Consider the following 57,671-nt stretch of genomic DNA (forward strand, 5'->3'; position numbering starts at 1 on the left):
CTTCACTCTGTAAAACAGCACCAGACACCAACAAAACCAGAAAAACCAGTCCCTCAGCGTCGGGACGCACCTTCTAAGCCCCAATCCAAAAATCGTCAACACAATTCCTTAAACAAAACAAAAAAAAATCAAGGGCTACACAAAACACCTGGACGTTAATAGAGCGTGACTGCAATCATATATCGTCAACCTTCGTGGTTGTCTCTCGGTATCAGTGTCGGTAGTATCAGCGCTTACGCGCGTCAGGCTGTGTTTGTGTTTGAATAAGGATCATCAGAGTGCGGCACGGAAAACCGGTTATCTTTGCGACAGTTGGAATGCTTTTTGGCGCTGCCGCTGTACTGGTTGTCTCTCATCTTGTCACGCCCGCACCACAACATCTTGTCACGCCCGCACCACAACATCTGCCTTCCCAACGTAAAAAATCATCAATCACTGCCGACGCTCAGGTACCAATTGTCGCTGGGCCTCGTAGCTTTTCCATGGCATCACCACCGCCTTCTTCCGGCGACGACACTGTAACCTCAAAAGCACAAAGCGCAGCACATCCCTCTCCTGCTACACCTCGCATGCATACGGTCAAAATAGAACAGGGCGATACCCTGATGGGCGCCCTGATATCAGCTGGTGTAGAGCGACAGGATGCGCATTCAGCTATCGAAGCTTTGCGCAGCATCTATGATCCACGCTCTCTGCGTGTTGGTGATGAAATAACGCTTACATTTGATGAACCTGAAAACCAATCGTTCCAAGGCTTTTCCCTTGAGCCCAGCCCTGCCTTCAAAGTGCAATCTTCCCGTAGTGACGATGGCAGCTTCTCATCGTCATCGATCAAGACCCCACTCAATGACGAGATGGTCCGGATCGAAGGCGACATTGGAACAAGCCTGTTTGCCGCGGCAGGCGAGGCCGGCGTGCCCGTTGATATCATACAGAACCTGATCAACATTTTTTCTTATGATGTTGACTTTCAGCGGGACATACAGAAAGGAGATCGGTTTGCTCTGCTCATCCGACGCAAGGTAACCCCACGGGGTGAGGCGGTAGGCGATGCCGTTCTGCTTTATGCGGCCATGACACTCTCAGGGCGTACGACAGCCCTGTGGCGCCATGAAAGCAAGGACGGACGGATCGATTATTTCAACAGCAAGGGCGAGAGTGTTCGGAAGGCACTGCTGAGAACTCCGATCAACGGAGCCAAACTGACATCGGGTTTTGGTACCCGCGTGCACCCTGTTCTTGGGTATTCCCGTATGCACAAGGGCGTTGACTTCGCGGCGCCCCGCGGTACCCCCATTTATGCCGCCGGTGATGGTGTCATTGAAATTGCGGGCTTCAAGGGAAGCTATGGCAATTACGTTCGTTTGCGCCATAACAACGAGTACGCTACCGCATATGCCCACATGTCTGCGATCGGCAAAGGTATAGCAACGGGCAAGCGCGTCCGGCAGGGGGATGTTATTGGCTACGTAGGATCAACAGGCCGCTCGACAGGTCCTCACCTGCACTACGAGATCATGAAGAGAGGCAAACAGGTTAACCCGCTTGGCGTCAAGTTCCCGACGGGCAATGTCCTGGCAGGCGCTGAGCTGAGGCGTTTTCAGGGACAGCGGGCTACAATGGAGAAGGTATACGCAGAGCTTCCTGTCGGTATGAACAGGAAGCTTGCACGCGCACACTGATGCTTCCATGCCCGATAAAAAAAGCCCCCTGCAAGAGGGGGCTTTTTTTATAGATCGGGAAAGAATAGAGACCGACCATCAAGCCTCAGCCTGTTCTGTCGATACAGAATCAACAGCAACACGGGCCACGGCACGACGACGACGCGGCTTTCTGACGTCTGTTGTTGATATATCTGAAACAGCCGTATCAACGTCACTGACACCGGAAACCGATGTTTCCTGATGAATAGCAGGAGCAGGCGCTGGCGCAACAACTGCAGGACCAGCCTGATCAACCTCACCTGGAATAACAACAAAAGGCTGGGCTTCACTGCCAGGAACCGGAGCAGAGAAAACCTCCCTCTCACGGACAGGATGCTCATCATTACGCCGGTTTCTTGTGTCACCACGTCGATCGGAACGGGGGCGGAAATCAGCATCTCGCGGACGTCGCGGACGCGACTGTCCCTCATTGCCAAATTCAGAAGATGCCTCTTCCAAGGCAACACCGGGATCAGTAACAGATCCCGTACTACCTGCAAGACCAACGGCTTCAACCGTTGCTTCCTGCAAATCTTCACCGTCCTCGTAAAACTCGTCCGGGCCTTCCAGGGCTTGCCCCTGATCGAGCCTCATAACCGAGCGCTGCGGATTGTTCTGATTGATGGCGAGAATAATGCGGAGATAGTGCTCTGCGTGCTGAAGATAGTTTTCGCACAGCAGGCGATCACCCAAAGCAGCCGCATCACGGGCCAATGCCTGATACTTCTCAACAACCTGATGCGCATTTCCACGCACACGAACACCGGGTCCGTTGCTGTCATACACTTGGTTGCGCGATGGCCCCCTTCCCTTGTACATCTGGGACTGGGGCTGGTTATTGCGGCCGCGCATGCGGCCCTTGCCGTTCGAGCCTGGCTTCATGACTCCATCAACATCAAGAATTCGACCTCCCGTTCGGGGAGCGTCCCGTTTATTCACGAATCCCGCAATGGCACAACAGGAACCAATAACCGGAAAACAACCGGCACACGCCATGCAGGATAATGATTTTCGCGTGGTACTCGCCCGGGGCGTCCGTAAGGACACGTACGCAACGACAACCAGTCTGAAAAAATTCGGATCTCCGGATCTTTCTGTATTTTGATTGACTTCACGATACACGCCACGTTCGACGTGTTTACCCCCGACGCCTCAGCGCCTTGCATCACCTCTAACCCTAAGCGGGTCTGCTCTCTCTTCCAAGCTCTTTTTTACAGTTATCCTTTCTTTTTTTTCACAAACCGCCCTTCACGGGATCAGGAACCCCCTGAAACAGAAGCCAAGCAACGCTCCACTCCCCCCAAATCACTGTACCGTGTCGGTACAGAAAAACCATGGGACGTGAACAGAACCGCAACGGCATCAGCCTGCCCGATCCCGACCTCCACAGCCAAAAGACTACCGGGAGAGAGCAAACGGGCAGCATCAGGGATCAAAGCCCGATAACACCCCAGCCCATCATCATCTGCACCCACCAAGGCAAGAGCGGGGTCATACAGGCGCACCTCCGGCTCAAGAGCGGCTATATCCGATAGCGGAATATAAGGCGGGTTGGACACAATAACATCAAACGTCCCGGCAAGGCTCTGCGCCCAGGAACCCACGATAAAGGACGCCCTGTCACCAACGCCATTGGCATGCGCATTACAAAACGCCATCGCCGCCGCTGCGGGAGCAAGATCAACACCAACCCCATACGCATGGGGCAGTTCATGCAACAGGGCAACAAGGATAGCCCCGCTCCCGGTTCCCAGATCCAGAATGCGTAAAGGAGCATCCGGATCGGGGATGTTGCGCAGAACAGCTTCAACAAGTGTTTCCGTATCGGGTCGCGGGTCGAGCGTTGCCGCGTTCAGGGCCAGCTCCAGCGTCCAGAAACCACGATGCCCCAGAATTCGTGCCACAGGCTCCCGCGCTTCACGACGCAGGACGAACGTTTCAAGCACCTCTTGTTCCGCGATAGATACAAGGCGATCAAGATACAGCGACAAGGACCGCGCGGATAATCCGGTCACAGCCGCTATCAGTTGACGCGCGTCAAAGCGCGGATTGTCCACCCCCGCTACATCCAGACGGCTGGTTACCGTTTGCAGAACCTGACCTAACGGCTCTTCCATGCCTCAATCCAGCTCGGCCAGGCGCGCAGCCTGGTCATCGGCCATCAGGGCGTCAATAAACTCGTCCAGACCATCTCCCTGCATCAGGCGGTCGATGGTGTAGGTTGTCATGTTGATCCGGTGATCCGTCACCCTGCCCTGTGGGAAGTTATAAGTCCGGATGCGCTCCGACCGATCACCCGATCCCACCTGGGACCGACGGTCTGCGGCCCGTTCAGCCTCGGCACGGCGGCGCTGGCTGTCGTACAGGCGAGCCCTCAACATCATCATGGCCTTTGCACGGTTCTTGATCTGACTGCGCTCTTCCTGACAGGCAACCACCACACCGGTCGGGATATGGGTAATCCGTACCGCAGAATCAGTGGTGTTTACATGCTGGCCGCCGGCACCCTGGGACCGATAGGTATCGATACGAAGGTCCTTGTCCTCAACCTGAACATCCACCTCCAACGCCTCGGGTAGAACTGCAACCGTTGCCGCAGACGTGTGAATCCGCCCCGACGATTCTGTTTCCGGTACGCGCTGTACACGGTGCACACCGGATTCATACTTCAGACGACCAAAGACATTGCGTCCGCTGATACGGGCAACCGCCTCGCGGTACCCGCCCAGACCTGTTTCGTTGGCATCCAGTATTTCAAATGACCACCCATGCATGGCGGCATAACGGTCATACATACGGAACAGGGTCGCTGCAAACAGGGCGGCCTCTTCTCCGCCCGTCCCGGCACGGACTTCCAGAACGGCGTTACGGCTGTCGGCTTCATCACCGGGCAGAAGGGCAATGCGCACCGCCTGCTCAAGATCCGGCAAGAGACGCTTCAAGCGGTGGTATTCCTCCTCGGCCAGATCCTTCATCTCGGGGTCTGACAGCAAGCTCTCGGCATCCTGGAAAGCCGAACGAACATCACGAAAGGCACGAACCTTCTCAACGACAGGATCCAGCTCCGAAAGCTCCTTGGACAGGCGAGCAACATCGGCACCGGGCTGTTGCAACAGAGCAGAAATTTCATCATGGCGGGCCAGAACCCGCCCCAGCTTCTCATCAAGACTCACGTGTGTATCAGTCCTTGTTTTCCAGAACAAACAAACGCCGCAATACGCGCTCTGCCCACCGATAATCCTCTGCGCTGTCCGGCCTTCCGGCCATGGAGCGGAGGGTCTCGGACGGATCATGCAGCAAGCGGCCGATCAACAAACGGGTTGCCTTTGATGCATCATCCCCGGCTTCGTGAAGGGCGCGAAGACGCTCGGCCTCAAACTTCTGATGCAAGGCCGCAATAACGGGAACCGCATCACGCTCTGCATGGCAACGAAAGAACGAAGCCACCTCGGCCGAAACCAGGGACCAAGCGGCACGGGCTTCATTTTCCCGCAGGCTCCGCCCCTCCTCTGCCACATGCTCCAGATCCTGCATGTCATAGAGGAAGGCATTTGGCATACGCCCGACAGCGGCTTCTATGTCACCGGGAACACCCAGATCAAGTAGAAGAACAGGCTTCTGCCGGCGCATCCGCAGTGACATGGCCACCATATCTGCTGTCACCGACCACGTTCGCGCACCAACCGAGGCAATCACAATATCGGCATTCACCAAAACCGTTGCAATCGCTTCGAAAGGCAGGACATGGCCATTCAGGCGGGCCGCCAGACGCTCTGCAAGAGATGGTCGACGGGCACTTGCCATAATCGCGCTGACGCCGGCCTCCTGAAAGGCATCGGCCATCATGTCACCCAGATCAACACCGCCAATGACCAGCAAACTCCGCGATCGCAGGTCACCGAAAAGATCACGGGCCACCTGCAAGGCGGATGCTGTCAGGGATACGGGATGCCGGGCGATACCTGTTTCCTGACGCACACGCTTTGCCGTAGCATACGCGGCCTGCAAGCAGGATTCCAGAGCCGACCCTGTCATCCCCTGTTCGCGGGATAAACGATGGGCCGCCTTCAGCTGCCCAAGAACATGCGGTTCCCCGATCACCATGCTGTCCAGGGAAGAAGCAACAGCAAACAAATGCTGCACAGCCTCTTTCCCGTGCCGGACATACCCTTGCTCCCGTATCTCTTCCACACTCTGACCGGCATGCCCGGCCAGGAATGCCATCACAGCCATACACAGCGCAGACGGATCGGAACCGACAGCAATCACTTCCACACGGTCACAGGTGGACAACAGGACAGCCTGTCCGATCCCCGATGCTTTCAGCGCATGCAGGGCAGCAGGAATATCCTGGTCCTCGAAAACCAGGGCATCCCGCAGGGCAAGCGTGCCGGAACGGTGGTTCACCCCGACAATACACAGAAGATCTGCCGCCCGCCCGACCATCACACGCCCATCACCCGTGACAGGAGCGGAAACGCGCCAACGCCTCCTCCAGGCTGGCCAGAGGCACCAGTTCCTGCTCACCCGTATCAAGGTCCCGTACGGTTACGCCACCCTGCGCCTGCTCATCCTCTCCCAGCAAAAGGGCTGCACAGGCATGAACCGCATTGGCCCGTTTCATCCTTTTTTTCATGGCGCCCGAAAAAGCCATATCGACCGCAAACCCAGCATAACGCAAACGCGACACCAGCTGATCAGCGCCCACTTCCAGCGCCGGGCTGGCCGGTATCACAGCCAGTGGGCGCAAACGGGGTGGCACATCGGCCATCATCATCGCCAGACGCTCGACACCGGCAGCCCAGCCAATACCCGGAACATGCGGCCCACCCATGGTTTCAATCAGGCCATCATAACGACCGCCGGCCAGAACCGTTCCCTGGGCACCCAGATCATCGGTCACAAACTCAAACGCTGTGTGACAATAGTAATCCAGACCACGAACCAGTTTCTGATTGACGGTAAAGGCAATACCATGCCGGGAAAGACCATCCTGAACAGCGTCAAAGAAGTGCTGCGACGCCGCATTCAGGTAGTCCACCATGCCCGGCGCATCTACAATCAACGCACGGTCTTTTTCATCCTTGGAGTCCAGAATCCGCAGCGGGTTTTTCTCCAGACGGATCTTGCTTTCTTCAGACAGATCATCGCGGTAACGTGAAAGCCAAGACCGCAACGCATCCCTGTACGCCATCCGGCTTTCTGTATCGCCAAGCGTATTGATCTCAAGCCGGACCCGGTCTTTCAATCCGTAAAGGTCAAGAATGTGGGCTGCAAGGGAGAGAACTTCCACATCTGCACGGGGGCTGTCAACCCCCAGAAGTTCGACGCCAAGCTGGTGGAACTGGCGCTGACGCCCCTTTTGCGGGCGCTCGTAGCGAAACATCGGCCCGGCGTAGAAGGCACGAAAAGGAACCTGCTGCACCAACCCGTTGGACAGAAAAGCCCGGCAGACACCCGCTGTGCCTTCGGGGCGCAGGCAAAGGCGATCGCCCGATCGCTCAAACGCATACATTTCCTTGGACACGATATCCGATGTCTCACCGATGGTGCGGCTAAAAACTTCGGTAAATTCGAAAATCGGGGTCATAACCTCGTCAAAGCCGTACAGGGCACTGACAGAACGGGCCTGCTCGATAACAGCCCTGTGGCGGCGTACGTCATCGGCCATAAGGTCGCGCGTACCGCGAACAGGCTGAAGGGAAGCCATAATACTTTTCTCCCGGAACTCAAAAAAACGTGAAAACAGAAGGTACTGACGTTAACAAAAAGGCTACCCTGTAACCATGCTTTCCTGACCACCATCGGCTTTCTCGGCTTCTATGGCCGCAGCGCGCTTTTCCACCATCTCGACCAAGTGGTCAATCATACGATCCGGATCAATCTTGTGATCCTGTCGCCCTGCCACATACACCATGTGATTGCCCTTGCCGCCCGTCAGGCCGATATCGGTTTCACGCGCCTCCCCCGGTCCGTTGACAACACAGCCGATGATCGAAAGGCTGACAGGCGTGTTGATGTGGGCCAAACGCTGTTCCAGAATCTCGACCGTCCGGATCACATCAAACCCCTGCCGCGCGCACGAAGGACACGAGACAATGCGGACACCGCGGTGACGCAGGTCAAGCGCCTTGAGAATATCGAAACCAACACGAACCTCTTCCTCGACCGGGGCCGACAGGGATACGCGAATTGTGTCACCGATCCCGCTCCACAGCAGCATACCAAGACCGATCGAGCTTTTGACGGTACCTGTGCGCAATGCCCCGGCTTCGGTAATACCCAAGTGCAGCGGATAATCACAGGCATCAGCCAGCTCCTGATACGCTGCAACCGCCAGAAAGACATCCGATGCCTTCACACTGATCTTGGTTTCAAAGAAATCATTATCCTCCAGAATACGAAGATGCCGCAGGGCGCTTTCAACCATAGCCCCGGGGCAAGGCTCCCCGTAACGCTCCAGAAGGTCACGCTCCAACGATCCAGCATTAACGCCAATGCGGATCGAACACCCATGATCCTTTGCAGCCTTCACAACCTCGCGCACACGGTCATCCGACCCGATATTGCCGGGATTGATGCGCAAACACGCAGCCCCGGCCTCCGCCGCCTCAATAGCCCTGCGATAGTGGAAATGAATATCAGCAACCAAGGGCACCGGAGAACCGCGCACAATATGACGAAGGGCGGCCGTGGACTCCTCATCCGGACACGAGACCCGCACAATATCGGCGCCCGCCGCTGCGGCACGGTGAATCTGGTCCAGCGTGGCCTGCACATCGGTGGTCAGTGTATTGGTCATGGTCTGGACCGATATGGGGGCATCACCCCCCACCGCCACCGGCCCGACAAAAATCTTGCGGGATTTCCTGCGCATGATCTGGCGGTATTCCCGGACACTCATAATCCTGCAACCTCCGGACAAAGGGATCCGGGCCGGTTATAAACCAGCCTCCACCAGAACGGAACGGGGGTTTGCGCCCAGCTGACCCGGTAAATGCTAACCCGCAGGATTTTCAGCCGTTCTCAGGGCATCCGGGTCCAGGGGGATGTTACGGCGAACCTCCCCGGCCTTGCCCAACAAGGGCATCACAGCCCCATCAACCTCTACCCTCAGGCCGCCGGCATTACCGGTCATTAGCTCCAGGTTCTTGCGATTCGGCACTTCCAGCTCCTCCCCACGCCGCATCAGGCGACTGAGAACCAAACCTTGGGGAGAACGCACCTGCACCCACGAATCCTGAGTAGCACGCAGGACAATACGACGTGGAGTACCCGCGCCATTCCCGGGAACACGCAGTGGCACTGCACTGACTTCTGTCTGTGATGGTGCCGCTGCCGACCCACGACGCTCAACCGGCGCTGCCTGAGGATCTCGACGAACGGATGGCGGGGTCGGGCGCGAAAGCGGCATAGGGGGAACCGGCTGAGCCTTCTGCTCCACAGAGACAGAGGGGGCAGCAGGCACAACAGGATCGACGGTCGGAAGCGGCACCGCGGCATCCGCAGCACGCCCGGAAGAGTCCGGTGCCAATGACTCGCCGGCACGGGCAGACGCAGCATCTCCTCCCGCAGGATCAGCCGCACCAACAGAACCGACGGCGGAACCCGGCACAGGCTTCCCGGCCTCCTCACCCGGCACATTGTCAGGACTAATCTTGGCATCCAACGGCTCAGGCTCAGATGATCTTCTTTCTTCCGCATCAAGAATACCGGATGGCACAGGATCAGATGACAGAGGCAAAACCGAATGGTCAGCATCCTGCGCTGGCGCCATACGGACCGAACCTTCATCAGCATCAACATGCCCTGGCATCTCTGGCTCTCTGAGGACAGGCTCATCCCCTGTATCAACAACAGGCACAGTCCCCCCATTGATCAGGGACATGAAACGATCCGGCACTTCCTGCACAAGGACAGCCAAGGACGTATCTGTGGAATCAACCAGACGCCAGCCACCATAGACCAGACCGACCATAACCACCGCAGCAACAAGGAGATTGCGGGATGGCATGCCACCGTCCGTGGCCGGTCCTGGAAACTCCAGATGCGAACGACCGGGGACCATCGCACTTTCCTCGCGGAAACGGCGCACAACCTCCGCGCTGTCAAGCCCAAGAAAGCCAGCATACGCACGCACGAATCCCACAGCGTAGGTTGGTCCGGGCAACTCGTTGTAGCGACCTTCCTCGATCGCCACCAGAAAAGCACTGCGTATGCGCAGACGATCCGACACGTCGGAAACATTCTGCCGGGATTCTTCGCGCGCCTCACGCAACAGCCGCCCCACTTCACCAACACGGGACAGCACGGTATCAGGGGATTTGAGAACATCAATCATCACGGCGGTCCACAATCCTTGTACTCTTCTTCACGGCAAGCACTCCGGAAACCAGATCCGTGAATACTCCAGTTATCGGGCGACGGCACCGGCTCTGCTACACGCTATCAAAAAATCAGCATGGTCTGCAACCACTGCCCCACACAATGAAGAAAAACCCCGCACACAAAACACACAACACTCAGGAAAGAGAAATCCCATGATCGCGGGCATAACCACGTAAACGTTCGCGCAAGGAACGGTATCCCAAATTCAGAAGATCATCCAGATAGCCCGCAAGATCACCCAAATTTGCATCCCGGAGAGCAGCTTTGACAGGGCCAACACCCGAAGCCGACATGGACAATGTCCGAACACCAAGCGCAGCCAGCACAACAGCTTCCAACGGTCGCCCGGCCATTTCCCCACACACTGAACAGGCAACACCGGCATCGGCACAAGCCTGGACAACCTGCCTCACCACCTTCAGGAACGGTGGTGAGAGAACGTCATAGCGATCAGCCACACTGGGATTGCCACGGTCCGTTGCAAACAGGAACTGCGACAGGTCATTGGTTCCAATCGACAAGAAGTCAACATGATCCAGCAAAGCGGGTAGCTCCCAAAGCAGAGAGGGAACCTCCAGCATTGTTCCAACGCGAACAGCAGACGGCACAAAACCCGCAGCACCCTGGCGGGACAGCTCCATGTCCAGCAGCTGGCGGGCCTGACAGAATTCCTCAACCGTCGAAATCATCGGGAACATAATACACAACACACGGCCGTGTGCTGCCTGGACAAGGGCCTGAAGCTGCTCAAGAAAGATCGCCGGCCGATCCATGGAAATGCGTACCGAGCGCCACCCGAGAGCCGGATTCTCCTCACGCGTGCTGTGCCAATACGGCAACACCTTGTCAGACCCGACATCAAGAGTACGGAACACAACCGGACGCTCTGGTCCGGCATAATCCAGTATCCGGCTGTACAGCGCACGCTGTGCAGCGACATCCGGCAGAGCCGGGCGGGACATGAATGGCAACTCCGTGCGGTAAAGACCAATGCCGCTGGCCCCTGTTTCATCCAGGTGAGGCAAATCCAGAAGAAGCCCGGCATTAAGCATGAGATTGACCGTTACACCGTCACGACTGACAGCCGGTACGGTTCGCAGCTGCGCCCATGCCTGTAACTTGTGTTGTCGCAGACACAGCGATTCCTCGAACTGCTGGCAGATATCTTCCGATGGGCGGATAAACACCTGCCCATGTTCACCATCCACAATGACGGAGTCACCGGACTCCACCATCGAGAACACTGAATCAACCCGTCCCACAACCGGGATTCCCAGTGCACGGGCCACAATGACCGCATGCATAGTACGTGATCCTTCTTCCATCACAAGACCACACAGGCGGGAACGGTCATAATCCAGAAGCTCGGTCGGGCCCAGGTTGCGGCAAACCAGCACTGCATCCTCAGGCAATTCATCCTGAATATCTTCACCGGCCAGATGACGCAGCAAGCGGTTGGCCAGATCTTCCAGGTCATGCAACCGCTCACGCAGGTACGGATCAGAAACCTGGTGCATACGCATGCGCGTATCGTCATGAACCCGCATAACCGCAGCCTCGGCCGTCAGGCCAGATCGCACCGCATCCGAAATCCGGCCAATCCAGCCCTTGTCCTGGGCAAACATGCGATAGGCCCGCAGGATGTCCAGGGAATCCCCGCTAACACCGTCGAATCCCATCATGGTGTCAACCTCGGCCCGCAGGGTCTGCAGGGCTTCATGAAGACGATGAAGCTCACACTCCGGATCCTCGGCAACAACATCATTGACGCTGCGCCGGGGTTCATGCAGCACCACGGTCCCAATCCCGATACCCGGGGCCAGGGTCAGGCCATCAAGGCGCAGCGGCAGCAGACCGATGCCATCAGCAGGCATCAGTTCATCGCGGCTGACAAGGTCCGACGAGCCAATCAGCTCGGCCAGAACCATGGTGACCGTTTCCAGGGTCTCGATCTCCAGATCAGAGAACACCCGGGTATCCCTGTTCTGCACAACCAGAACACCGATAACCCGCGACCCACGTATAATCGGGACACCGACAAAGGAATGAAAAAGGTCTTCGCCTGTTTCCGGACGATAGACAAACGACGGATGCTGCCAGGCGTCGGCAAGGGACAGGGACCGCCCATGGGCGGCAACGTCCCCCACCAACCCTTCCGCCACCCGCAGACGTGTCTGGTGAACGGCAGACTGGTTCAGCCCCTCGGTAGCAAACAGCTCCAGGACCTCGCCGGCACGCATGACATAAATGGAACAGACTTCAGCCTGAAGGGAATCAGCAATGACCATGGCCACGCCGTCCAGGCGGCTCTGCGCATCACCATCGCCAGCCAGAACGTCGCGCAAACGGGACAGCAGACGCCGGGCAACGTCTGCATCCACCTCGATTTTGCTCATCCCTGCTCCCCCTTACCGGTTTACACCCGTCAGATATTGGGACCACTCACCCGGTTTTCAAGGGCTGAAACCGCCTGCCCCACCAATTCCTGCAGAATTTCCGCCACAGGCTGTTCCCGCGTGACCATGCCAACACTCTGGCCAGCCATCAAGGACCCATGATCCACATCCCCATCGATCACCGCCCGGCGCAAAGCCCCAGCCCAGAAATGCTCGATTTCCAGCTGGGCATCTTTCTGGTCCAGCTCCCCGGCGCGAAAACGCTCGATAACAGCGCGCTGGGTTTCCATAAACAGCTCCGTTCCCTTGTTGACAAGGGCACGCACAGGAATAACAGGAAAACGTGGATCAAGCTGGACTGTAGGGACCGCATCGCGGGCACTGGCTTTCAGGAACTCACGCTTGAAGGCCGGATGCGCGATACTTTCCGTGGCACAGACCAACCGCGTACCAATCTGGACCCCCGCCGCCCCCATCTCCAGGAACGACGCAATAGCCTCGCCGCGCCCGATGCCGCCGGCAACAAAGACCGGAACATCGCGCATGACAGGCAAAATCTCCTGCGCCAAAACACTGGTGGAAACCGGTCCGATATGGCCACCTGCCTCGGTTCCCTCAATCACAAGGGCATCCACACCGGAACGAACCAGCTTTTTGGCCAGAACCACGGCCGGTGCAAAACAGATCACCCGCGCCCCACCATCCTTGACACGGCGTATGGATGCAGACGAAGGCAGGCCACCGGCCAGAACAATGTGGCCCACGTTTTCCGCCAGGCACACAGAAATCAAGTCATCCAAGCGCGGATGCATCGTAATCAGGTTCACACCGAACGGCTTGCCGGTCAGGGCACGGGTCGCCCGTATCTCGGCCTCCAGCAGATCCGGGGTCATCGAACCAGAGGCAACGACGCCAAAACCCCCGGCATTGGACACCGCTGAAACCAAGCTGCGCTCCGACACCCAGGACATGGCACCGCCAAGAATGGCATACTCACATCCCAGAAAAGCCCTGCCCGCAGCCCAGAGATCATCAAGATGCCTTCTGCCCTCCCCGGTCACATCCCGCGTGGCCGACACTCCGTTTCCCTCCATCATCAGGCATCCAGCCGATAGGCTGTGTGCAAGGCACGCACGGCCAGCTCGGTATACTCTTCGGCGATCAGAACCGAAACCTTGATCTCCGACGTGGAAATAACCTGTATGTTGATCCCCTTTTCGGCCAGGGCCCCGAACATCGTCTGCGCAACACCTGCGTGGCTGCGCATGCCAACGCCGACAACCGACACCTTGGCGACATCCGGGTCCGTCACCAGTTCAGCATAACCCAGCTGCGTCTGGCGGGACTCAAGAACCTTCACCGCCCGCCCGAAATCATCCCGGCTGACAGTAAAGGTCATGTCTGTCGCCCCGATCCCGCGGGAAATATTCTGGACAATCATGTCCACGTTGATATTGGCTTCCGTCAGGGGACCAAAAATAGCGGCAGCAACCCCCGGACGATCCGGCACATTGACCAGGGTAATCTTGGCCTCGTCCCGGGAATAGGTGATGCCGCTGACAAGTTCCTTTTCCACGATTTCATCCTCGTCACAGATAATGGTCCCGGTTGCGTCCGAGAAACTGGAGCGGACTTGCACCCGCACTCCATGCTTCATGGCCATTTCCACAGAGCGGACCTGTAGAACCTTGGCCCCGAGAGAGGCGCTTTCCAGCATTTCCTCATAGGTAATCTTTTCAAGCTTGCGGGCACGGGCCACAATGCGAGGGTCGGTTGTATAAACGCCGTCAACATCGGTATAGATATCGCAGATATCAGCTTTTATTGCCGCAGCCAGGGCAACAGCCGATGTATCGGATCCCCCACGTCCAAGGGTCGTGACCCGGCCATCAGGCCCCATACCCTGGAAACCTGCAACCACAGCCACCTCCCCCCCGGCCATACGCTGGAGCAACACAGAAGTCTCTATGCCCACAATACGGGCGCGGGAATGTGCACCATCGGTATGAATTGGTAATTGCCAGCCTGCCCATGAACGGGCACGGACCCCCAGATCCTGAAGGGCCATGGCCAGAAGACCGATCGTAACTTGCTCGCCCGTTGCGACAACAACATCATATTCCCGCACATCGTGCAAGGGAGCCAGATCCCGGCAGAACCCCACCAGCTTGTTGGTTTCACCGGCCATGGCCGACACCACAACAGCCACCTCGTGACCGGCGTCAACCTCGGACTTCACACGGCGGGCGACATTGCGGATACGGTCAAGATCCCCGACGGAGGTACCGCCAAACTTCATAACAACTCGAGCCATCGGGAAAAGTCCGTCCCCTGGATTCATGTAAGACACGGTTCTGCAATTGCCGGAACCTGCGGGCCGGTATACATACTCCGGCAGGTTCCGTGGCGCAAGGTTCCGACACACCACACCTGTCTTGCGTTGCCTTTTCTGTATGTCAACCAGCGGAGTATGCCCGGATGAACAAGGCTCAAACCACAGCATCGCCCGAAGAGCTGGCGAAATTCGAGGCCATGGCCGATTCGTGGTGGGATCCAGAAGGAAAGTTCAAGCCCCTGCACCGGTTCAACCCGCAGCGGCTTTCCTTCATCCGCGACGCAGCCTGCGCCCATTTCCGCCTGAATCCAGCGGATACAACCCCGTTCCAGGGATTGTCGCTGGTTGATATCGGCTGCGGGGGTGGCCTTCTGTCTGAACCCATGGCACGGCTGGGCTTTGCCGTCACCGGCATCGACGGGGTGGAAAAGAATATCGGCACGGCACGCGCCCATGCGGCCCGCTCTGGCCTGGATATTGATTACAGGGCCACACTGGCGGAAAACCTGGTTGCGGAAAAGGCCCAATTTGATGTGGTGCTGTCCATGGAGGTCGTTGAACACGTCGCCGACCCGGACTTCTTCCTGCAAACCTGTGCAAACCTGGTCAAGCCGGGGGGCATGCTGGTCGGCGCCACCATCAACCGTACCATCCGCTCGATGTTACTGGCCAAGATCGGGGCCGAATACATCCTGCGCTGGCTTCCCAAGGGAACCCACGACTGGGATAAATTTGTGAAACCCAGTGAATTTGCCGCCGGGTTGCGTCGTGGAGGCATGGAAGTCACCGACCTGCGGGGGATGAGCTACAATCCCCTGTCCGGTGACTGGTCCATCACCGATGACCTGTCCGTCAACTATCTGCTGATTGCCAAACACCCGGCCTGACACAGGCCGGGATCAATCCCGCCAGAAGCGCCAGAACAATAACACAAGAACCGAGAAAAACTCCAGACGGCCAAGGAGCATACCCACGGACAGGGCCCACTTGGCAGCATCAGGAAGGGGCTGGAAGTTGCCAACCGGCCCGATAATGTCACCCAGACCCGGTCCAACGTTCCCAACTGCGGTTGCAGCACCTGAAATCGCTGTAACCCAGTCCAAGCCAACGGCAGCAAGGAACAGGGTAATACCACCAACCGTCGCAATGTAGATGAAGAAAAACAACAGGACCGAGGCAGCAACATCTTCTGTAATGCGGCGATCACCGTACCGCTGGACCTCAACGGCATTCGGGCTGATCAGGCGGTGGATATGCGACACGAAAAGCTTCCAGGCAATATGAAAACGGAAGATCTTTATCCCGCCCGCCGTTGACCCTGTGCACCCGCCAACGAATAAAAGGGCAAAGAAACTGGCCACCGCCAGATTGCCCCACTGGGTGTAGTCAGCGCTCGCAAAGCCGGTTGTTGTGACCACTGAAACAACGCTGAACATCACGTGGCTGAAGGTATCAAACAGATCATCCTTGCCAGTCAGCATCATCCACACGGTCAGAATAACAGATGTCAGGATCAGGAAGCCCAGAAATCCCCTGACCTGCAGATCAGAAAACAGAACCCGGACCCCGCCACGCCCCATGCGGATAAACAGGGTAAAGGGCACCCCGCCGCAGATCATGAAAACAATGGCAACCCAGTTGATAAAATGGCTGTTGAAATGAGCAATAGAGCTGTCCGAGGTAGAATAGCCGCCCGTAGAAAGAGTCGACATTGCATGGTTGACAGCTTCGAAAAGAGTCATGCCGCCCAGCAGGTAGAAAACCGTACACAAGGTCGTCAGGGCAATATAGATCAGGACCAGGGCCGCTCCCAGCTGGCTGACCTTTCCCAGCACCTTGTCGCCTGTATCCGAGCTTTCCATCTTGAACAGCTGCATACCCCCGACCCGCAGGAACGGCAGCAGCGAAATGGCCATGACAACAATTCCGATCCCGCCCAGCCAATGCAGCAGGGAACGCCACAGCAGGATACCGGGAGGAGCCAGGTCAAGACCGGTGATAACCGTTGCTCCGGTGGTTGTCAGGCCGGAAATAGCTTCAAAAAATGCATCCGTATAGCTCATACGGAAACGCGACAGATGAAACGGCATTGCTGAAAAGGCCGTAACGCCAAGCCACGACAGAACCGTCAGCAAGAAGGCCTGATGGCGGGACAGGGTGATATTCCGGTCAAAATTGGCAAATGTCAGCAACAAGCCGACCAGAACAGTCAACGCTCCGGAGACAAAAAAACTGACCCAATCCGGATCGCCACCGGCCAGGTCAACAGCAGCCGGCACCAGCATGGCCACGCCAAGAATGGTCAGAAACGCCCCGACCACAAACAAGACCGGCCGAAGACCAAGCGGACTATTCCCTTTTTGTTGCTGCATGAACGGCTGTATGTCCCCCGCACACCGTGGCCTACCCTGCTTGCTGCGCCCCACTGCAGGATCAAGCATTTTCCACCAACCAAGGCAGTGAAGCAAACTCTATCCCCTCTTCCCGCAAGGAATCACATTCCTGCGGTGAAGCCTCTCCATAAACCGGACGCGGCTCAACCTCGCCATAGTGGATCTTCCGGGCCTCTTCAGCAAAGCCCTGCCCCACATAATCACATTTTTCCTCAATGACACGTCGCACCATACCAATCGCCTCACGCAAACGGACATCATGCTCGCTGCGCAGACCAGGTACCCCGCCCGGTGCTGCATCAGAAGAGGTATCCCCTGCTGAGACAGGGGGCGGATCCCGTTCATCCCGCACGCCACACGCATCACGTTTTTTGGCAATCTTGGGGACAGAAAGCGCTTTTTTGACCTGGGTGCTGCCACAAACGGGGCACAGAACGGCCTGTTTTTCAACCATACAGTCATAGGCCGCACTGCTGGCAAACCAGCTTTCAAAAGTGTGCCCACCGGCACAGGCAAAGTCATAAAGGATCATCGTGCTGCTTTGTCATGATACAAGATGTCAGCATGTTGGGAACCGACACCGTCGTTTAAACGGCCCGGAAACCAAAGGCAATACAGAAGCCGTCAACAGGCTTCCCAAATCGCGCCCAGATATCTTGCCTTGCCGTCAGGTGCCCTATACTCTGGCGCCCCCAATGAGAAGAGGATGCCATGACGACCGCCACCCTGCCCCCGGATATTGCCGGACTAAGCTTCGAGGATGCCCTGCGCGAACTGGAGCAGATTGTCCAGCAACTTGAGCGTGGTCAGGTTCGACTCGACGAGGCTGTCGGGGCCTATGAACGCGGGACCCTTCTCAAGTTCCACTGTGAAAAACGACTGGCGGATGCGACAGCCAGGGTGGAAAAAATTGCTCTTGCTGCCGACGGAACGGCCAGCGGCACAACCCCTCTTGATCCAGCCTGAGGTTCCAGAACAATGCCCGGCATGAGCCTAGCCCTGCAGGCTGCCCTGAAAGAAAAAACGGCTGCGGTCGAAACAATGCTCGCCCGTCTGATACCGGAGATACCGGAAGCAGAGGGACGGGTCTTTGAAGCCATGCGCTATTCAACGCTGGCTGGCGGAAAACGGCTGCGCCCGTTCCTGGTCCTGGCAACAGCCGACATGTTCAATGTCAGCGAAACCGCAGCCTTGCGCACCGCATCCGCGGTGGAGATGGTCCACTGCTATTCTCTTGTCCACGATGACTTGCCCGCCATGGACGACGACAGCATGCGCCGGGGAAAACCAGCCTGCCACCGCCAGTTTGATGAAGCAACAGCCATTCTGGCGGGTGATGCCCTGCTGACCCGTGCGTTCGAGGTTCTTGCTGCCCCGTCAACCCATGCCGATCCTGCCGTACGCTGCACCTTGGTCAGTGAACTGGCCAAGGCCGCGGGGCCCCATGGCATGGTCGGCGGGCAGATGGTTGACCTTCTGGCTGAACGGAAAGGGCGGGATCACCCCGGGCTTGATGTTTCAGCCATCACCCGTATGCACCAGATGAAGACCGGCCGCATTATCGGCTTTTCGTGCATGGCCGGGGCCATCCTTGGCAAGGCACCGCCACAGATCCGCCACGCGCTGCAGGCTTATGCCCACGACCTGGGGCTGGCCTTCCAGATCGTCGATGATCTTCTCGACGTAGAGGGCGATCCGGCCCGCATGGGTAAAACCCAGGGAAAGGATGCCGCCGCCGGGAAGGCAACCTTTGTCACCCTGCTCGGCCTGGAGAGAGCGAAGGAACAGGCCCGTGCCCTTGGCGAACAAGCCATTTCCCATCTTAAAGTTTTTGACGAAGAAGCATCTTTGCTGCGCGATGTTGTAGGATATGTCCTTGAACGCCAGAGCTGACTGTCACGACACAACACGCACCTGATCGCACCGGAGGTTTCCTTTGCCGGCAAAACCCGACACCCCGCTTCTTGATACGATTACATACCCTGCAGACCTGCGAAATCTGTCGATCGATCAGCTTGGTCTTTTATGCGAGGAGCTGAGGGCCGAGCTTGTCGATGCCGTCTCGACAACCGGCGGGCACCTGGGGGCCGGGCTGGGGGTGGTCGAGCTGACTGTCGCCCTGCACCATGTTTTCAACACACCGAAAGACAGGCTGATCTGGGATGTCGGCCACCAGTGCTACCCGCACAAGATCCTGACCGGACGCCGTGACCGCATACGGACCCTGCGTCAGGGTGGAGGTCTTTCGGGTTTCACCTGCCGTGCAGAAAGTGAGTACGATCCTTTTGGGGCCGGGCACAGCTCCACCTCCATTTCCGCTGGCCTGGGAATGGCCGTGGCCAGTGACCTGTCAGGCGCCGGGAACCATGTTGTTTCGGTCATCGGTGATGGTGCCATGAGTGCCGGCATGGCCTATGAAGCCATGAACAATGCCGGTGCCATGAACGCCCGGCTGGTTGTCATTCTCAACGACAACGACATGTCGATTGCTCCGCCTGTCGGTGCCATGAGTGCTTATCTGTCAAAGCTGATCTCGTCCAAACCCTATGTGTCCCTGCGCAGCCTGGCCAAGGGACTGATCAAGCGCTTCCCGGAATCGTTGAACCGTGCCGCGCGCCGTGCAGAGGAATATGCCCGTGGCATGATGACCGGGGGAACCCTGTTCGAGGAACTGGGCTTTTACTACGTCGGCCCCATTGACGGCCACAACCTGGAGCATCTTGTACCCGTGCTGCGTAACGTCCGCGACCATGGTCACGGGCCGGTTCTGGTTCATGTCGTGACCCAGAAAGGCAAAGGGTATGCCCCGGCCGAGGCTGCATCGGACAAATACCACGGCGTGGCACGCTTCAACGTCATGACCGGGGCACAGGAAAGAAGCAAGCCCAACGCCCCCAGCTACACCGGGGTTTTTGCACGGGCCCTGACCGATGCGGCAGGACAGGATCCACGCATTGTCGCCATCACGGCCGCCATGCCTTCAGGAACAGGGCTGGATGTTTTTGCCTCGTCATTCCCGGATCGCTGCTTTGATGTCGGCATTGCCGAACAGCATGCTGTTACCTTTGCTGCCGGCTTGGCATCGGAGGGGTACCGGCCCTTTGCCGCCCTGTATTCGACGTTCCTGCAACGAGGCTATGATCAGGTTGTGCACGATGTTGCCCTGCAGAATCTTCCCGTTCGCTTTGCCATCGACCGGGCCGGTCTGGTAGGCGCTGACGGGGCAACCCACCACGGTTCCTTTGACCTTGCCTATCTGGGCTGCCTGCCGAACATGACCATCATGGCCCCTTCGGATGAAGCGGAACTGGTTCATGCTGTGGCTACAGCCGCTGCCCATGACAGTGGCCCCTTTGCTTTCCGCTACCCCCGGGGCGAAGGTGTTGGCGTCTCCCTGCCCGAGAAACCGCAGGTCCTGCCGATCGGCAAGGGCCGAATCGTACGGGAAGGCAAGGGAACAGCCCTGCTGGCCCTGGGTACCATCCTGCACCAGTGCCTTGAAGCCGCTGATATACTGGGCAGCCACGGACTGTCGCCGACCGTGGCGGATGCCCGCTTTGCCAAGCCCCTTGACCTTGCGCTGCTGGAAGACCTCGCAACACGCCACGCCATCCTTCTTGTTGTAGAGGATGGGGCAACCGGCGGATTCTCGTCCTGGGTCATGAAGGCATTGTCGGACTGCGGGCTTCTGGACGGTACCCTGAAGGTACGAACCCTGACCCTGCCCGATACCTTTATCGAGCAGGACACACCCGCCAGGCAGTTGAAAGAAGCGGGTCTTGATGCCGGATGCATTGCCGCCAAGGTCATGGAACTGCTGGCCAGCGACACCAGTGTTTCCATAAAGCCTGTATCAGGCTGAGATCGTTTGCGAACAGCAGATCAAGAGGATATTGTGGCCGGACTATCGGCTTTCTGCCGGTTCCTGATTGCTGGATCCCCGTGCCATGACGATTTTATCGGTCACAATCACCCTTTTTCTGCTTATGGACTCTCCGGGGAATGTCCCGATCTTTTTGTCTGTGCTGGGGCGGCTGGAAAAAACCCGCCGCCGCCGTGCAATCCTGCGTGAAATTACATTTGCCCTGATCGCCCTGCTGCTGTTCCTGTTTTTCGGTCGGACCCTCCTGTCCTCTCTGGGTATCTCGGCGCCCGCCCTGTCGGTAGCCGGGGGGGTTGTCCTGTTCCTGGTTGCCCTGCGCATGATCTTTCCGGGCCAGTATGGCAGCCTTACGGAAGGGACGGATCCGGACCCTTGGCTGGTTCCCCTGGCCGTGCCCTTGGCTGCTGGTCCGTCCAGCATGGCCTATGTCATGCTGATTGCCACGCAGGAGCCTGACCGGATCGGTGACTGGGCCCTTGCCATCGTCATGGCATGCGTGCTTGGCGGGCTGACAATTTATACCGGCGACCTTCTGCGCCGCTGGATCAAGGATCGAGCTCTCAACCTGATCGAGCGCCTGATGGGCATTATTCTTGTTGTGATTGCCATCCAGATGCTGATGAACGGCATTGGCCAATATGTACAGACCCTGAGTACCGCAACACCCTGATGACAAAGAAGACACAAGACCATTCCAAAAAAGCGACCAAGGAACGTATTGACCAGATGCTGGTGGACCGCGGCCTGGCCGAAAGCCGGACACGCGCACAGGCATTGGTGATGTCTGGCCTGGTTCTGGTTGATGGACACCGCGTTGACAAACCGGGAACCCGCGTTGCCCTGGACCAGACAATCGTCCTGAAAGGACAGGATCACCCCTGGGTCTCACGCGGGGGCTTGAAGCTGGACAAGGGGCTGGAGGTTTTCAACATTCCCGTTACCGGAAGCACGGCACTGGATGTCGGGGCATCTACCGGCGGCTTCAGCGATGTTTTGCTGACCCGGGGGGCGTCACGGGTTTATGCGGTGGATGTGGGCTATGGACAGCTGGCCCATCGCCTGCGGACTGATCCACGCGTCGTGGTTCTGGAACGAACGAATGCCCGCTATCTGACGACAGACCATATCCCGGAACCCGTTGACCTAGTCGTCTGCGATGCCAGCTTCATCGGCCTGCGGACGGTCCTGGAAACACCCCTGACCTTCCTGAAGCCGGGGGGATATCTGGTTGCGCTGATCAAACCACAGTTTGAAGTCGGCAAAGAGCGCCTGGGCAAAGGAGGAGTTGTCCGCGATCCCGCACTTCACCAGGAGGTTTGCGATACCATGCGCGCATGGCTGACAGATCAGCCTAGATGGACCGTTCTGGGTATAACGGAAAGCCCCATCAGGGGGCCGGAAGGCAATGTTGAGTTCCTTCTGGCGGCACAGCGGCTCCCGACCTGAAAAACCCGGCGTGGGGTGTGGATTGCGCATACCACACCCCTCGTCGCCGCTCCTACAATCCTTCAGAAGAAGGAGCCATCAGAACAGCCGGGCTTCGCCCGATGGCGCGCTGACGTTCGATCCCTGATACAAACGGCTTCACAAACGGTTCCAGGGCGGTCAGATAGCTCAACTGCCGCATGCCATGCGCCGAACCACCAAAGACAGCCAGAATTTGCTCCCATTCTGTTTTCGGGGCCGGAAATGGGACCAGATCGATCTCTGCGTCTTCAGCAATACCGGCGGCCTCCCGCGCCAAGCGCACGGCTGTACCAAAACCGCCAAGGACATCAACCAGACCAACAGCTTTTGCATCATGGCCGGACCAGACCCGGCCACGGGCCACATGGTCCACCTGATCGGGAGCGAGACCGCGCCCCTGTGCCAGTTTCCCTGTGAAATCTGTATAGATGGCATCAAGAGAGCGATCGAACCAGGCACGTTCTTCCGGCGTGAACTTGCGATTCGGACTAAGCATCAGGGCCCCGGATCCTGTCTCGACCCGCGCCCAGGAAACACCCAGCTTGTCCCACAATCCAGATACCACGGTCTTGCCCGAGAACACGCCGATAGAGCCTGTTATTGTACCCGGATTTGCAACAATCGCATGCGCGGGCATGGACAGAAAATAGCCACCCGACGCGGCATATTCGCCCATGCTCACAATCAGGGGCATACCCTTTTCCTTGGCCCGGGCCACCTCGCGCCAGATGGTATCACTGGCAACAGCATCGCCACCGGGGCTGTTGATCCGCAGGACAATGGCCTTGATATCCGGATCATCCACTGCACTGCGAATAGCCCCCGCAACCGTATCGGAACCAATACTGTGCGTTCCGGACATGGTTCCATCTTCGCTGGCCCCGGCATGGATGACACCCACCCCGTGAATCAGGGCAATACGCGAAGCATGCGGCGACGGGTGCACCGCCGTACCGGCAAGGTAATCATCCAATGATACCTCCTTGTCGGTTCCTGCTGCGCTGTGTACAGCATCCATAAACTCATCCAGGTACCCGATGGTATCAACCAGACCGGCATCCTTTGCTTCACTGGCAAACAAGGGAGGACGAGCCGCCAAGACTTCTACAGAAGCCCGTTCAAGGCCACGCCCGGAAACAACCGCATCAAGCAACTGGGACTGCCAGGAATCAAGCAAGGCACGCAGTGAAACCCGATGCGGCTCACTCATGTCATCGCGCACCAAGCTGTCCATCGCCGTCTTGTACTCCCAACGGCTTGCAAACTCATGCTCGATACCGATTTTTTCCAGGGCAGACTTCAGGAAAGGCACCTCGACACCAAAGCCTGTCAAACCCAGGGTCCCTGAAGGCTGCAGCCAGATTTCCGAGAAGCCCGATGCCAGAAGGTATTCTGCACCGCCGCCATTGGATTGCCCGAGAGTCTCGGCAAAGACAAAAGCCGGTTTGCCCGAATCACGAAAGCGCGCGATCGCGTCGCGCAGTTCCTGCGCTTCCGCCATACCACGCCCGGCATCACCAATACGGGCCGTCACCGCCTTGACCCTGGGGTCCGCAGCCGCACGATCCAGGACAGTGACAATATCGACCAGCGAGACCTGCGGCTCGAACAAATGATCAAGATGAACCTCTGGCAATTCCGGTGTTGGATAATCCAGGGACAGGGACAAAATCATCTCCGAAGGCAGATCAGTCGATCGGGAGAAAGAAGGCCCCAGGCGGGATACACCAATCACAAGAACAACAGACAAACTGACAAAAACAACGCCGCACAGAGCCAATGCCCACAACAACGCCCTACCAAAAATACGCATGACAGCTCCCTGAAAGGGTCAACCGGAATTGACAGACAACGCAAAAAGAAGCATCCCGGCAATTGACCCGCCCTGTAGTATGCCGCAAAAGTGGCAGTTGACGGACAGAAGTGCAAGCTTGGTCCACCAAGGTGTCAGAGAAGAGGGTTTCGTTCATGCCTCATCCACGCATCGGCATCAGTCTTGGCCATAACAGCTTTGATGTTCTGGCTCTGACAACCAACGACTTTGTGCTGACGCGCGAACAGCACCCGCTGACATCGCCATCCTACCACGACAGACTGCAAGCGATGGCCAGCCGGGTCAAAATGCTGGACCGTGAATATGGAAAGGGAAGCCTTGGCGTCGCCATCCCTGGCAGTATTACCCCTGACAGCGGACATATCCGGACATCCCCTGTCCAGGACTTGATTGGCCACACGATGCTCCTTGACCTTGCCGCAGCGATTGGACGTCCGGTGCGCATTGCCAGCGATGCAGACTGCATGGCGCTGTCAGAAACGATGGATGGTGCCAGTGCGGGCCTGTACTGCTGCTTCCATGCCATCCTGGACCACGGTGTAACCGGTTGCCTGACCATCGGAAACCGTATTCTGAGTGGCCCTAATGCGTTGGGGGGTGAATGGAGCCACAATCCTATTCCATGGCCACGGGAATGGAAACACGCCGACGAACGACCGGGCCCGGATTGTTACTGCGGACTGACAGGCTGCACAGAAACGTTTCTGTCAACGCATGGCCTGATAGATGACCACGCAAGAGCAACGGGCATGACACTACCGTGGCCTGATATTGCTGCATCAGCCACAGCCGGGGATCCGGACTGCCTGGAAAGCATGCAACGCTACGCAGACAGGCTGGCCCGGGCCCTGTCCATCATCGTCAATCTGGTTGACCCTGATGCCATTGTGCTGGGCGGCGCCCTGTCGGACATAGACTGGCTGTATGAAAAAATCCCCCTGCTGTGGTCCGGTTGGGCGCTGAGCAACAACACAGCAACCCGTTTGTGCAAAGCGGCACACGGGGCCGACAGTATTGTACGGGGAGCATCACTGCTGTGGGATTGCCAGGATCAGGTTCGCCCCCAACCGGCCCTGCTCCTCCATCCGGCAGACTAAACGCCCTATAGGGCACAGTCCGGCGCCGGGGGAGGATGGACCTCGACGAGCGTACCGCGCAGGCTGAACGTGCCAAAATTCTGCAGCAGGCTTTCGGCCACACCATTGCTCCGGTAACGCAGGGATACCTCGAAATCAGGAACACCCCCGCCGTTGGCCGGGTTGAAAAACGCCAAGACAACCGGCCACCCTCCACCCTTCAGCAAGGCATTACCGGGAAGAACGGAAGGAGCCTGATCCGGGAACGGGTTGCCAACTGCAGCCGACAGATCAAAGGCTGGGCCGATGATGGAACCATCAAAAACGGGACGGGCCAGAAAACGCCCTCCATTACGGGCCTGCCGGAAGAGAAGGTCTGTGTGCGCTGCCGGAAACAGCGTACCCGGAGACAGATCAAAAACAACGTCTTGCCGGTCTCCCTCTATCCGGAAAATAGCACTGCCAACCCCGGCAGGAGGCATCCGCGCTTCCCCCTGATAGGAATCAAGAACCTCCCCATCCCGCATGTTCTGGACAGAAAAGCGGTAGGACTGGCCATCCTTGGCTTCCCACGACATAAAGTCCCAGCTGGACGACACCGCATCCCCCTGACTCTGGAACAGAGTAAGATCAGTGCGGGTCTTGACCTTCCATGCTGTACAGCCATCTTCAAAAGTATAGCGCATGGTCCCGGAAGCCCCGACAATCCCCGAGGAAGAACGGGCCGAGTGCAGCTCCATCCGGTACACGGCCGCGTGGGGCACAAGGCTGGAGCCCTTCGATGGAACAACAGGCTTTGACCAGACTGCAACAGAAAAGCCGGCACCCAGGAAAGGCCCGACAACACAAGACATCAAAGCTATTCTCAGATAACGCCCATACATGGCAGAGTTCCTGCGGACTGCCTATTGGCCGAAACAATGACGCCCCAGAATGGTGCAGTTCAAAGGATTTGCCAAGTCAGCTCCACACCCGGGGGCGAGCTACGCGTCTGTTTTCCGGGAAGTGTTGCATAAACGCAAGCCTCCCCGGGGCATGTATAGCCCGGGGAGGCTTGGACACATAAGGATCAAGTCAGGGGAAGGACTCTATGCACCGGCAGCACTGGCCGGGGCTGTTCCGCCCTTTTGAACCTCTATTTTCTTCGGCAGCTGAAGGCGGATATGAAGCTCGCGCAGCTGCTTCTCGGTCACTTCCGAAGGTGCCTGCATCAAAAGATCCTGAGCCTGGCCGTTCATCGGGAACAGGATAACCTCGCGAATATTGGGCTCGTCAGCCAGCAGCATCACCATACGGTCGATACCCGGCGCCGCACCACCATGCGGAGGGGCCCCGAACTTGAAGGCATTCAACATGCCGCCAAACTTCTCTTCGACCACATCAGGACCATAGCCGGCAATTGCAAAAGCCTTGTACATAATCTCTGGCAGGTGGTTCCGGATGGCACCGGAAGACAGCTCTATCCCGTTGCACACGATGTCATACTGGAATGCCTTGATATCCAGCGGATCCATGGTCTCCAGAGCGTTCATGCCGCCCTGGGGCATGGAGAACGGGTTGTGGCTGAATTCGATCTGGCCGGTATCTTCGTTGCGCTCGTACATCGGGAAGTCAACCGTCCAGCAGAACCGGAAAACGCCCTGTTCGCGCAGTGACAGGTCATCACAGACCCGTTCCCGCACCTTGCCGGCAAACTTGGCAGCAGCCAGTGCCTTGTCGCAGACAAAGAACACCGAATCTCCATCCTGAAGGCCACAGGCATCCTTGATGGACTGGAGACGGTCTGCTTCCAGATTCTTGGCAATCGGGCCTTTCGGGCCATCGGCGGCAAACTGGACATAACCAAGGCCGCCCTGCCCTTCCTCACGGGCCCATTCATTCAGCTTGTCGTACCACCCACGCGGACGAGCTGCTGCACCGGGGGCCGGAATGGCACGGACCACGCTGCCAGCCGCAACGCCACGGGCAAAAATCCCGAAACCGGAATCGCGGAAGGCATCGGTTACATCGGTAATCAGCAGCGGGTTCCGAAGATCCGGCTTGTCCGACCCGTACTTCAGCATCGCAGTATCATAGGGGATGCGCTCGAACGGCATGGGCGAAACCGCTTTGCCACCAGAGAACGACACAAACAGGTCATGCAGGACCGGCTCGATGGCGTTGAACACATCCTCTTGGGTGACAAAGCTCATTTCAAAATCAAGCTGGTAAAACTCACCCGGCGAACGGTCAGCACGGCTGTCTTCGTCACGGAAGCAAGGAGCAATCTGGAAATAGCGATCAAAGCCCGCAACCATCAACAGCTGCTTGAACTGCTGCGGGGCCTGGGGCAACGCATAGAAGCGCCCCGGATTCAGGCGGCTGGGAACCAAGAAGTCACGGGCCCCCTCGGGGCTGGAGGCCGTCAGGATCGGGGTCTGGAACTCGTTGAAACCATCGGCTGTCATGCGCTGGCGCAACCAGGCGATCACCTGCGAACGCAACAGCATGTTGGCGTGTACTTTCTCGCGCCGCAGATCAAGGTAGCGATAGCGCAGGCGGGTATCCTCGCCAAACTCTTCCGTGCCAGCAACCTGCATAGGCAGAACGTCAGCACGCGACTGCACGACAATGTCGGAAACACGCAGCTCTACCTCACCCGTGGTCAAACGGGGATTGACCGTTTCCGGTGAACGGGCGACCACCGCACCGGTAACCGTAACAACACTTTCCGGCCGCAGGGTTTCAAGAACCCGGAAAATCTCCGATGACACATCGGTCACACACTGGGTGATTCCGTAGTGGTCACGCAAGTCGACAAACAGCAGGTTGCCGTGGTCACGCTTGCGGTGAACCCAACCGGACAGCCGCACCTGCTGGCCCACATGCTCCTTGCGGAGATCGCCACAGGTATGGGTACGGTACGCGTGCATGGAAGATACCTCTTGGTTCATGGAAACAGCCGGATCGGGCAAACCACACAACAATGTGGCCCCGAAACGGCGAAAAGCACACGGTTCGGGGCCCATTGTCAAGCAGAAGCGCACAGAACCATCAGGCTGATAGCTGCCGGACAGCCTCCAGAACCGCAGCAGCGTGGCCGGGGACCTTGACCTTACGCCACTCCTGCACGATTTTACCACCCGGCGCAATCAGGAATGTGGAGCGATCAATGCCCATATACTTGCGACCATACATGCTCTTCTCGACCCAGACCCCATAGGCCTCGCACAGGCTGCCGGTCTCTTCATCGGACAGCAGGGGGAACGGAAGGCTGTGCTTTTCCACAAACTGGTCATGCTTACGCACGGAATCCTTGGATACGCCAAGAACCACAGCGCCGGCAGCCAGGAAATCATCGTGCAGGTCGCGGAAATTCTCGGCCTCGGTTGTACACCCCGACGTCAGGTCTTTTGGATAGAAATAGAGAACAACAATCCTGTCCTGCAGCGCGGCCAGTGACACGCGTCCCCCACCACTGGCAGGAAGGTCGAACGCAGGAGCCGGCTGGCCTGTCATCATGTTCATGGTTTCGATTCTCCTTGTACCGGCGCAGAACCAGAGGCCCGGCGGGCCTGGTCCGCCGGATGTTCAATCAGGCGTGCAAAAAGGGCTGATACCTGCCTGTACACATGATCCATGCGTTCCTTCAGGTGCGGGAAATCAGGTTCCCCGGCTGAATGGGCCAGACGCGCACACAGGCCGGGTGGCACCTCCTGCTCCCGGAAAACGCCGTCGATGGAATAGCGCAAAATGCCCTGCAGTCCAAGCCAGAGTTCCTGAGCCTCCTGCAACAGGTCCGCATCAGGGGATTCAAGGAAACCTGCGTCCCGCAGACGATCGATGGCACCGGCGATATTGGTATCCAGAACAGCAGGCTGTGCATTGGCATGCCGAAGCAAAAGATACTGCACGATAAATTCGATATCCACCAATCCACCACGCCATAACTTGACATCAAACATATTGGCGGCCCGGCGTTCACGGGCCATACGGACCCGCATATCCGCAACATCCAGCAGCAACGAACCCGGATCAGGAGGCATGCCAAGAGACTGCACAAGAGCCTGGGAAACCCGTCGGGCCAAGTCTGGATCCCCGCATACAACCCGAGCCCGCGTCTGGGCCATGCGCTCCCACGTCCATGCCGACTCAGCGTTATACCGGACAAAGGCATCCAGACTGACTGCCAGCGGTCCCTTTGATCCTGACGGACGAAGGCGCATGTCCACCTCGTAGAGAATACCTGCAGGGGTCATGGCCGTAACCGCATTGACAAACCGCTGGGTCAGACGGATGAACCAAGTACTGGCCGCCAAAGGAACCGGGCCATCCGACGTTTCACAATCTGCTGGAAAATCATAAATGAGGGTCAGATCAAGGTCGGAGGTTACGGTCATTTCCCGCCCGCCCATCTTCCCCAAGGCCAGAACCACCAAGGCCCCACCCGGGACACGCCCGTGACGAAGGGAAAATTCGCGTTCTGTTTCACGCAGGAGGCGATCAAGCACCACATCGGCAACAGCCGTCAGAGCCTCGCCCGCCGGACGGGGAGCAACCATGTGACGCAGCACCTGCACCCCAACCTGAAACTTCCGCCCGTTGACCCAGATCCGGCACAGGTCCAGCACATCCTCGAACGCCGATGTTCCGGCAAGGATCCGGTCAAGATCAGCCCCCAAGGCATCCCGGTCGGGCAGCGGAGCCAGAAAATCCCGGGCCATAACCGCATCAAACAACCCGGGGCGACGGGCGAGAATACCCGCAAGACGCGGGGCATCCCCCATAATATCGGCCAGCAGATCCAGCAGCCGGTCATTGTCATACAGAAGCGAGAAGATCTGTATGCCGGCCGGCAGACCCCGCAGAAACTCATCAAAACGGTAAAAGGCTTCATCGGGACGGAATGTCCTGCCCAGCGCCCGCAACAAGGTTGGCACCAGCTCGGTCAATACCTCACGCGCCCGGGTCGAGCGGGTCACCCGATAGCGGCCATGATGCCAGGCACGGATCATTGCAGCAATGGCACGGGGATTGGTATAGCCCAACCCCGAAAGGGTCTGCAGGGTTTCCGGATCATCCTCATGGCCTGTAAAAACCAGACTTCCTCCCTGCCCGTCCGGGGTCTCGGTACCAAGACCGGGAGCATCACCAAAAAGTGCGGCATAGTGGGTTTCAACCGTACACAGAACGGCCTGTATGGCCTGGTCAAACGATGCCAGGTCCGGCCACCCGAGGAAACAGGCCAGATGCGCCCGGCGCTCCGGATCCAGGGGCAGGGTCTGTGTCCGAGCGTCATCAATCATTTGCAGCCGGTGCTCCACCGTCCTGAGAAACTGATAGCATCGGCTCAGGTCATCACGCACAGTGCCGGTAATCCGCCCGGCATCTGCAAGGGCATCAAGGGCGTCAAGGGTTCGGGAAAGGCGCAATCCCGGTACACGCCCGCCCCAGATCAACTGCTGGGTCTGGGCAAAAAACTCGATCTCCCGGATACCCCCACGGCCGAGCTTGATGTTGTGACCGGCTACGGCAACATGCCCTCCTCCCTTATGGGCATGGATCTGACGCTTGATGGAGTGAATATCCTGTATCGCATTGAAGTCGAGTGATTTTCGCCACACAAACGGACGCAGTCCGGACAGGAACTCACGACCGCGCACAATGTCACCGGCAACCGGGCGCGCCTTGATCATCGCCGCCCGTTCCCAGTTCTGACCAAAACTTTCATAGTAAATTTCCGCAGCCTGCACCGACAGCGCCAAGGCTGTCGATCCCGGATCCGGACGCAGGCGCAAATCGGTGCGGAAGACATACCCGTCGGCCGTACGTTCTTCCAGAAGACGCATCAGATCACGGGTCAGGCGGACATAGAATTCTGATGGAGACTTGCGCCCCCGGTACCGGATTTTCTCCTCGTCGTAGAGGACAACCAGATCAATATCAGAGGAGTAGTTCAGCTCGAAAGCACCCAGCTTGCCCAGCGCCAGGATCATGTAGCCACAATCCTTCTGGGGATCGTCGGCATGGGGAAGATCAATCTGTCCCGTGTTCTGCGCCGCACGCAACAAGGCTGTCACACACAGTCGCAAGGCCATGTCCGCAAAATCGGACAATGCCGCACTGACCCGAATGGAATCCCAGACACCTGCCATATCCGCAAGGCCAGCCAGCATGGACATCCGCCGCTTGGCCACGCGCAAGGCCTTCATCAGCTCGGGCGTGGTTACGGGCTGTGCCAACTCCTGCCTCAGGGTATGCAGCAACACCGTTATTTCGACATCCGGCCCGCGCGAGGACAGGGAGAAGAAAAAAGCCGGCTCCTGCAAAAGGCAGGCGGTCAGAAACGGACTGTTGCCAAAACAACTTTCCAGAACCCTCTGGACATCAGGATGACCGGATACCATATCCGGTACAGGAACCAACTGCTCTGTACAAGAATCCACAAAACGCGCCACCACGTCCTGCCAGTGTTCCATCGCCACGGCGACTTTCAGGCGGTCAAAGGGAAGTGGCAAAGCCGACCAGTCACCCCACTCCAGCAGGGCTGGCAAGGGCGCGGGTTCGGACTTGCGGATAAACAGGGGAACGGGCACGTCAGGCATTCCAATTCAGTCTGTTTTACCGCAGACTGCGGGAGCCGGAACGAACGGTCAAGGCTGAACTCTGTCTCGGGGTTATTGCCGGCATGATGACAAAAATCGGGGTTGTTGTGATTCAAAAGGGCGTAAGTCAATTTTTGCGTATTCTGGCGGGTATCCTGTTTGCAGTACTGCTGGCAGCCGGTGCCATAACGTGGCGGCTGGACCAGGGGCCTGTGGCGCTCGACACCCTGACACCTTACCTGGAAGATGCCCTGTCCGACCCACAAGCGAATGTACGGGTTTCCATTGAGCATACCGAACTGCGCTGGGATCACGGGCTTGGCTCTGTCGGATTACGCCTTCAGGGAACACGCGTGACAGACAACCAGGGGAGCCTTGTCGCACGCTTCCCCGGATTGGGTATTACTGTTGAACCGTGGTGGCTTCTGCAAGGCCGCATTTACCCGAGGATGATCCGGATCATCAATCCCAGCATCCTGATGATCCGGGACAAGAACGGCCAGATACGCCTGGGCATGTCAGACCTGCCGGATAACCCGATGCGCTTGCCGGAAGAACAAGGACACACAGAGCCGGACAGTACGGCAACAGAAACAACAACCGATTTTGTGCAGGGGATTCTGGCATCCCTGACCAACCATGGTTCACCCGATGGCACACCGGGCAGCGTCGTCCTGTCGCATCTGTCACTGTTACAAATCAGCGATGCCAGCATGGTGGTTATCGACAGAGTAGCCGGAATGACATGGCACATTCCCCAAGCATCTGCCGACATGACCCGCGCCCGTGGTCAGCTCGATTTTGATGCCGACCTGGAACTGGCCACATCACAAGACACGACACATCTGGATCTGACGGGCTCCTACAGCGCCCGCTCCCGTCATCTCGAAGCCAGACTGGAAACACGGGACCTGCGTCCGTCCATCCTGTCCGGCCTGTCCGGAGCGCTGGCTCCGCTGGCCGGCCTGGATATCCCGCTGAGCGGCACCGTAGAAACACGCCTTGCCTTGGGTGAGCAGACAACCTTTGTCTCAGGGACCGCTCATATCACCGGAAAATCAGGCGTTCTTCACCTCCCTGAACCGATAGAAGGTGATATCCCTGTCAAATCCTTGGAAATAGGACTGAAGATAACAGCGGACCTGCAGGAGATTCAGCTGGAAACGCTGATGCTGAATCTGGACGGAACCACCGTCACGGCCCAGGGCCACCTTCAGCCCGGGACAGAGACCACACCTCCCTCGGGGCAGGTCACCGTCTCTGTCGATGCACTTCCGGTCAACCGGCTCCGTAATCTGTGGCCCACCGCACTTGCGGTCAATCCAAGAACATGGATTACGGAGAACCTGGAGGATGGAATCGTACGCAACGGGTCATGGGCATTCGACTTGGGTACCGATGAACACAATACCATCACACTCAAGGCTCTTTCCGGTACGGCACAGGCTGAAGGAGTCACCGTCCACTACCTGCGCCCCATGCCCCCCGTATCCGACACACACGCCGCCATTTCTTTCACAGGGGATACTGTCGGCATTACGGTTCAAAGCGGACACTCTGGCGCGCTCAAGGTCACAGGCGGAACGATCGCACTTGAAAAACTGGACCAGGATGACAATACGGCTGCCGTCAATCTGTCCATAACCGGCCCATTGCCTGAAGCTTTAGCCCTTATTGACAACAAACCGTTGGGCTACGCCCGCAAGATCGGCATTGTACCGGACAAAACAGCCGGCCATGTGGAAACAGAACTGAAGCTGTCATTCCCCCTGCTGAGCAACCTTCCCCTGGATCAGTTGTCTGTCCATGCCAACGTGCAGGCAAAGGACGTGTCGATTGCCAATCTGGTCTTCAACCAGAATCTGGAAAAGACCCGCATCACCATGGCGGTAACAGCACAAAACCTTGAGGCAAAGGGAGAGGGAGAGATCGGCGGGATCCCCGCCCGCTTTACATGGACGGAAAATTTTTCCGGCACCCCCTTTGCCAGCCGGTACCTGGTGGATGCTACCATTGCACAGGATAAAAGGCCCGTTGTCGGCCTGACCTTTACACCCTTTGACGGAGAATGGATCAAAGGACCCATTACCGCAAAGGCCGACATGACAACCCAAAGCGACGGCCATGCCACACTGAACGTGGACGCTGATCTGACCGCAGCCCATGCCTCAATACCCGGACTTGGGTGGGTCAAACCCACCGGAAAACCAGGACATGCCAAGGCAAAGCTGCTGCTGCGCGGACAGAATGTAACCGAAGTGCCATCGTTTTCAGCCAGCGTTGCACCGGACCTGACCATACGTGGGGCCCTGAATGTCGGACGCAACAGCACACTGGCAGACTTACGCCTGGATACGGTGCGGATCAACGGCACAGACGCAAAAGTCCGGATCCGGCCATCCAGGGACAGCGATGGCCTGAATGTTACGATCACCGGCTCAACCCTCGACTTGTCGCCCCTGTTCTCCGGCCAGGATGACAGCGAAGGCAACAGCAAAAAGGAGCCGGACAGAACATCCAGCATGGCCGATGATGCTCCCCTGCCGGAGGATATACCGACAACCCCGCTGATGGTCACACACCTGGATTTTTCCAAAGTCCTGATGTCAGAGCATGGGGGACTGGGAGACCTGAAAGTATCTGCGGCACGTCGCAACGGTCGCTTTGAAAGTGTACAGGCAACAGCCCGTGTCGATGAAGGAAAACCGGCAGAATTCCGGATTACCCCCTCAGGGGAACAGGATGGAAGACATCTGACCCTGCGCACATCGGATGCCGGTGCACTGGCCCGTGCGCTGGGCATTGTCACGACAATGCGGGGCGGAGAGCTTCAGGTCAACGGAACCCTGAGTCGTCATGGTGTGGCCCGGGGCACCGCGACGGTCGGTCAATACCGGCTGGTGGATGCCCCGCTTCTGGCCCGGATCCTGTCCGTTGCCGCCCTGACCGGTATTCTGGATACCTTGCGGGGTGAAGGCATTGCCTTCGAATCCCTGGAAGCTCCCTTCGTGTACGACAGCGACCGCAACAGGCTGACCCTGAATGACTTCCGGACCCACGGGGCATCACTTGGCATGACCGGGCGCGGAACTGTATGGTTTTCCGAAGGCCAAATTGACGTAGCAGGCTCCATCATACCGGCCTATGCCCTGAACAGCCTGGTCGGAAAGATCCCCTTGATCGGGCAGATCCTGACCGGTTTTGAGAAAGACGGCGGCCTGATTGGTGCCAACTACGCCATACGGGGCACAACCAGCGAACCGTCTATTTCTGTCAATCCCCTCAGCGCCCTTGCGCCGGGCTTTCTGCGTCGGCTGTTCAATCTGGGACAGGGCAGCACCACGAACGAGGCCGAACCTCAACCGGCACCTTCTCCTTGAAGCGGAGAAGGACGCCGCCCCCGGATCAGGCGCCCGTCGAGTACAGCAAGGCCCAGCGCAATAAGGGCCATGCCTGCCCCATGGCGGGGCTCCAGCTGCTCTTCCAAGAACAGGAATCCCAGAACAACGGCACTGACCGGAATCAGGAAGGTAACAAGGGACGCATTGGACGCCCCGACACGATCCAGCAGGTTATAAAACAGCAGGTAGGCACAGACCGTTGACAGAACGGCAAGCCCAAGAACCGCACCCCATGCCGGGATACCGGGAACAGGCAGGGCCCACGGCGTTTCCAGAACCAGGGCAAGGGGCACCAGAACCAAGGCTGCCCCGGTAATGCTTCCCACCGTAACGATCAAGGGGGATACGCCGTCCTGCTGCGCAAGGTAACGCCCATAAATCGCCGCCATGGCATACGACAGGCTGGCGACCAGCACCGCACCTTGGGCCAGAACAGACAGACCGATGCCATCAAGGGCATCCAGACCTGTCATCACCACCACACCACCAAATCCCAGCACCACACCAAGGCATTTGCCCGGTGTCATCCTCTCCTCGCGGATCAGAACATGGGCCAACAAAACGGTAAACAAAGGTGTTGTTGCATTCAGGATTGAAGCCACACCGGCTGAAACCGTCCCCTGGGCCCAGGCAATCAGGACCTGTGGAATCGCATTGTTCAGCAACCCCATGGCAACAAAAGCAAGAAAGGGCGCAGACCAGATCAGGAAAAACTGACCCAGGACCAGCAACAGGCCCCACAGAAACGGCAAGGCACAAAAAACCCGCAAGGCAACCAACGTAAAGGGCGGGATCTCAGGGACGGCAACACCGACGAAGAAAAAAGCACCACCCCAAAGAACCGACAAAAGAACAAGCAAGCCCCATTCCCGCACCCCCATCACTGTACCCGCCACGTTTGCATTCCCTGCCTGAAAAGTGTTGTTGAAAACAGGAGTCCGGCACCCGAAAACTCCTGAAGGAAAAATACCTGAACAGATAAGGGCAAACCTGTCATCTGGTTTTATCCTGAACAGACCATTGACCCGGAACCGGGGCTGCGATACCCCTGCCCGGATACTCTGGTCAACAGGAATGCTGTACAGTGTTTGCCACCATCTCCGACGCTGCTCATGCGGTTCTGACAACAGAAGATCCTGCCCGTAAATGTCTGCTGACACGGCGGCTTTTCCTGCTGTGGGAACGAACCGGACTGCCACCGGCAGGACAGACCCTGCCACCGGACAGGCCGGCACGACCGGAACATCCCGCCCTTCTGCCCCCCCGGGATATGCCGAAGCGATCAACAGGACCGGGAAAGGGGCGCATTAGCCTGATCCATGCCTTGGCACACATCGAACTGAATGCGGTTGATCTGGCTTGGGACATTGTTGCCCGCTTCAATGATGAAAGAATGCCCGTCGCCTTTTACAAGGACTGGATCCGGGTTGCTGATGACGAAGCCGGGCACTTCATGATGCTGGAAGGGGCGCTGCGTCGGCACGACTCCTTCTATGGTGCTCTGCCCGCCCATGACGGGCTGTGGCAAGCCGCCGAGAAAACAACAGGGTCACTGTCCGCGCGCCTGGCCCTTGTCCCCATGACACTGGAAGCACGCGGACTGGATACCACACCTGCAACAGAAGATCGCTTGCGGGCGCAAGGAGAGCATGATCTGGCCGACATGCTGCACGTGATCTTCGAGGATGAAATCCGCCACGTCCACAGCGGCGTGCGGTGGCTGACCTACCTGGCCCAACGCGACAACCAGGACCCCGCAGCCCTGTTTGCCACCCATATCCAGACCCTGTACCCCGGGGGCCTGAAACCACCTTTTAATGTAGAGGCCCGCACACAGGCCGGCTTCCCGGAGAGCTGGTACCGGCCACTACAGGCAGAACCAACACCACGGGAAGCGCAACACCCTGTTACAACAGCGGTGGACTGACCAAGGCTTGTCCGGATCCTTCTGCCGTATCCCCCCCAACGGATTTGGCCCTGGCCCCATCGATCAAAAACCTACCCATAACCAACCGACGCAGGGCCTCCGGATAAATCCTGTGTTCCTGTTCCAGAACCCGGGAAGCCAGTGTATCCGGGGTATCCCCTGACAGAACAGGAACCGCTGCCTGCATCAGAATTGGCCCGTCATCCAGGGCCGGGCGTACAATGTGCACCGTACACCCGTGCACACGGACCCCAGCCTCAAGAGCCTGCCGGTGCGTGTGCAATCCCTTGAAGGATGGCAGCAAGGATGGATGGATATTGATGATCCGGTCCTGCCAGCCACGAATGAACCCGGCGGACAGAACCCTCATAAAGCCGGCGAGGCACACAAACTCCACGCCAGACTCCCGCAGGCAGGCATCCAGGGCCGCATCAAAATCTTCCCGTGAGGGAAAACTCTGATGCGGGATAACCGTTGTAGGAACACCAGCCGTCCGGGCACGATCCAGGGCATAAACATCGGGAACATTGGATATGACGCGAACAACAGAGGCCGGAAAATCCGGCCTGTCCGCCGCATCAAGCAAGGCCTGAAGATTGGATCCCCGGCCGGACACAAGCACCCCGACCCTGGCACGGGACGATGCCGCTGCTGTCATGGCTCCCATGCCTTTTCCAGCCCCTCCATCAGAACCGCCTCCCCCCCCGGGGCACGTTCAACCAGAGAGCCAACAACACGGGCCTGCTCACCAAAAGACTGCAACAGGCCCAAGGTCTCCCCGACATGGTCCGGTGACACCACCATGATCATACCCAGACCGCAGTTGAACGTCCGCGCCATCTCCCGTGCCGTCACCCCACCCTCGCGGGATAGCCACTGGAACACAGAAGGCAAGGGAACAGCCGCCATATCCAGCGATGCCGCCAGATGGCCGGGCAGGACGCGGGGAATATTCTCGGGAAAACCGCCACCAGTAATATGGGCCAATGCCTTGGCATACCCGGCCCGCACCGCGGCCAGGCAACTTTTCACGTATATCCGTGTCGGAACCAGAAGCGCCCGCCCCAGCGACATCTCTGGCGCGAAGGGGGCTGGAGCATCCCAGCCAAGCCCCGTTCTTTCAACAATACGACGCACCAGGGAATAGCCGTTGGAATGCACCCCGGCAGACGCCAGCCCGATGATCATATCCCCGGCCCGGCACCCGGATCCGTCAATCAAGGACCCCCGCTCGGCTGCACCAACGGCAAAACCGGCGAGGTCGTAATCCTTGCCGGTGTACAGACCCGGCATTTCAGCGGTTTCCCCGCCAATCAGGGCACAACCGGCCTGGCGACACCCTTCACTGATCCCGGCAATAATGGTGCGGGCACGCTCCACATCCAGGGATCCGGTGGCAAAGTAGTCCAGAAAGAACAGGGGTTCGGCCCCCTGCACAACCAGATCGTTGACACACATCGCAACAAGGTCAATACCAACCGTATCGTGACAGTCGGCATCGATGGCGATTTTCAGTTTGGTACCAACGCCGTCGTTTGCAGCACACAGGACCGGATCCTGAAAGCCGGCGGCCCGAAGGTCAAAAAGACCCCCGAAACCGCCCAGTGCCGAATCCGATCCGGGACGTGCTGTTGAACGGGCAAGGGGTTTGATGGCTTGCACAAGGGCGTTTCCGGCGTCAATGTCAACGCCGGCATCCCTGTAACTTAGCCCTTTGGGTTCGGAAGGAGTAGTAATGGCGGCCTCACAGAGGTTCACTGTCAAATGGATGGACCGGATGCGCAAGATACTGCAACGGGCGGCTAATGCAATGGCTGGAAAAAAGGCAGTACACCTGACCTTGCTCTGGATGGCTGTTTTCGTACCGTTTCCGGTAAAAGCCGGCGATATTCCCGGGGCGATGCTGTCCGTCTATACCGTCAGCGATGTCGCTGTGGATGCTTCGGCCCCGAATGCCGTCCGGGCCCGTGAAGAGGCATTGGCTAATGGACAGCGCGATGCCTTCCGTATTCTTGTGACCCGTCTGGGCGCACCGGCAGACCGTGTTCCCGTACCGGACCCAGCCGCCATGAACGAGCTGGTGCTGGGCGTTGCCATCCTGGAAGAAAAGACATCCAACGTTCGTTACATCGGGAAAGCCGCCTTCACATTTTTCCCGGACGGGGTGCGTGATCTTTTGCGCAAGGCTGGCTTTACGGCGGTTGATGTACCGGCCCGTCCTCTTGTTGTTCTGCCGGTCTGGACACCGTCCCCGGGGGCCCCATCCCGGTTGTGGGACGATCCGAATCCGTGGAAAACAGCGTGGGACAACCGCCCGAAAGCCGGCTTGGTCCCCCTGGATGTTCCCTTGGGTGATCTGGAAGACGTGACCGCCATCGATGCTGCACGGGCCTCAGCCATGGACCCGATGGCCCTGGATACCATCACGCAGCGGTATCAGGCCGAAGATGCGTTGATCGCTCATGCCGAGGCCCTGTCCCTTGATCACTCCAGTGGCCTTCCGACAGAAATACGGATCCGTGCCACCCGTGGACAGGACCGGGATGCAACATTCCACGATACGGTTCCGGTCCTGAGTGGCCTGTCCCTGGAAGCAGCCCTGAACGAGGCCGTAACCCGCACCGTTGCCTGGCTGGAACGCGGCTGGCACGACGAATACAGCAAAATAGCCAGCGGTGAGACCCAGACCCTGAATCTGAGAGTTCATATTTCTGCCGGACTGGAAAACTGGCTGGCTGTGCGCAAGGCCCTGGACAAAAACCGGAATATCCAGTCCTGGACCCTTGATGCCCTGACCCGTACAGAGGCCCTTGTTTCTGCAACGATTTATGGTGACGCCGAACGCCTGTCGTCCTCTCTGTCTGCCGATGGTTTGCAGATGATCCTGGAAGGGGAGCAATGGGTTATTCACCCGGCAACCCATACACAGCCGCCCCCGTCATCACTCACGCCTGTGCCATACAATAGCCAGTATCCCGAATAACAACTGGGCAGCCACGAAGACACGTGCATGAAGACGGATCTGGAAAGAAGGCGGGCCCCCGGTTATGGTGGGCACTGGCGCACGATAAACACCGAGCCTCGATGACTGCATCACCCTCTCCGCTGCCCGGCGACCCATCCCCCCCCTCACCACCCTCACGAACGTGGGTGTTCTGGGTATCGATGGTGCTTCTGGCCCTGCTGTCGGTTTATATCCTGCGGACTGCGCTCCTGCCCTTTGTGGCAGGGGCTGCCGTGGCCTATTTCCTTGACCCCGTCGCAGACTGGCTGGAACGTCATGGCCTGTCGCGCCTGGTTGCAACCATCTTGATTACATTTTTGTTCCTGATGGTTGTCATCGGCGTGCTCCTGATTCTTGTACCTGCCCTTCAGGCAGAGATCGTGGGCTTTGTCCATCGCATTCCAGCCTACGCCCAAGCTATTGCAAGGCGGCTGGAACCCTTGGTGAGCCAGGCCGCAGAGTTCCTGCCCAAATCCCAGGTCCAGAAATTGACCGACGGCGCGTCAGGGATGTTCAGCAATGTCCTGTCCTGGATTTTTGATCTGGTACGGAGCCTTCTTTCCGGTGGAGCCGCCCTGATCAATGTCCTGTCCCTGGTGGTGATAGCGCCTGTCGTGGCTTTTTATCTGCTGCGCGACTGGGACGCCATTGTGACCAGAATTCATGACCTCTTGCCGCGACAACACGCCGGAACCATTGTGGAACTGGCACGAGAATCCGATACCGTATTGGCCGGATTTGTTCGTGGGCAGGCTATTGTGTGCGTGTCGCTGGGCACCTTTTATGCGGTGGGACTCAGCCTGGTTGGCCTTGATCTGGGACTTCTGGTCGGGTTGGGCGCAGGGCTGATCTCTTTTGTGCCCTATGTCGGCACCATTCTTGGCTTTGTCATATCCATGGGCCTGGCCTTTGCCCAGTTTTCCGATACGTTGCACATCGCCCTGACGGCTGCTGTCTTTGCCTTGGGGCAATTCATGGAAGGGAATTTTCTCTCCCCCTGGCTTGTCGGGAACCGCGTTGGCCTTCATCCCGTATGGATGATTTTTGCGCTGCTGTCCGGGGGAACCCTGTTCGGCTTCGTCGGCATTCTTATGGCCGTACCCGTTGCCGCCGTGCTGGGGGTTCTGGTACGTTTTTCCCTGCGTCGTTACCGTAACAGCCACCTTTATCACGGCCACAAGCCGACATGACGGGGGGTTATTCCCCCGATACCGTCAAAGGACCTGCCCAGATCATGCAGCAATTGCCCCTGCCACTTGAACACCGCCCTGCCTTGGGGCGGGAGGATTTTCTGGTTTCCTCTCATAATACCGAGGCCGTTGCCTGGATTGATCGCTGGCCAGACTGGCCAACCGTGGCTGTGATCCTGTATGGCCCGGGCGGATGCGGTAAAAGTCACTTGGCCCATGTGTTCTCTGCCTGTGCTGATGCCCCCGTCGTTCAGGGAGAAGCCAATCTGGTTCTGGATCCGCCCGTACTCCTTGCAGGTCATCGTGCCTTGGTGATTGATGACGCGGATGCCGGGCTTGATCAGGTTTCCTTTTTTCACCTTTTCAACAGCGCCCGCGAAGCAGGTTGCTCTCTGCTTTTGACGGCATCCGCTCCACCGTCCGTATGGGGCCTGACACTGCCCGACCTGCGTTCACGCCTGAACACAGCCCCGACAGCATGCATCAGCGACCCGGATGACACCGCAATGGCTGCCGTCTTGATCAAGATGTTCTCGGACCGGCAACTGCGCATTGGTACCGATGTCCTGGATTATCTGGTCCGCCATATGGAACGCAGCTTTGAAGCCGCACGGACCTTGGTACAAAATGCAGACCGAATATCCTTGGCAGAACAACGCCCGATTACACTTCCGCTTGTAAGGCGACTCTTGCAGCAGGATGAGCGCATGGAAGCCTCTTGATAGCACCGTGAAAAGACAGGAAAGTGACAAGATACCCGTGTCTTTTTGACATATCAGGCACAATATCTGTCACATGATCTTGTCCAAGATCCTGAAAACGCATCTCAACCACCATTACACCGAGGAAAGGTGCCCTGTGGCGTATATCCCTTTCTTTCCGAAGGGGTTTTCGTGGTAGCATGGAGCATGCCTACCCTTGTGCGTGGAGTATTGCCACAATGCCTGAGACACCTGCCGGAGAGTCCCGCAGAAATCGGGATACCGGAACCAGCCGCTCTGATCAGACAGAATACCGGGCCAACCGTGGCAGTACGGGACACGTACCGGCAGACGATGCAACAACGCTTCGCATTCATGCTGCCAGCCCTGAACGCTTCATCAACCGTGAACTGTCATGGTTGGCTTTTAACACCCGTGTTCTGGAAGAAGCGGAAAACACACGCCACCCCTTGCTGGAGCGTGTACGATTTCTGTCCATTTCAGCATCCAATCTGGATGAATTCTACATGGTGCGCGTTGCCGGCCTGAAGGGGCAGGTGCATGCCGGCATCACAACCCTGAGCCAGGATGGGCTGACACCGGCACAGCAGCTGGAAGCCATCCATGTTGAAGCACGCAACCTGATCGAAAAGCAGAACCGGGTCTGGGACACCCTGAAAAGGGAACTGGAACAAAACGGAATTCACGTGATCAATACGGACGCGTTGTCTTCCGATGACCGGATCTGGCTTGAACACCACTTTATGAGCCTGATCTTCCCGGTCCTGACACCGCTGGCCGTTGATCCTGCGCACCCCTTTCCCTTTATCCCCAACTTGGCGCAGGCGTTGGTCCTGCACCTGACCCGGCGCGAGGATCATGAACCCCTGCGCGCCCTGATCCCCCTTCCCACGGGGCTGGACCGCTTTATTCGCATCCCAGGGGAAGCCATTCGCTTTCTGGCCATCGAAGATGTGGTTCTTCTGTTTCTGCACCATCTGTTTCCGGGTTTTGAATTACAGCAATGGGGCCATTTCCGGGTTATTCGTGATTCAGAAATGGAGATCGATGAAGAGGCACAGGATCTGGTCCAATCGTTTGAAAGCGCCCTGAAACGCCGGCGAAGGGGGCTTTGCATCCGCCTGAAGATGAATGCTGACATCCCCGATGACATGGCCAAGCTGATTTGCGACGAAATGCATGTGGCCCCGGCAGACGCCTTCCGGGTTAACGGGCTGATCGGCTTGGCTGATACACGCAAGCTTATTACGGATGAGCGCCCTGACCTTCAGTTTGTCCCCTTCAATATCCGCTTCCCGGAACGGATACGGGATTTCGGAGGGGATTGCTTCGCTGCTATCCGCAAGAAAGATATTGTGGTTCATCACCCATACGAATCTTTTGATGTTGTGATCCAGTTTCTGCGACAGGCCGCACGTGATCCCAGCGTCATGTCCATCAAGCAGACGCTGTACAGAACGTCCAAGGGTAGCCCGATTGTCGCCACGTTGATCGAAGCCGCAGAAAACGGGAAATCCGTTACGGCCATGGTAGAGCTGAAAGCGCGCTTTGACGAAGAGGCCAACATACAATGGGCCCGGGATCTGGAACGGGCCGGTGTCAACGTCGTCTATGGGTTCCTTGACCTGAAAACCCACGCGAAAATCAGCCTGGTAACGCGGCGCGAAGGGAATGAACTGCGGTCGTATGTGCACTTTGGGACTGGAAACTACCACCCGATTACAGCCAAGATTTACACTGACCTGTCCTTCTTCTCTGCGGATCCGGCCCTGTGCCTTGATGCCGCCCGCGCATTCAATTTCATGACAGGGTATGCACGACCCGAAAAGATGGAAAAGCTGATCATAGCCCCATTGGGGTTGCGTGATTTTCTGCTGGCCCGTATCGATGACGAGATCAAGAATGCAAAAGCCGGGAAACATGCGGCGGTCTGGGCCAAGATGAATTCCCTGGTTGATGGAAAGGTCATCGACCGCCTGTATCAGGCGTCCTGTGCCGGCGTGCAGGTTGATCTGGTCATACGCGGAATTTGTTGCCTGCGCCCCGGGGTACCCGGGCTATCTGAGAACATACGGGTCAAATCGATTGTCGGGCGCTTTCTTGAACATTCCCGTATCATTGTCTTTGCCAACGGAGGCTCCTTGCCCGGTGCACAGGCAAAGGTCTATATCTCATCGGCGGATTGGATGCCACGCAACCTGATTCACCGGGTCGAGCATCTTGTGCCCATAGAAAATCCGACCGTCCACACACAGATCCTGGACCAGATCATGGGGGCAAACCTCAAGGATACCAGCCAAAGCTGGAGCCTGCGCCCGGATGCGACCTTCGTCAGGGCAAAACCATCAACCAATGCTTTCTCAGCGCACGACTTCTTTATGAACAATCCATCACTGTCCGGTCGGGGAAATGGTGTACAACACCCACCGAAAAAATCTCCGCGTATCATCCTTCAGCGCGAATAGGCCAAATACATATGCAGGACAGGATTTGCCGCAAGCCGGTTGGCATCATCGATATCGGGTCCAACACCGTTCGACTGGTTGTGTACGACGGTATTCACCGGACACCGATGGCTCTGTTCAATGAAAAAGCCACCTGCGCCCTGGGTGCCGGCATTGAAAGCCGTGGACGTCTGAACCCGGATGGGGTGCCGATGGCTGCAGCATCTATCGAACGCTTTGTTCACTTGGCCCGGGCCATGAATGTAGAGCGTCTGGATATTCTGGCAACAGCAGCCTGTCGGGACGCCTCGGACGGACGCAAATTCCTGAAAAAAATCGAGAAACGAACCGGTGTGCCGGTGACCCTGCTCAGCGGGGAAGAAGAAGCGATCCGCGCTGCCTATGGGGTGCTGTGCTCCATCCCGGATGCAGACGGCATGGTGGCCGACCTTGGGGGCGGTTCCCTGGAGCTGGTTACGGTAACGCCAGACAGCAAGCCCGATACCGGGGAATTCATAAGCTTGGCTCTGGGGGTTCTACGCCTGGCCGAAAACGCCGGCAACAGCTGTGGCAACAAACTGCGCAACCTGATACGCAAGCGCCTTGCTGCTGTTACCTTCCTGGAGCACGGGAAGGGACGCCACCTGTATGCCGTCGGCGGATCATGGCGGGCATTGGCACAGATCATTATCGAGCATATGGATTACCCCCTGCATGTCCTTGACAACTTTTCCCTGCCCTACGACACCGCACGCGAAATGGTGTCACTGGTAACCCAGCAAAACAAACGCGCTCTGGAAAAAATGGGGCATGTATCCAAACGGCGCCTGCCTTATCTGCCACTGGCCGCAACGCTGCTGGATATCCTTCTGGAAGAGATTCAGCCCGATGCGCTGGTGTTCTCTGTGTATGGCATGCGCGAGGGGCAGTTCTTCCTGAATCTGCCACAGAAGATGCAGGACGGTGACCCGCTTCTGTCTGCGGCTACAGAATGGGCCCGTGCCGCCGGTCGCTTCCCTGAACATGGGCGAGAGCTGCTGGAGTGGATGGCCCCGCTGTTCCCCGATGAGCCAAAGCACCTGAACCGCCTGCGCCATGCGGCATGTCTTTTGGGGGATATTTTCTGGAGCGAACACCCGGACTATCGGGCAGAACAAGCATTCCTGAAAGTCCTGCGCCTGCCCTTCATGGGCCTGAACCACACTGACAGGGCTGCGTTGGCCTTGGCTGTCTACTACCGGTACAGCAGCAGCGACGCCCTGCCCGCTGTCAAGCAGGCCCAGGAACTTCTGGATGCCAAGCGCCTGAAACGTGTACGGCTTATTGGCGCTGCGCTACGCCTTGGCCACTCCATCAGTGGCGGCGCGGCGGGTATTCTGGCGCAAACACGGCTGGAAAAAGGCAAGAAGAACCTTGTTCTGGCCGTACCAGCAGCCGACCCCGTGTACTACACGGAACTTTTCGGGAAGAAGCTGGACAAACTGGCCAACGAGCAGGGGTGTAAAGGACAGGTTATACAGATCTAGGAAAGGGGTGAATCACCCCTCTATTTCCACGGCCTCAACACGCCGCCCGTTACGGGACAGACAGAGGGCAAGACTACCGTTCTTCAAGGCCAGGGCATCAGCCCCGAAAACATCACGGCGCCACCCCTTCAATGCCGGAACGTCCGCATTGTCATCAAGGGCTATCAGCTCAAGGTCTTCACTGTCGGCAACCAGCTTCTGGGCCACGTCGTGCTCTTCACACCGCATTTTCAGAAGAACCCGTAGCAGATCGGTCGCCGGGCCAATACCCGGTGGCAGGTCACGACGATACGGAGGGATCGGAAGATCCTCCACCGGCATGGCCTTGCCCCGGGCAACAGCCTCCAGAATAGACTGCCCCGTGTTGCCTTCTGCCTGCCCCTTGACGAAACCGCGCGTCCGCTCCAGCTGCTCGACCGTACGGGGAGCATGGGCTGCGATTTCAAGGAGAGCCTCATCCCGCAGTACGCGCTGACGCGGAATATCACGCGTCTGGGCTTCAATCTCGCGCCATGCCGCAAGCTCACGGACAATGCCAAGAAAACGGGGCGTCTTGGTCCGGGTCTTGAGGCGCCTCCATGCTTCCGGCGGATCAACACGATAGTTGGAAGGATCAAGCAGCACAGCCATCTCCTCATCCAGCCAATGGGCCCGGCCGGTTTCTTCCAGACGGGCAGCCAGCTTTTCATATATCACACGCAAGTGCACAACATCGGACAAGGCATAAGACACCTGCTGGTCTGTCAGCGGACGTCTGGCCCAATCCGTAAAGCGCATGGACTTGTCGATGGAAACCTTTGCCAGTTTGCTGGCCAGCGTTTCATAACCGACCGAATCCCCGAACCCGCAGACCATGGCTGCGACCTGGGTATCAAAGAGCGGCGTAGGGAACGTTCCCATCATATTATAGAATATTTCCAGGTCCTGCCTGGCTGCATGGAAAACTTTCAGAACCGACGTGTCACGCATCAGGGCGAACAAGGGAGCGAGATCAATACCCGGCGCCAGGGGATCAATACAGCGTGCCTCATCAGGCCCGCCAACCTGCACCAGACAGAGCTGCGGCCAGTAGGTCTTCTCCCTCATGAATTCGGTATCCACCGTAATGAAAGGTGTACCGGCGAGGCTGTCACAAAAGGCCTGCAAGGCCCGCGTATCGGTGATGAGGATGCTTGTGTCGTTCATGCGGAAACATATAGCGTGACAGGCACAGCGTTGCAATCCGTGGCCTGCGGAAAGATGCGCCCAGCCATCCGGCAGGAAGATACAAACGGAGTACCTCTCTGGATACGGGAGACCCGGAAGCCACCGGCTTATCACCAGCCGCATAACACCTGAAATGATGCAACACGGCTTGACACACTGAAATTAGGTTTTCCAAACCTACAGGCTCGGTCTAATATCCTCGGCAGATGCGGGAGGGTCGGGAAGGCTCTGAAAATGTTGCCCCGCTTGACAAAAAGATGCAAACTAACGCTAAAAACAGATGCAATAGTGCTCGGAGGCTTCGTTGGATGAATAGAATACTGATTGCCGTTGCAGCTGCGGCTACTGTGTCACTTGCGACGACAGGCGCACTTGCCGGGGCCACCTTGGATGCTGTCAAGAAGCGTGGCACCGTTGTGTGTGGGTCGCATACCGGTCTGGCCGGGTTCTCTACGCCCAATGAAAAGGGCGTGTGGACGGGGATCGATGTGGATGTCTGTCGCGCTGTCGCAGCGGCCGTCTTCGGTGACGCTACAAAGGTGTCCTACGTTCCCCTGTCAGCCCAGCAACGCATTACAGCCGTACAATCTGGCGAAGTGGACTTGCTGGCGCGCAACACGACATGGACCCTCTCGCGCGATACGGCCAATGGCATGGACTTTCCAGCCGTCAACTACTATGACGGTCAGGGGTTTATGGCACACAAGAGACTGGGCCTGAAAAGTGCGAAAGAACTTGATGGTGCAACCGTCTGTGTGCAGACGGGAACAACTACCGAGCAGAATCTCGCCGACTATTTTCGTGCCAACAACATGAAAATGAACCCGGTCACGATTGAGAAGTACGAGGAAGTCAGCGCAGCCTACTCATCCGGGCGCTGCGATGCCATCACCTCCGACATTTCACAGCTGGCCGCCATCCGTGCCAATGACGTGCCTGACCCGGCCGAACATGTGATCTTGCCCGAACTTATCTCCAAAGAACCGCTTGCCGTATCTGTCCGTCATGGTGACAACCAGTGGACCGATATTGTCCGCTGGTCGTTCTATGCCATGCTGAATGCCGAGGAACTGGGGATAACATCTGCCAACGTGGATGAGCAGTTGAAGTCAGCTACGGATCCAAATGCCAAGCGCCTTCTGGGGATAACCCCTGGCATGGGCGCTGCCCTCGGCCTGGATGAAAAGTGGGCCTATAATATTATCAAGCAAGTTGGCAACTATGGCGAAAGCTTTGAAGCCAATGTTGGACTGAAGACGCCAATGCGCCTGGAGCGGGGCCTCAATGCCCTATGGAACAAAGGCGGCATTATGTATGCCCCTCCTGTCCGCTAGGATAGGCGCTGTATAATACCCCGCCGGTCTCTTTGAAGGATGACCGGCGGGTTGTGTCTTTCTTGTTGCGGGTGCAGACACGCCTCTGACATGTTATCGAGAGACAGTCAGGGAAACGCTGGATAGCGTAGCAAGGCAGCGACACAATAAATGGCACACGCGTTTTGTTTGAGCTGTTGTTTATAAACTTTGGGATCGCAAACCATGTCCGAACCTGGAAAAAGCCGGTCGGGCGGAGCCCTATTGAATGATGTCCGCATACGCGGAATCATTGCCCAGGTGCTTGTGCTCGGTGCTGTGTCGGCACTGATTGCCTGGCTGGTACACAACACCCTGAGCAATCTTGCCGCGTTGCAGATTGCGACGGGGTATGGGTTTCTCGAACGGGAAGCTGCCTTTGATATCAGCGAGAGCGTTATTCAGTACTCCCCGGCTGATAGCTACCTCAGGGTTCTGGCTGCTGGCCTTCTGAACACGCTGAAGGTTTCTCTTATCGGCATTATACTGGCAACATTTATAGGAACATTGTTTGGTATCGCGCGCCTGTCCAGCAACTGGATCATTGCCCGTATTGCCGGCATATACGTCGAAGGCTTGCGCAATATTCCCCTGCTGCTACAGCTTTTTTTCTGGTACGCCCTGATCACGGAAGCGTTGCCCAACCCGAAACAAGCACTTCAGCCGCTGGAAGGCGTTTTCCTTTCGAACCGTGGCATAAAAATTCCATGGCCTGTCTGGGAAACCGGACACACCATCGCCGTCGTTGGCTTTTTTGCCGCCCTTGTTGTTGCTTTCTTCCTTAATGTACGCGCCACACGCATACAAAATGCAACCGGTCAACGCCCGGGGGTCTTGCTGCCCGCCTTGGGGCTGATGATTATTTTCCCGGTATTGGGGTGGCTGGCAGGCGGTGCACCGACTGAAATCAGCACCCCTGTCCTGCGGGGCTTCAACTTCCGGGGCGGGGCTAATCTGTCTCCCGAATTTACAGCGCTCCTGACTGGTCTGACCTTGTACACGGGCACCTTTATCGCCGAGATTGTCCGTGGCGGTATCAGCGCTGTTCCTTGGGGGCAAACCGAAGCTGCCGTCGCCCTGGGCCTTAAACGTTCACGCGTGATGAGGCTTATCCTGCTTCCACAGGCGTTGCGCGTCATCATCCCACCCTTGACGAGCCAATACCTGAACCTCGTCAAGAACTCCTCCCTGGCTGTTGCCATTGGCTACCCTGACCTTGTCAGCGTTGCGAATACGGCAATCAACCAAACCGGCCAAGCCGTAGAGGGGGTTGCCATCATCATGGCAGTGTATCTGACAATATCCTTGAGCATTTCGGCCTTTATGAACTGGTATAACGGTCATATAGCATTGCGGGGAGGACGGTGATGAATACCGAACGAGACCCCCGTCCGGGCGATGCCCTTTCCCACATTGAAGAACCGGTCAGTGTTTACCCAGGCTCTCCCCAGATGCGTTCCATGCATGTCCTGGGGTGGGCGCGGCAGAACCTTTTCAGTTCGACATCCAACACCATCATGACCCTTCTGTGCCTGGGACTGTTGGTACAGATCGTGCCTGGACTGCTGAACTGGGCTTTCATCAATGCCATCTGGTCTTCCGCAACACCGGATGCCTGCAAAGTCTCCGGGGCTGGCGCATGCTGGGCGGTCATTGAGCAGAAACACCGCTTTATACTGTTTGGGCTTTACCCATATGAGGAGCACTGGCGCCCGATCACGGCGACTGTCCTCTTCATCATCGCACTGGCCATAACCTGCAATCCGCGTTTCTGGGGCCCGACCTTGGCCCTGGTGTGGATCGTAACCCTTCCCCTGTGCGCCATACTGATGTGGGGTGGCATTCTAGGCATGACCCGGGTCAGCAATGATCGCTGGGGTGGTCTACCCCTGACACTGCTCTTGTCTGTCATCGGCATTGGACTGGCGTTTCCTATTGGTGTTCTGGCTGCCCTTGGCAGACGCTCGGAACTGCCGATCATCAAATCAATCAGCGTTATCTACATCGAACTGATTCGCGGTGTACCGCTGATTTCTGTCTTGTTTATGGCATCGGTCATGCTGCCGTTGTTCCTGCCCGAAGGAACAACGATCGATAAACTACTACGTGCCCTTGTCGGCATTACCCTGTTCACAGGCGCCTATCTGGCAGAGGCCATTCGTGGCGGGCTTCAGTCGTTACCACGGGGGCAGTATGAAGCCGCTGATGCCCTTGGACTCGGCTACTGGCAGAAGACACGGTTGATCATCCTGCCCCAGGCTATCCGCATTGTTATTCCGCCACTGGTGAACCAGTTTATTTCCATGTTCAAGGATACATCGCTGGTTATCATTATCGGGCTGTATGACCTGTTGACCACAGCAAAGACAGCCATGACCGATCCGGCATGGCGCCCGTTCTACGTAGAGGCATACGTCTTTACAGCCTTGATTTACTTCGCCTTCAGCTTCTTCATGTCCCGCTACAGCCTGTATCTGGAGCGTCACCTGAATACGGGAGTTCGCCGATGAGCGACCACAACACCTCCACCAACGCCGCGTCCCAGCGCAAACCCGGTGAGGAAATCGTTATCAGCCTGACCAATGTCAACAAATGGTACGGTCAGTTTCATGTCCTGCGTGATATCAATCTTGTGATCCGCAAAGGTGAACGCGTTGTTGTCTGCGGTCCTTCGGGATCGGGAAAGTCAACCATGATCCGCTGCATCAATCGCCTGGAGGAACATCAGGCGGGCGTCATTATGGTCAATGGCACGGAACTGACCAATGATGTCCGTGCGATTGAGGCCATCCGACGCGATGTTGGTATGGTGTTCCAGTCCTTTAATCTGTTCCCGCACCTGACGGTTCTGGAGAACCTTGTCCTGGCACCGACGTGGGTCAAAAAGGTTCCCCGCAAGGAAGCCGTTGATGTGGCCATGTACTATCTGGGGCGCGTCAAAATTCCCGATCAGGCCAACAAATACCCTGGCCAGTTATCAGGAGGGCAGCAACAGCGCGTCGCAATTGCCCGCGCATTGTGCATGAAGCCGGATATCATGCTCTTTGACGAACCGACCTCAGCCTTGGACCCCGAAATGATCAAGGAAGTTCTGGATGTCATGACTGAGCTTGCACAGGAAGGCATGACGATGGTGTGCGTCACCCACGAAATGGGCTTTGCCCGTTCGGTGGCGGATACGGTTGTTTTCATGGCCGACGGCACGATTGTTGAAATGGCTCCCCCTCAACAGCTGTTCAACAGCCCAAAGGAAGAGCGGACCAAACAGTTCCTCAGCCAGATTATCCAGCACCACTGACCCGAAAACGGAAACACCCTGCGAAATCAGAGCAAGCCTTGTATAGAGAAAGGGCTTGCTCTTTTTCTTGCGTATAGGCGTGTGAAGAAACGTGCAGGTCCTTCCGGGAATACCGGATCCTAGCCATTGAATGACACTGCATCGGTACTTGGCGTATCTTCCTTGTCCTTGCTCTCGTTCGGACGGACAGGCTTACTCTCTACCACTTTCCGGACGACTTCAGTTGCCCTTGGTCGTAGGAGGATGCGTGGAACCAGAAAAATGAATAGCCATAGGGGTGGAAGTCGCCATCCGGCGCCACACGTCAGCGGCCCCTTTCACGTCGTAGCCAGAGACCGTGCAGCATAACAAACGCCCATGCAATTGGCTTCTTCTTCAAAATCTTGTGTATGAGCCCCGGCAGCCCTTGCTCGTCAAGCCTAGCGGCAGCCCCTGTACCTTCCAGAAACACATCCAGAACAGAGTCAACAAGATAACCGCCCATGCGGTTAAGGCGTTGACAGCATCATTTGCAGCCAGAAATACGGGAAATGAGCACGTCTGCAGCGGATGAAGAGTGATAACAGACTCACCCTGTCCTCGCCTGATTTTCAGGTTCACAGCGCCAGTGGACCCACCAATTTTTTCCGTCAGGAATTCATTGCCCTTTTTTTCACCCGGGACAGCCTGCCCATCCAGCCCCAAAAGGATGCCACCAATCTTCAAGACCGCCAGATGTGCCGCCCCCAACAATGGTATGCAACCCTTCCTCTACCTCTTTTTCATGAAAAGAGTGACACGAAGCCCATATGATCCAACAAGATAATATGCGCTGACAGGCACATGCCCCACGCTGCAAGCGGGATCGACAAGAACGTGCGTTATCGGCAAGATTAATGAAAAGCCCCTGAAACCGTTTTGGTTTCAGGGGCTATAATGGTGCCCAGAGGCGGGATCGAACCACCGACACTGCGATTTTCAGTCGCATGCTCTACCAACTGAGCTATCTGGGCCCTTTAAACACGAACCAGTTTTCTTCTTAAGACAACAAGTGCGTCGGGAGCACGCTTATAGGAAATTAACCTGTTCCTGTCCAGCCTGTTTTCACAATTCATTTTCTTTTTTATCGTCAGGCGAACCACCTGTATCTCCTGCCTGCTCTGGCGCATCCAGCACAGGAACACGGTAGCTTTCGCTCATCCAGCGATGCAAATCAACATCAGCACAACGCTTGGAACAGAAAGGCCGATAACGCGGATCAACAGGCTTCTTGCACTCAGGGCAACAAGCTGCCGACACACGAACAGGTTCGACACACGCAACAGGCCGTGAGTCATCAGAGGAACTGGACATTATGTAACCTCGTAACGGCTGGCTGGGTAAGAAGGAACAATCTCCAAGCCAACAGGAGAGCCCGCCTTGCGCCCGGCCTCTTCCAAGGCCGGAGCAAGGCGCCCTGTCAACAAGGCATGAATAACGGGGGATACCCTGAGAGAAACACGCGCAGCCCGGGTTGAACGTAGCACGTCAAGAGCGGCACGCAGACTGTCCAGCGCACTGGTTTCAGGCAGGATGTCCGCATCCCCCTCCTGCGCGGAGGAGAGCATGATTTCCCCAAGGGGAGTCCGGGTCCGGTCGCGACGAATTTCCACAAGTCCCAGCCCCGAAACACCCAGTACCGTTGAGGGAACGCAATCCGCAGACAAAGCGTCGGCCAGCGCCCGGGCCAAGGCTTTCTTGGCAGGGCGGGCCCCACCGCGCTGCGGGGCAATAAAATCAACAACGATCATCCCGGCCAGGGCACGCAACCGAACATGCCGCGCGATCGCGGCAACAGCACGGGCATTGACCTCGTCTGGATCATCCCCGCCTGAGTCAACATCAATGGCTGTCAGCGCCGCTGTTGGCTCAATCCACAAACATCCCTTGGCCCCGAGAGGAACACTCCGCGCAAGTGCACTCCCGAGGACAGCATCATAATCAACCGTCGACAACAAGGACCCTGGACCATCCCAGAGACGCACAGCAAAGCCAGCAGAACGCACCTTCAGAAGAAGGTCGGCATCATCACACACAACGTCCTCAACCTGCCGGCCTGACAACGCAACAGACAAGGGCAAAGGACAATCCGCACCGCCCGCCAAAACAGCCTGGTAGCGTGCTCTCAGGGTATCAAGCTCCCGGATCAGGGCATCTGCCTGCATGGAGCAGGCTTCGGGACGCACGACAAGCCCCTCCCCGGCACAGAGGACGGGCAAAAGGCACGCCTGCAGCTGCTCCCTTTGCCCAGGGTCACGAAGACCAGAAGAAAACGTAAGCCCCGGACGGGACGGTGTCAGAACAAGACCATGCCCGGCAATCGACATATCCAAACCAAGTCGCGCACCCTTTCCCCGTCGGGGTTCGTGCACAACCTGCACCGGAATCCGGGTTCCTTCAGGTAACGGGGTGCGACCGGGGCCACCCTTTACAGGCAAGAACCCCGGATCCTCCGCCCCGATATCAACCAGAACAGCTTGGCAGGCTGGCAAGGACTGAATCACAAGACCTGGGACGACAGACCCGACCACCGGACGGCAGTCACGGAAAAGGTGAATCTCAACCACGGACCCACCCTCGACAAGAGCAACCCGGGTTTCCCCCGAACTACGACTGACCAAGGCCACACGTCCGGATGCTGCCATCAGCCTTACCCCCGGCGAAAGCCCAAGCCAGCCAGAAGACAATCTGTCTCGCGCAAGGGCAGCCCCACAACATTGGACCAAGACCCATGCAAGCCTTTCACAAAGACCTCGGCCATGCCCTGGATAGCATAACCCCCCGCCTTCCCGTCCCATTCGCCGGAATCGATATACTGTTGCACACGGTCAGGTGAAAGAACTGCAAAACCAACGACAGTCTGGACAACACGCAAGGCCAGACGGCCATCGGGGGCTACCACACAGACGCCGGTGTAGACGCGGTGACGACGGCCGGACAACAGGGACAGACAACGACGCGCCGTATCCGCATCTTCTGCTTTTGGCAGAATGCGCGCCCCGCACGCCACAACCGTATCCGCAGCAAGCACAAAGGCCCCGTGATGGCGCGGCGCAACAGCTTCGGCCTTGGCACGGGCCAAACGAAGGGCATACGGCCGGGGCCCTTCTTGCTTCAGGGGAGTTTCGTCGATTTCAGCGGGATCAACAGCCGCAGGCACCAAGCCAATACGGGACAAAAGATCAAGGCGACGAGGAGACGCAGAGGCCAGAACAAGGTGCGATGGCATGCACGACCTATCCATGCCAGACACCGGCCGCTCTTCCTGCAAAACCGGCATGCCTATTTGAAGCGGAACGTAATACGACCTTTATCGAGGTCGTAGGGGGTCATTTCGACCGTAACGCGGTCACCCTTCAGGACACGGATTCTGTTCTTCCGCATACGCCCGGATGTGTGGGCGATAATCTCGTGATCGTTATCAAGCTTCACACGAAACATGGCGTTAGACAGCAGCTCTGTGACTTCTCCCATAAACTCGAGGGAATCTTCCTTGGACATTCTTGCTCCTGATTTGGCACGTGCCAGTAAAACTGCATCACATAAATGTTAAAAAGCCGCCGCGCGGTCAAGCTCTTTGACCACGGGACCGGCACGAATGTATCCGGGACACACAACACACCGCACCACAACACAGGGGCATTGGGCCTGAATGGCTCCATAGAACCCCGAATATGGCCTTTCGTCCACACTTTTTACCAATTCCTGCTTTTGCCCATACTGAAAGAACCTTCCGGGCGTTATTTGCCTGATACAAAACAGAACCGCATAGTGAACCAGACCATGTGCACGCATGGTCTTGTCCGGCAGGGTGCGTGTTCCTGATGGCTGTTCCAGATCGGTCCTCCAGAGCTGTTGCAGAGCCATTGCGGCGCATGATGAACGCAATGCAGGTTGTGCCGCGCCACTCGTCCATCTCCAATGGCTCTTTCGTGGAAGCCGCCCGCAGTATGACCGAGCTGGCCGTAACATCACTGGAAGTAGAACAGGCCGGCATATGGCTTTATAACGAAATCCGCAGTGAATTGATATGTCAGGACATTTACGCGCCGATGGAAGAGGGCCATGGCCGCTGCGCTCCTTTTCAGGTCTCCCTGCTTCCCGACTATATCCATGATCTGGACCGACAGCGGTTAACGATCCTGACCATGCCCGAACACCGTGCCCCCCTGTCCGTTATGATTCAGGCCGGTGCCATCTCGGCACAAAGCCAAGCCCATCTCGGGGCCCATATCTACTCCAACGGTCGAGTTATCGGGCTTTTTGGCATGACGACCGAAACGCCAAGACCAACCTGGAGTGCAGAGGAGCGTGCTTTTGCCACCTATCTCTGCGATGTTCTTGGCACCGTATGGCAAGCAAAGCTGCGGCGCGAAGCAGAAGAAGAGCTGCGGCTTCTTAACGAATCCCTGGAACGTCAGATCGAGGAACGCACACACCAGATCCAGGTGCAAAGCGCCCTGATGGAGGCTGTTCTCAATAACATCAGTCGTGGCGTTGGGTGTTTTGATGCGGATAACCAGCTGGCACTGTGTAACCCTCAATTCCTGAAGATCCTTGGTCTGCCCGCGCGGTGCAGCACCGTTGGCACGCCCCTGCTCTCCATTACACAAAGTGGAAAAAGCGGGCAGGACTTGGCCCCCCTTCCACAAGCCGTAAAGGATGAAAAAGGCCGTTACGTTCCCTTCAGTCTAGCCCTGCAACGACATAACGGCCATATCGTGGAGCTTGAAGGTATTCCAATGCCGCATGATATCGGCGGCACGGTGATCACATGCACCGACATGACCAAACGCATACAGGTTGAGATCGAGATCAGGGACGCCCACCATGCCGCCCAGACAGCCAACACAGCCCTGCGCAAGAGCCTAGAAGACCTGCAACGCACCCAGAAAGAACTGGTTGAATCTGAGAAGCTTGCATCCCTTGGCAGCCTGGTCAGCGGCATTGCCCATGAAATCAACACCCCTGTTGGCGTTGGGTTGACCGCAGCCTCGCTTCTGGATGAGTCCATCAGCGAGCTGGAAGCCTGCTATGAGCGCGAGGATCTGGACTCCGAGACCTTCGAAAACTTCATGAGTGGCGCAAAAGAAACCATCCGGATGGTTCTGGGAAACATCGAACGCGCTGCCGAACTGGTACGATCCTTCAAGAATATTGCCACCAACAGCTCCAGCGAAGAAATCCGCAAGATCAATCTGAAGCAGCATATCAAGGATGTTGTTGTCAGCCTGACGCCGCGAATCCGCCAGTCCGGGGTTCGCGTGGAAACGGATATTCCTGATGACATCACCCTGTCCACCCATCCGGGGCCATTGGGGCAGGTTATGACCAATCTGGTTATGAACGCCCTGACCCATGCCTTTCCCGAAAAGAAAGATGGCAACACAGTGTGGATTGCGGCCCGCCAGGGAACACCGGGAACCGGCATGACAGAGATCACCGTGTCGGATAACGGCACCGGCGTCAGCCCTGAACACCTGTCCCGCTTGACCGAACCTTTCTTTACGACAAAGCGCGGCAG

45 protein-coding genes and 1 tRNA gene (1 of these 46 running past the window's edge) are annotated in these 57,671 nt (G+C 57.5%); 20 read left to right on the forward strand and 26 right to left on the reverse strand.

What is annotated here, in order from left to right; all coding sequences use genetic code 11:
- Positions 1–482 precede the first annotated feature (482 nt).
- A complete protein-coding gene (locus tag HEQ61_RS02600; RefSeq protein ID WP_245183086.1) occupies positions 483–1,682 on the forward strand; it encodes a M23 family metallopeptidase in 1,200 nt (399 codons plus the stop codon).
- 78 nt (positions 1,683–1,760) lie between these two features.
- Here the strand turns inward: HEQ61_RS02600 and HEQ61_RS02605 are convergent, their stop codons facing one another.
- The 10 genes from HEQ61_RS02605 to HEQ61_RS02650 form a co-directional block, all read right to left on the reverse strand.
- On the reverse strand, positions 1,761–2,642 hold the full coding sequence (locus HEQ61_RS02605; protein ID WP_322099172.1) for a DUF4167 domain-containing protein: 882 nt from the start codon (positions 2,640–2,642) through the stop codon (positions 1,761–1,763).
- 317 nt (positions 2,643–2,959) lie between these two features.
- A complete protein-coding gene (prmC, locus tag HEQ61_RS02610) occupies positions 2,960–3,820 on the reverse strand; it encodes a peptide chain release factor N(5)-glutamine methyltransferase (RefSeq protein ID WP_168019561.1) in 861 nt (286 codons plus the stop codon).
- A 3-nt stretch (positions 3,821–3,823) separates the two neighbouring features.
- Positions 3,824–4,876 carry a peptide chain release factor 1 gene (prfA, locus tag HEQ61_RS02615; RefSeq protein WP_167805573.1) on the reverse strand — a complete coding sequence of 351 codons (1,053 nt, stop codon included), beginning with the start codon at positions 4,874–4,876 and terminating at the stop codon, positions 3,824–3,826.
- 7 nt (positions 4,877–4,883) lie between these two features.
- Positions 4,884–6,149 (reverse strand): glutamyl-tRNA reductase, encoded by a 1,266-nt coding sequence (gene hemA, locus HEQ61_RS02620; RefSeq protein ID WP_168019801.1) that lies wholly within the window; start codon positions 6,147–6,149, stop codon positions 4,884–4,886.
- Between the two features lie 10 nt (positions 6,150–6,159).
- Positions 6,160–7,413 (reverse strand): histidine--tRNA ligase, encoded by a 1,254-nt coding sequence (hisS, locus tag HEQ61_RS02625; protein WP_168019563.1) that lies wholly within the window; start codon positions 7,411–7,413, stop codon positions 6,160–6,162.
- Between the two features lie 63 nt (positions 7,414–7,476).
- Positions 7,477–8,607: a flavodoxin-dependent (E)-4-hydroxy-3-methylbut-2-enyl-diphosphate synthase gene (gene ispG, locus HEQ61_RS02630; protein ID WP_168019565.1), complete on the reverse strand. Its 1,131-nt coding sequence runs from the start codon at positions 8,605–8,607 to the stop codon at positions 7,477–7,479.
- A 96-nt stretch (positions 8,608–8,703) separates the two neighbouring features.
- Complete coding sequence (locus tag HEQ61_RS02635; RefSeq protein WP_245183103.1) at positions 8,704–10,044, reverse strand: RodZ domain-containing protein; 1,341 nt, start codon at positions 10,042–10,044, stop codon at positions 8,704–8,706.
- A 181-nt stretch (positions 10,045–10,225) separates the two neighbouring features.
- Positions 10,226–12,487 (reverse strand): phosphoenolpyruvate--protein phosphotransferase, encoded by a 2,262-nt coding sequence (gene ptsP, locus HEQ61_RS02640; RefSeq protein ID WP_168019569.1) that lies wholly within the window; start codon positions 12,485–12,487, stop codon positions 10,226–10,228.
- Positions 12,488–12,516: 29 nt separating this feature from the next.
- Entirely contained in the window at positions 12,517–13,584 is a 1,068-nt protein-coding gene (locus HEQ61_RS02645) for an NAD(P)H-dependent flavin oxidoreductase (protein ID WP_245183087.1), read from the reverse strand.
- Entirely contained in the window at positions 13,584–14,801 is a 1,218-nt protein-coding gene (locus HEQ61_RS02650) for an aspartate kinase (protein WP_168019570.1), read from the reverse strand. Before HEQ61_RS02650 ends, HEQ61_RS02645 begins: the two co-directional genes overlap by 1 nt.
- Before the next feature lie 164 nt (positions 14,802–14,965).
- On the opposite strand from HEQ61_RS02650, the gene ubiG reads away from it, so the two are divergent.
- The gene (gene ubiG, locus HEQ61_RS02655) at positions 14,966–15,709 is read left to right on the forward strand and encodes a bifunctional 2-polyprenyl-6-hydroxyphenol methylase/3-demethylubiquinol 3-O-methyltransferase UbiG (protein WP_168019571.1); all 744 of its coding nucleotides are present in this window, start codon (positions 14,966–14,968) and stop codon (positions 15,707–15,709) included.
- A 12-nt stretch (positions 15,710–15,721) separates the two neighbouring features.
- Here ubiG and HEQ61_RS02660 read toward each other — a convergent pair whose 3' ends face one another.
- Complete coding sequence (locus tag HEQ61_RS02660) at positions 15,722–17,194, reverse strand: TrkH family potassium uptake protein (RefSeq protein ID WP_168019572.1); 1,473 nt, start codon at positions 17,192–17,194, stop codon at positions 15,722–15,724.
- Positions 17,195–17,255: 61 nt separating this feature from the next.
- Positions 17,256–17,747, reverse strand: coding sequence for a DUF1178 family protein (locus tag HEQ61_RS02665; protein ID WP_168019573.1), 492 nt, complete (start codon positions 17,745–17,747; stop codon positions 17,256–17,258).
- 179 nt (positions 17,748–17,926) lie between these two features.
- Between HEQ61_RS02665 and HEQ61_RS02670 the strand changes: the two genes are divergently transcribed.
- The 5 genes from HEQ61_RS02670 to HEQ61_RS02690 all read left to right on the forward strand — a co-directional run bounded on the left by HEQ61_RS02670 (position 17,927) and on the right by HEQ61_RS02690 (position 22,544).
- Positions 17,927–18,181 (forward strand): exodeoxyribonuclease VII small subunit, encoded by a 255-nt coding sequence (locus HEQ61_RS02670; protein WP_168019574.1) that lies wholly within the window; start codon positions 17,927–17,929, stop codon positions 18,179–18,181.
- Positions 18,182–18,193: 12 nt separating this feature from the next.
- Positions 18,194–19,108: a polyprenyl synthetase family protein gene (locus tag HEQ61_RS02675; RefSeq protein ID WP_168019575.1), complete on the forward strand. Its 915-nt coding sequence runs from the start codon at positions 18,194–18,196 to the stop codon at positions 19,106–19,108.
- Between the two features lie 43 nt (positions 19,109–19,151).
- On the forward strand, positions 19,152–21,077 hold the full coding sequence (gene dxs, locus HEQ61_RS02680; RefSeq protein WP_168019576.1) for a 1-deoxy-D-xylulose-5-phosphate synthase: 1,926 nt from the start codon (positions 19,152–19,154) through the stop codon (positions 21,075–21,077).
- An 85-nt stretch (positions 21,078–21,162) separates the two neighbouring features.
- Complete coding sequence (locus HEQ61_RS02685; RefSeq protein WP_168019577.1) at positions 21,163–21,768, forward strand: MarC family protein; 606 nt, start codon at positions 21,163–21,165, stop codon at positions 21,766–21,768.
- Positions 21,768–22,544: a TlyA family RNA methyltransferase gene (locus tag HEQ61_RS02690; protein WP_168019578.1), complete on the forward strand. Its 777-nt coding sequence runs from the start codon at positions 21,768–21,770 to the stop codon at positions 22,542–22,544. The genes HEQ61_RS02685 and HEQ61_RS02690 overlap by 1 nt, the downstream gene beginning before the upstream one ends.
- 52 nt (positions 22,545–22,596) lie before the next feature.
- On the opposite strand, the gene sppA is transcribed toward HEQ61_RS02690, so the two are convergent.
- Positions 22,597–24,378, reverse strand: a complete 1,782-nt coding sequence (gene sppA / locus HEQ61_RS02695; protein WP_168019580.1) for a signal peptide peptidase SppA — start codon at positions 24,376–24,378, stop codon at positions 22,597–22,599.
- Positions 24,379–24,533: 155 nt separating this feature from the next.
- On the opposite strand from sppA, the gene HEQ61_RS02700 reads away from it, so the two are divergent.
- Complete coding sequence (locus HEQ61_RS02700; protein WP_168019582.1) at positions 24,534–25,496, forward strand: ROK family protein; 963 nt, start codon at positions 24,534–24,536, stop codon at positions 25,494–25,496.
- A 5-nt stretch (positions 25,497–25,501) separates the two neighbouring features.
- On the opposite strand, the gene HEQ61_RS02705 is transcribed toward HEQ61_RS02700, so the two are convergent.
- The 4 genes from HEQ61_RS02705 to HEQ61_RS02720 all read right to left on the reverse strand — a co-directional run bounded on the left by HEQ61_RS02705 (position 25,502) and on the right by HEQ61_RS02720 (position 32,059).
- Positions 25,502–26,359 carry an EipB family protein gene (locus HEQ61_RS02705; protein ID WP_168019584.1) on the reverse strand — a complete coding sequence of 286 codons (858 nt, stop codon included), beginning with the start codon at positions 26,357–26,359 and terminating at the stop codon, positions 25,502–25,504.
- Between the two features lie 204 nt (positions 26,360–26,563).
- The gene (gene aspS, locus HEQ61_RS02710; protein ID WP_168019586.1) at positions 26,564–28,387 is read right to left on the reverse strand and encodes an aspartate--tRNA ligase; all 1,824 of its coding nucleotides are present in this window, start codon (positions 28,385–28,387) and stop codon (positions 26,564–26,566) included.
- A 121-nt stretch (positions 28,388–28,508) separates the two neighbouring features.
- Positions 28,509–28,982, reverse strand: coding sequence for a thioredoxin-dependent thiol peroxidase (gene bcp / locus HEQ61_RS02715; protein ID WP_168019587.1), 474 nt, complete (start codon positions 28,980–28,982; stop codon positions 28,509–28,511).
- Positions 28,979–32,059 carry a bifunctional [glutamine synthetase] adenylyltransferase/[glutamine synthetase]-adenylyl-L-tyrosine phosphorylase gene (locus tag HEQ61_RS02720; RefSeq protein ID WP_245183089.1) on the reverse strand — a complete coding sequence of 1,027 codons (3,081 nt, stop codon included), beginning with the start codon at positions 32,057–32,059 and terminating at the stop codon, positions 28,979–28,981. Before HEQ61_RS02720 ends, bcp begins: the two co-directional genes overlap by 4 nt.
- Positions 32,060–32,142: 83 nt before the next feature.
- Between HEQ61_RS02720 and HEQ61_RS02725 the strand changes: the two genes are divergently transcribed.
- A complete protein-coding gene (locus HEQ61_RS02725) occupies positions 32,143–35,439 on the forward strand; it encodes an AsmA-like C-terminal domain-containing protein (protein ID WP_168019589.1) in 3,297 nt (1,098 codons plus the stop codon).
- Here HEQ61_RS02725 and HEQ61_RS02730 read toward each other — a convergent pair.
- Entirely contained in the window at positions 35,418–36,356 is a 939-nt protein-coding gene (locus HEQ61_RS02730) for a DMT family transporter (protein ID WP_322099173.1), read from the reverse strand. The genes HEQ61_RS02725 and HEQ61_RS02730 overlap by 22 nt on opposite strands.
- A 188-nt stretch (positions 36,357–36,544) precedes the next feature.
- On the opposite strand from HEQ61_RS02730, the gene HEQ61_RS02735 reads away from it, so the two are divergent.
- Positions 36,545–37,387, forward strand: a complete 843-nt coding sequence (locus HEQ61_RS02735) for a ferritin-like domain-containing protein (protein ID WP_168019590.1) — start codon at positions 36,545–36,547, stop codon at positions 37,385–37,387.
- Here HEQ61_RS02735 and purN read toward each other — a convergent pair.
- Both purN and purM read right to left on the reverse strand, forming a co-directional pair.
- Positions 37,368–38,054, reverse strand: a complete 687-nt coding sequence (purN, locus tag HEQ61_RS02740) for a phosphoribosylglycinamide formyltransferase (protein ID WP_245183090.1) — start codon at positions 38,052–38,054, stop codon at positions 37,368–37,370. The two genes, HEQ61_RS02735 and purN, sit on opposite strands and share 20 nt — an antisense overlap.
- Entirely contained in the window at positions 38,042–39,151 is a 1,110-nt protein-coding gene (gene purM / locus HEQ61_RS02745; protein WP_209315622.1) for a phosphoribosylformylglycinamidine cyclo-ligase, read from the reverse strand. The genes purN and purM overlap by 13 nt, the downstream gene beginning before the upstream one ends.
- A 13-nt stretch (positions 39,152–39,164) precedes the next feature.
- Between purM and HEQ61_RS02750 the strand changes: the two genes are divergently transcribed.
- The 5 genes from HEQ61_RS02750 to HEQ61_RS02770 all read left to right on the forward strand — a co-directional run bounded on the left by HEQ61_RS02750 (position 39,165) and on the right by HEQ61_RS02770 (position 46,273).
- The gene (locus tag HEQ61_RS02750) at positions 39,165–40,370 is read left to right on the forward strand and encodes a DUF2066 domain-containing protein (protein WP_168019592.1); all 1,206 of its coding nucleotides are present in this window, start codon (positions 39,165–39,167) and stop codon (positions 40,368–40,370) included.
- Positions 40,371–40,471: 101 nt separating this feature from the next.
- Positions 40,472–41,581, forward strand: coding sequence for an AI-2E family transporter (locus HEQ61_RS02755; protein ID WP_168019594.1), 1,110 nt, complete (start codon positions 40,472–40,474; stop codon positions 41,579–41,581).
- Positions 41,582–41,625: 44 nt separating this feature from the next.
- On the forward strand, positions 41,626–42,303 hold the full coding sequence (locus HEQ61_RS02760) for an HdaA/DnaA family protein (protein WP_168019813.1): 678 nt from the start codon (positions 41,626–41,628) through the stop codon (positions 42,301–42,303).
- A 218-nt stretch (positions 42,304–42,521) separates the two neighbouring features.
- Positions 42,522–44,768 (forward strand): RNA degradosome polyphosphate kinase, encoded by a 2,247-nt coding sequence (locus HEQ61_RS02765; protein ID WP_168019596.1) that lies wholly within the window; start codon positions 42,522–42,524, stop codon positions 44,766–44,768.
- Between the two features lie 11 nt (positions 44,769–44,779).
- The gene (locus HEQ61_RS02770; RefSeq protein ID WP_168019598.1) at positions 44,780–46,273 is read left to right on the forward strand and encodes a Ppx/GppA family phosphatase; all 1,494 of its coding nucleotides are present in this window, start codon (positions 44,780–44,782) and stop codon (positions 46,271–46,273) included.
- A gap of 12 nt (positions 46,274–46,285) precedes the next feature.
- On the opposite strand, the gene rnd is transcribed toward HEQ61_RS02770, so the two are convergent.
- On the reverse strand, positions 46,286–47,458 hold the full coding sequence (gene rnd / locus HEQ61_RS02775; RefSeq protein ID WP_168019600.1) for a ribonuclease D: 1,173 nt from the start codon (positions 47,456–47,458) through the stop codon (positions 46,286–46,288).
- A 329-nt stretch (positions 47,459–47,787) separates the two neighbouring features.
- Between rnd and HEQ61_RS02780 the strand changes: the two genes are divergently transcribed.
- From HEQ61_RS02780 to HEQ61_RS02795, 4 genes are all read left to right on the forward strand, one after another.
- Positions 47,788–48,813, forward strand: a complete 1,026-nt coding sequence (locus tag HEQ61_RS02780) for an amino acid ABC transporter substrate-binding protein (protein WP_168019601.1) — start codon at positions 47,788–47,790, stop codon at positions 48,811–48,813.
- A 204-nt stretch (positions 48,814–49,017) separates the two neighbouring features.
- Positions 49,018–50,199: an amino acid ABC transporter permease gene (locus tag HEQ61_RS02785; protein ID WP_168019603.1), complete on the forward strand. Its 1,182-nt coding sequence runs from the start codon at positions 49,018–49,020 to the stop codon at positions 50,197–50,199.
- The gene (locus tag HEQ61_RS02790; RefSeq protein ID WP_168019605.1) at positions 50,199–51,341 is read left to right on the forward strand and encodes an amino acid ABC transporter permease; all 1,143 of its coding nucleotides are present in this window, start codon (positions 50,199–50,201) and stop codon (positions 51,339–51,341) included. Before HEQ61_RS02785 ends, HEQ61_RS02790 begins: the two co-directional genes overlap by 1 nt.
- The gene (locus HEQ61_RS02795) at positions 51,338–52,129 is read left to right on the forward strand and encodes an amino acid ABC transporter ATP-binding protein (protein ID WP_168019606.1); all 792 of its coding nucleotides are present in this window, start codon (positions 51,338–51,340) and stop codon (positions 52,127–52,129) included. Before HEQ61_RS02790 ends, HEQ61_RS02795 begins: the two co-directional genes overlap by 4 nt.
- A 916-nt stretch (positions 52,130–53,045) precedes the next feature.
- Here the strand turns inward: HEQ61_RS02795 and HEQ61_RS02800 are convergent.
- From HEQ61_RS02800 to infA, 5 genes are all read right to left on the reverse strand, one after another.
- Positions 53,046–53,121: transfer RNA gene (locus HEQ61_RS02800), tRNA-Phe, on the reverse strand.
- A gap of 91 nt (positions 53,122–53,212) precedes the next feature.
- The gene (locus HEQ61_RS02805) at positions 53,213–53,461 is read right to left on the reverse strand and encodes a DNA gyrase inhibitor YacG (RefSeq protein ID WP_168019608.1); all 249 of its coding nucleotides are present in this window, start codon (positions 53,459–53,461) and stop codon (positions 53,213–53,215) included.
- A complete protein-coding gene (locus HEQ61_RS02810; RefSeq protein ID WP_168019610.1) occupies positions 53,461–54,792 on the reverse strand; it encodes a ribonuclease E/G in 1,332 nt (443 codons plus the stop codon). Before HEQ61_RS02810 ends, HEQ61_RS02805 begins: the two co-directional genes overlap by 1 nt.
- Before the next feature lie 5 nt (positions 54,793–54,797).
- The gene (locus tag HEQ61_RS02815; RefSeq protein WP_245183091.1) at positions 54,798–55,376 is read right to left on the reverse strand and encodes a Maf family protein; all 579 of its coding nucleotides are present in this window, start codon (positions 55,374–55,376) and stop codon (positions 54,798–54,800) included.
- A gap of 53 nt (positions 55,377–55,429) precedes the next feature.
- Positions 55,430–55,648, reverse strand: a complete 219-nt coding sequence (infA, locus tag HEQ61_RS02820; protein ID WP_066135009.1) for a translation initiation factor IF-1 — start codon at positions 55,646–55,648, stop codon at positions 55,430–55,432.
- Between the two features lie 323 nt (positions 55,649–55,971).
- Between infA and HEQ61_RS02825 the strand changes: the two genes are divergently transcribed.
- A protein-coding gene (locus tag HEQ61_RS02825) for an ATP-binding protein (protein ID WP_168019614.1) crosses the window boundary here: on the forward strand, positions 55,972–57,671 show its 5' portion. Its footprint extends 154 nt past the window's final position; only the first 1,700 of its 1,854 coding nucleotides appear in the window; its start codon is at positions 55,972–55,974; its stop codon lies beyond the right edge, outside the window.

Source organism: Haematospirillum sp. H4485 (assembly GCF_012102745.1).
In the GTDB taxonomy this organism is placed as follows: domain Bacteria; phylum Pseudomonadota; class Alphaproteobacteria; order Rhodospirillales; family Rhodospirillaceae; genus Haematospirillum.

Bases quoted from the DNA above. Each gene is read 5' to 3' on its own strand.
- HEQ61_RS02600 (WP_245183086.1), top strand. From the start codon at position 483: ATGGCATCACCACCGCCTTCTTCCGGCGACGACACTGTAACCTCAAAA.
- prmC (WP_168019561.1), bottom strand. From the start codon at position 3,820: ATGGAAGAGCCGTTAGGTCAGGTTCTGCAAACGGTAACCAGCCGTCTG.
- hemA (WP_168019801.1), bottom strand. From the start codon at position 6,149: ATGGTCGGGCGGGCGGCAGATCTTCTGTGTATTGTCGGGGTGAACCAC.
- hisS (WP_168019563.1), bottom strand. From the start codon at position 7,413: ATGGCTTCCCTTCAGCCTGTTCGCGGTACGCGCGACCTTATGGCCGAT.
- ispG (WP_168019565.1), bottom strand. From the start codon at position 8,607: ATGAGTGTCCGGGAATACCGCCAGATCATGCGCAGGAAATCCCGCAAG.
- HEQ61_RS02635 (WP_245183103.1), bottom strand. From the start codon at position 10,044: ATGATTGATGTTCTCAAATCCCCTGATACCGTGCTGTCCCGTGTTGGT.
- ptsP (WP_168019569.1), bottom strand. From the start codon at position 12,487: ATGAGCAAAATCGAGGTGGATGCAGACGTTGCCCGGCGTCTGCTGTCC.
- HEQ61_RS02645 (WP_245183087.1), bottom strand. From the start codon at position 13,584: ATGATGGAGGGAAACGGAGTGTCGGCCACGCGGGATGTGACCGGGGAG.
- HEQ61_RS02650 (WP_168019570.1), bottom strand. From the start codon at position 14,801: ATGGCTCGAGTTGTTATGAAGTTTGGCGGTACCTCCGTCGGGGATCTT.
- ubiG (WP_168019571.1), top strand. From the start codon at position 14,966: ATGAACAAGGCTCAAACCACAGCATCGCCCGAAGAGCTGGCGAAATTC.
- HEQ61_RS02660 (WP_168019572.1), bottom strand. From the start codon at position 17,194: ATGCAGCAACAAAAAGGGAATAGTCCGCTTGGTCTTCGGCCGGTCTTG.
- HEQ61_RS02665 (WP_168019573.1), bottom strand. From the start codon at position 17,747: ATGATCCTTTATGACTTTGCCTGTGCCGGTGGGCACACTTTTGAAAGC.
- HEQ61_RS02670 (WP_168019574.1), top strand. From the start codon at position 17,927: ATGACGACCGCCACCCTGCCCCCGGATATTGCCGGACTAAGCTTCGAG.
- HEQ61_RS02675 (WP_168019575.1), top strand. From the start codon at position 18,194: ATGCCCGGCATGAGCCTAGCCCTGCAGGCTGCCCTGAAAGAAAAAACG.
- HEQ61_RS02685 (WP_168019577.1), top strand. From the start codon at position 21,163: ATGACGATTTTATCGGTCACAATCACCCTTTTTCTGCTTATGGACTCT.
- HEQ61_RS02690 (WP_168019578.1), top strand. From the start codon at position 21,768: ATGACAAAGAAGACACAAGACCATTCCAAAAAAGCGACCAAGGAACGT.
- sppA (WP_168019580.1), bottom strand. From the start codon at position 24,378: ATGCGTATTTTTGGTAGGGCGTTGTTGTGGGCATTGGCTCTGTGCGGC.
- HEQ61_RS02700 (WP_168019582.1), top strand. From the start codon at position 24,534: ATGCCTCATCCACGCATCGGCATCAGTCTTGGCCATAACAGCTTTGAT.
- HEQ61_RS02705 (WP_168019584.1), bottom strand. From the start codon at position 26,359: ATGTATGGGCGTTATCTGAGAATAGCTTTGATGTCTTGTGTTGTCGGG.
- aspS (WP_168019586.1), bottom strand. From the start codon at position 28,387: ATGCACGCGTACCGTACCCATACCTGTGGCGATCTCCGCAAGGAGCAT.
- bcp (WP_168019587.1), bottom strand. From the start codon at position 28,982: ATGAACATGATGACAGGCCAGCCGGCTCCTGCGTTCGACCTTCCTGCC.
- HEQ61_RS02720 (WP_245183089.1), bottom strand. From the start codon at position 32,059: ATGCCTGACGTGCCCGTTCCCCTGTTTATCCGCAAGTCCGAACCCGCG.
- HEQ61_RS02725 (WP_168019589.1), top strand. From the start codon at position 32,143: ATGATGACAAAAATCGGGGTTGTTGTGATTCAAAAGGGCGTAAGTCAA.
- purN (WP_245183090.1), bottom strand. From the start codon at position 38,054: ATGGGAGCCATGACAGCAGCGGCATCGTCCCGTGCCAGGGTCGGGGTG.
- HEQ61_RS02750 (WP_168019592.1), top strand. From the start codon at position 39,165: ATGCGCAAGATACTGCAACGGGCGGCTAATGCAATGGCTGGAAAAAAG.
- HEQ61_RS02755 (WP_168019594.1), top strand. From the start codon at position 40,472: ATGACTGCATCACCCTCTCCGCTGCCCGGCGACCCATCCCCCCCCTCA.
- HEQ61_RS02760 (WP_168019813.1), top strand. From the start codon at position 41,626: ATGCAGCAATTGCCCCTGCCACTTGAACACCGCCCTGCCTTGGGGCGG.
- HEQ61_RS02765 (WP_168019596.1), top strand. From the start codon at position 42,522: ATGCCTGAGACACCTGCCGGAGAGTCCCGCAGAAATCGGGATACCGGA.
- HEQ61_RS02770 (WP_168019598.1), top strand. From the start codon at position 44,780: ATGCAGGACAGGATTTGCCGCAAGCCGGTTGGCATCATCGATATCGGG.
- rnd (WP_168019600.1), bottom strand. From the start codon at position 47,458: ATGAACGACACAAGCATCCTCATCACCGATACGCGGGCCTTGCAGGCC.
- HEQ61_RS02780 (WP_168019601.1), top strand. From the start codon at position 47,788: ATGAATAGAATACTGATTGCCGTTGCAGCTGCGGCTACTGTGTCACTT.
- HEQ61_RS02785 (WP_168019603.1), top strand. From the start codon at position 49,018: ATGTCCGAACCTGGAAAAAGCCGGTCGGGCGGAGCCCTATTGAATGAT.
- HEQ61_RS02790 (WP_168019605.1), top strand. From the start codon at position 50,199: ATGAATACCGAACGAGACCCCCGTCCGGGCGATGCCCTTTCCCACATT.
- HEQ61_RS02795 (WP_168019606.1), top strand. From the start codon at position 51,338: ATGAGCGACCACAACACCTCCACCAACGCCGCGTCCCAGCGCAAACCC.
- HEQ61_RS02805 (WP_168019608.1), bottom strand. From the start codon at position 53,461: ATGTCCAGTTCCTCTGATGACTCACGGCCTGTTGCGTGTGTCGAACCT.
- HEQ61_RS02810 (WP_168019610.1), bottom strand. From the start codon at position 54,792: ATGGCAGCATCCGGACGTGTGGCCTTGGTCAGTCGTAGTTCGGGGGAA.
- HEQ61_RS02815 (WP_245183091.1), bottom strand. From the start codon at position 55,376: ATGCCATCGCACCTTGTTCTGGCCTCTGCGTCTCCTCGTCGCCTTGAT.
- infA (WP_066135009.1), bottom strand. From the start codon at position 55,648: ATGTCCAAGGAAGATTCCCTCGAGTTTATGGGAGAAGTCACAGAGCTG.